This window comes from Virgibacillus sp. 6R, from assembly GCF_001895305.1.
Classification (GTDB): Bacteria; Bacillota; Bacilli; order Bacillales; family Amphibacillaceae; genus Virgibacillus; species Virgibacillus pantothenticus.
Genome location: NZ_CP017762.1, coordinates 4,266,960 through 4,324,630, shown reverse-complemented (window position 1 = coordinate 4,324,630; position 57,671 = coordinate 4,266,960). Strand labels below are relative to the sequence as shown.

The 57,671-nt window shown below is 37.7% G+C and carries 50 protein-coding genes and 3 pseudogenes (2 of these 53 cut by a window edge); 23 read left to right on the top strand and 30 right to left on the bottom strand.

All coding sequences use genetic code 11. The annotated features are described in order from the left end of the window. The 5 genes from BKP57_RS19545 to cbpB form a co-directional block, all read right to left on the bottom strand. Window positions 1-87 carry the beginning of a TlpA family protein disulfide reductase gene (locus BKP57_RS19545; protein WP_072742209.1) on the bottom strand. The gene continues 354 nt to the left of window position 1, outside the view, so 87 of the gene's 441 nt are visible here — the first part of the coding sequence; the start codon lies at window positions 85-87; its stop codon lies off the left edge, out of view. A 90-nt stretch (window positions 88-177) separates the two neighbouring features. Next, entirely contained in the window at window positions 178-420 is a 243-nt protein-coding gene (locus BKP57_RS19540; protein ID WP_050352592.1) for a YkuS family protein, read from the bottom strand. Window positions 421-622: 202 nt separating this feature from the next. After that, the gene (locus BKP57_RS19535) at window positions 623-1,759 is read right to left on the bottom strand and encodes an N-acetyldiaminopimelate deacetylase (protein ID WP_232231252.1); all 1,137 of its coding nucleotides are present in this window, start codon (window positions 1,757-1,759) and stop codon (window positions 623-625) included. Then, on the bottom strand, window positions 1,752-2,471 hold the full coding sequence (dapD, locus tag BKP57_RS19530) for a 2,3,4,5-tetrahydropyridine-2,6-dicarboxylate N-acetyltransferase (RefSeq protein WP_072742208.1): 720 nt from the start codon (window positions 2,469-2,471) through the stop codon (window positions 1,752-1,754). The genes BKP57_RS19535 and dapD overlap by 8 nt, the downstream gene beginning before the upstream one ends. A gap of 626 nt (window positions 2,472-3,097) precedes the next feature. Beyond that, window positions 3,098-3,538, bottom strand: a complete 441-nt coding sequence (gene cbpB / locus BKP57_RS19525) for a cyclic-di-AMP-binding protein CbpB (protein WP_050352590.1) — start codon at window positions 3,536-3,538, stop codon at window positions 3,098-3,100. Between the two features lie 193 nt (window positions 3,539-3,731). Here cbpB and BKP57_RS19520 point away from each other — a divergent pair, with 193 nt between their 5' ends. The 4 genes from BKP57_RS19520 to BKP57_RS19505 all read left to right on the top strand — a co-directional run bounded on the left by BKP57_RS19520 (window position 3,732) and on the right by BKP57_RS19505 (window position 7,272). Continuing rightward, window positions 3,732-4,034 carry an ArsR/SmtB family transcription factor gene (locus BKP57_RS19520; protein WP_050352589.1) on the top strand — a complete coding sequence of 101 codons (303 nt, stop codon included), beginning with the start codon at window positions 3,732-3,734 and terminating at the stop codon, window positions 4,032-4,034. A gap of 8 nt (window positions 4,035-4,042) precedes the next feature. Further along, window positions 4,043-4,966, top strand: coding sequence for a cation diffusion facilitator family transporter (locus tag BKP57_RS19515; protein ID WP_072742207.1), 924 nt, complete (start codon window positions 4,043-4,045; stop codon window positions 4,964-4,966). 642 nt (window positions 4,967-5,608) lie between these two features. After that, a complete protein-coding gene (locus BKP57_RS19510; protein WP_050352587.1) occupies window positions 5,609-6,463 on the top strand; it encodes a metallophosphoesterase in 855 nt (284 codons plus the stop codon). 332 nt (window positions 6,464-6,795) lie between these two features. After that, entirely contained in the window at window positions 6,796-7,272 is a 477-nt protein-coding gene (locus BKP57_RS19505) for a YkyB family protein (protein ID WP_072742206.1), read from the top strand. Window positions 7,273-7,764: 492 nt separating this feature from the next. On the opposite strand, the gene BKP57_RS19500 is transcribed toward BKP57_RS19505, so the two are convergent. Next, window positions 7,765-8,094, bottom strand: a complete 330-nt coding sequence (locus BKP57_RS19500) for a hypothetical protein (RefSeq protein WP_050352585.1) — start codon at window positions 8,092-8,094, stop codon at window positions 7,765-7,767. Window positions 8,095-8,660: 566 nt separating this feature from the next. Here BKP57_RS19500 and BKP57_RS19495 point away from each other — a divergent pair. Next, window positions 8,661-9,554 carry a DMT family transporter gene (locus tag BKP57_RS19495; protein WP_050352584.1) on the top strand — a complete coding sequence of 298 codons (894 nt, stop codon included), beginning with the start codon at window positions 8,661-8,663 and terminating at the stop codon, window positions 9,552-9,554. Window positions 9,555-9,669: 115 nt separating this feature from the next. On the opposite strand, the gene BKP57_RS19490 is transcribed toward BKP57_RS19495, so the two are convergent. Continuing rightward, entirely contained in the window at window positions 9,670-9,825 is a 156-nt protein-coding gene (locus BKP57_RS19490; RefSeq protein ID WP_072742205.1) for an FbpB family small basic protein, read from the bottom strand. 116 nt (window positions 9,826-9,941) lie between these two features. On the opposite strand from BKP57_RS19490, the gene BKP57_RS19485 reads away from it, so the two are divergent. Next, window positions 9,942-11,105: an aminotransferase A gene (locus tag BKP57_RS19485; protein ID WP_050352583.1), complete on the top strand. Its 1,164-nt coding sequence runs from the start codon at window positions 9,942-9,944 to the stop codon at window positions 11,103-11,105. Here BKP57_RS19485 and BKP57_RS19480 read toward each other — a convergent pair. Beyond that, window positions 11,102-11,281, bottom strand: a complete 180-nt coding sequence (locus BKP57_RS19480) for an aspartyl-phosphate phosphatase Spo0E family protein (RefSeq protein WP_050352582.1) — start codon at window positions 11,279-11,281, stop codon at window positions 11,102-11,104. The genes BKP57_RS19485 and BKP57_RS19480 overlap by 4 nt on opposite strands. 1,242 nt (window positions 11,282-12,523) lie before the next feature. Here BKP57_RS19480 and lepB point away from each other — a divergent pair. From lepB to BKP57_RS23010, 4 genes and pseudogenes are all read left to right on the top strand, one after another. After that, window positions 12,524-13,057: a signal peptidase I gene (gene lepB, locus BKP57_RS19475; protein WP_050352581.1), complete on the top strand. Its 534-nt coding sequence runs from the start codon at window positions 12,524-12,526 to the stop codon at window positions 13,055-13,057. A gap of 850 nt (window positions 13,058-13,907) precedes the next feature. Beyond that, window positions 13,908-15,065: a zinc ribbon domain-containing protein gene (locus BKP57_RS19470; protein ID WP_050352580.1), complete on the top strand. Its 1,158-nt coding sequence runs from the start codon at window positions 13,908-13,910 to the stop codon at window positions 15,063-15,065. 27 nt (window positions 15,066-15,092) lie between these two features. Continuing rightward, window positions 15,093-16,244: a S1C family serine protease gene (locus BKP57_RS19465; protein WP_232231250.1), complete on the top strand. Its 1,152-nt coding sequence runs from the start codon at window positions 15,093-15,095 to the stop codon at window positions 16,242-16,244. A gap of 816 nt (window positions 16,245-17,060) precedes the next feature. Beyond that, a pseudogene (locus BKP57_RS23010) lies at window positions 17,061-17,144 on the top strand (YjcZ family sporulation protein); the annotation flags it as partial. A gap of 151 nt (window positions 17,145-17,295) precedes the next feature. Here BKP57_RS23010 and BKP57_RS19455 read toward each other — a convergent pair. From BKP57_RS19455 to BKP57_RS19445, 3 genes are all read right to left on the bottom strand, one after another. Next, on the bottom strand, window positions 17,296-19,242 hold the full coding sequence (locus tag BKP57_RS19455; RefSeq protein ID WP_072742203.1) for a sensor domain-containing protein: 1,947 nt from the start codon (window positions 19,240-19,242) through the stop codon (window positions 17,296-17,298). Window positions 19,243-19,263: 21 nt separating this feature from the next. After that, entirely contained in the window at window positions 19,264-20,628 is a 1,365-nt protein-coding gene (locus tag BKP57_RS19450) for a TrkH family potassium uptake protein (RefSeq protein WP_050352578.1), read from the bottom strand. Window positions 20,629-20,962: 334 nt separating this feature from the next. Continuing rightward, entirely contained in the window at window positions 20,963-21,373 is a 411-nt protein-coding gene (locus tag BKP57_RS19445; protein WP_050352577.1) for a YwpF family protein, read from the bottom strand. A 241-nt stretch (window positions 21,374-21,614) separates the two neighbouring features. Between BKP57_RS19445 and nfsA the strand changes: the two genes are divergently transcribed. Further along, the gene (gene nfsA / locus BKP57_RS19440) at window positions 21,615-22,364 is read left to right on the top strand and encodes an oxygen-insensitive NADPH nitroreductase (protein WP_072742202.1); all 750 of its coding nucleotides are present in this window, start codon (window positions 21,615-21,617) and stop codon (window positions 22,362-22,364) included. A gap of 40 nt (window positions 22,365-22,404) precedes the next feature. Here nfsA and BKP57_RS19435 read toward each other — a convergent pair whose 3' ends face one another. Next, window positions 22,405-22,857: a hypothetical protein gene (locus BKP57_RS19435; RefSeq protein ID WP_050352575.1), complete on the bottom strand. Its 453-nt coding sequence runs from the start codon at window positions 22,855-22,857 to the stop codon at window positions 22,405-22,407. Window positions 22,858-23,565: 708 nt separating this feature from the next. Here BKP57_RS19435 and BKP57_RS19430 point away from each other — a divergent pair. From BKP57_RS19430 to BKP57_RS19395, 8 genes are all read left to right on the top strand, one after another. After that, window positions 23,566-23,772 carry a DUF1657 domain-containing protein gene (locus BKP57_RS19430; protein ID WP_050352574.1) on the top strand — a complete coding sequence of 69 codons (207 nt, stop codon included), beginning with the start codon at window positions 23,566-23,568 and terminating at the stop codon, window positions 23,770-23,772. 115 nt (window positions 23,773-23,887) lie between these two features. Beyond that, the gene (locus tag BKP57_RS19425) at window positions 23,888-24,355 is read left to right on the top strand and encodes a hypothetical protein (protein ID WP_072742201.1); all 468 of its coding nucleotides are present in this window, start codon (window positions 23,888-23,890) and stop codon (window positions 24,353-24,355) included. Window positions 24,356-24,373: 18 nt separating this feature from the next. Further along, window positions 24,374-24,853: a stage V sporulation protein AC gene (gene spoVAC / locus BKP57_RS19420; RefSeq protein WP_050352572.1), complete on the top strand. Its 480-nt coding sequence runs from the start codon at window positions 24,374-24,376 to the stop codon at window positions 24,851-24,853. Next, window positions 24,853-25,854, top strand: coding sequence for a stage V sporulation protein AD (spoVAD, locus tag BKP57_RS19415; RefSeq protein WP_072742200.1), 1,002 nt, complete (start codon window positions 24,853-24,855; stop codon window positions 25,852-25,854). Before spoVAC ends, spoVAD begins: the two co-directional genes overlap by 1 nt. A gap of 18 nt (window positions 25,855-25,872) precedes the next feature. Further along, the gene (gene spoVAE / locus BKP57_RS19410; RefSeq protein ID WP_050352570.1) at window positions 25,873-26,223 is read left to right on the top strand and encodes a stage V sporulation protein AE; all 351 of its coding nucleotides are present in this window, start codon (window positions 25,873-25,875) and stop codon (window positions 26,221-26,223) included. Window positions 26,224-26,238: 15 nt separating this feature from the next. After that, window positions 26,239-26,439 carry a hypothetical protein gene (locus BKP57_RS19405; RefSeq protein ID WP_050352569.1) on the top strand — a complete coding sequence of 67 codons (201 nt, stop codon included), beginning with the start codon at window positions 26,239-26,241 and terminating at the stop codon, window positions 26,437-26,439. 21 nt (window positions 26,440-26,460) lie between these two features. After that, window positions 26,461-27,315: a DUF421 domain-containing protein gene (locus tag BKP57_RS19400; RefSeq protein WP_072742199.1), complete on the top strand. Its 855-nt coding sequence runs from the start codon at window positions 26,461-26,463 to the stop codon at window positions 27,313-27,315. Between the two features lie 369 nt (window positions 27,316-27,684). Continuing rightward, window positions 27,685-28,917, top strand: a complete 1,233-nt coding sequence (locus tag BKP57_RS19395) for a dicarboxylate/amino acid:cation symporter (RefSeq protein ID WP_072742198.1) — start codon at window positions 27,685-27,687, stop codon at window positions 28,915-28,917. 235 nt (window positions 28,918-29,152) lie between these two features. On the opposite strand, the gene BKP57_RS19390 is transcribed toward BKP57_RS19395, so the two are convergent. From BKP57_RS19390 to BKP57_RS19365, 6 genes and pseudogenes are all read right to left on the bottom strand, one after another. After that, complete coding sequence (locus BKP57_RS19390) at window positions 29,153-30,136, bottom strand: zinc-binding dehydrogenase (protein WP_050353527.1); 984 nt, start codon at window positions 30,134-30,136, stop codon at window positions 29,153-29,155. Between the two features lie 306 nt (window positions 30,137-30,442). After that, window positions 30,443-31,366 (bottom strand): ArsA family ATPase, encoded by a 924-nt coding sequence (locus tag BKP57_RS19385; protein ID WP_050352566.1) that lies wholly within the window; start codon window positions 31,364-31,366, stop codon window positions 30,443-30,445. A 17-nt stretch (window positions 31,367-31,383) separates the two neighbouring features. Next, complete coding sequence (locus BKP57_RS19380) at window positions 31,384-31,641, bottom strand: cory-CC-star protein (RefSeq protein ID WP_050352565.1); 258 nt, start codon at window positions 31,639-31,641, stop codon at window positions 31,384-31,386. 118 nt (window positions 31,642-31,759) lie between these two features. After that, window positions 31,760-33,467 (bottom strand): annotated as a pseudogene (locus tag BKP57_RS19375) (carbon starvation CstA family protein). Window positions 33,468-34,123: 656 nt separating this feature from the next. Next, window positions 34,124-35,548, bottom strand: coding sequence for a hypothetical protein (locus tag BKP57_RS19370; RefSeq protein WP_050353526.1), 1,425 nt, complete (start codon window positions 35,546-35,548; stop codon window positions 34,124-34,126). A 717-nt stretch (window positions 35,549-36,265) separates the two neighbouring features. Next, window positions 36,266-38,110: a M3 family oligoendopeptidase gene (locus BKP57_RS19365; protein ID WP_082240969.1), complete on the bottom strand. Its 1,845-nt coding sequence runs from the start codon at window positions 38,108-38,110 to the stop codon at window positions 36,266-36,268. Between the two features lie 280 nt (window positions 38,111-38,390). On the opposite strand from BKP57_RS19365, the gene BKP57_RS19360 reads away from it, so the two are divergent. Continuing rightward, window positions 38,391-38,927, top strand: a complete 537-nt coding sequence (locus tag BKP57_RS19360; RefSeq protein WP_050352562.1) for a YceI family protein — start codon at window positions 38,391-38,393, stop codon at window positions 38,925-38,927. A 793-nt stretch (window positions 38,928-39,720) separates the two neighbouring features. Here the strand turns inward: BKP57_RS19360 and BKP57_RS19355 are convergent. Both BKP57_RS19355 and BKP57_RS19350 read right to left on the bottom strand, forming a co-directional pair. Beyond that, window positions 39,721-40,599, bottom strand: coding sequence for a VanW family protein (locus BKP57_RS19355; protein WP_050352561.1), 879 nt, complete (start codon window positions 40,597-40,599; stop codon window positions 39,721-39,723). A 630-nt stretch (window positions 40,600-41,229) separates the two neighbouring features. Continuing rightward, window positions 41,230-42,444 carry an NAD(P)/FAD-dependent oxidoreductase gene (locus BKP57_RS19350; RefSeq protein ID WP_050352560.1) on the bottom strand — a complete coding sequence of 405 codons (1,215 nt, stop codon included), beginning with the start codon at window positions 42,442-42,444 and terminating at the stop codon, window positions 41,230-41,232. Between the two features lie 427 nt (window positions 42,445-42,871). Here BKP57_RS19350 and BKP57_RS19345 point away from each other — a divergent pair, with 427 nt between their 5' ends. Both BKP57_RS19345 and uraA read left to right on the top strand, forming a co-directional pair. Beyond that, a complete protein-coding gene (locus BKP57_RS19345) occupies window positions 42,872-43,378 on the top strand; it encodes an AMP-binding enzyme (RefSeq protein ID WP_050352559.1) in 507 nt (168 codons plus the stop codon). Between the two features lie 298 nt (window positions 43,379-43,676). Then, window positions 43,677-44,963, top strand: a complete 1,287-nt coding sequence (uraA, locus tag BKP57_RS19340) for a uracil permease (RefSeq protein ID WP_072742197.1) — start codon at window positions 43,677-43,679, stop codon at window positions 44,961-44,963. Window positions 44,964-45,210: 247 nt separating this feature from the next. Here uraA and BKP57_RS19335 read toward each other — a convergent pair whose 3' ends face one another. The 4 genes and pseudogenes from BKP57_RS19335 to dacB form a co-directional block, all read right to left on the bottom strand. Continuing rightward, window positions 45,211-46,419, bottom strand: a complete 1,209-nt coding sequence (locus BKP57_RS19335) for a cation:proton antiporter (protein ID WP_072742196.1) — start codon at window positions 46,417-46,419, stop codon at window positions 45,211-45,213. A gap of 21 nt (window positions 46,420-46,440) precedes the next feature. Continuing rightward, window positions 46,441-47,850: a sodium/glutamate symporter gene (locus BKP57_RS19330; RefSeq protein WP_072742195.1), complete on the bottom strand. Its 1,410-nt coding sequence runs from the start codon at window positions 47,848-47,850 to the stop codon at window positions 46,441-46,443. 189 nt (window positions 47,851-48,039) lie between these two features. Further along, window positions 48,040-48,120, bottom strand: a pseudogene (locus tag BKP57_RS19325) (hypothetical protein); the annotation flags it as partial. Between the two features lie 5 nt (window positions 48,121-48,125). Then, on the bottom strand, window positions 48,126-49,478 hold the full coding sequence (gene dacB / locus BKP57_RS19320; protein ID WP_050352556.1) for a D-alanyl-D-alanine carboxypeptidase/D-alanyl-D-alanine endopeptidase: 1,353 nt from the start codon (window positions 49,476-49,478) through the stop codon (window positions 48,126-48,128). A 645-nt stretch (window positions 49,479-50,123) separates the two neighbouring features. Between dacB and BKP57_RS19315 the strand changes: the two genes are divergently transcribed. Next, on the top strand, window positions 50,124-51,374 hold the full coding sequence (locus tag BKP57_RS19315) for a DNA polymerase IV (protein WP_050352555.1): 1,251 nt from the start codon (window positions 50,124-50,126) through the stop codon (window positions 51,372-51,374). 82 nt (window positions 51,375-51,456) lie between these two features. Here the strand turns inward: BKP57_RS19315 and BKP57_RS19310 are convergent, their stop codons facing one another. The 6 genes from BKP57_RS19310 to BKP57_RS19285 form a co-directional block, all read right to left on the bottom strand. Beyond that, the gene (locus BKP57_RS19310; RefSeq protein ID WP_050352554.1) at window positions 51,457-52,386 is read right to left on the bottom strand and encodes an aldo/keto reductase; all 930 of its coding nucleotides are present in this window, start codon (window positions 52,384-52,386) and stop codon (window positions 51,457-51,459) included. A 249-nt stretch (window positions 52,387-52,635) separates the two neighbouring features. Beyond that, on the bottom strand, window positions 52,636-53,838 hold the full coding sequence (locus BKP57_RS19305; protein ID WP_072742193.1) for a phosphopentomutase: 1,203 nt from the start codon (window positions 53,836-53,838) through the stop codon (window positions 52,636-52,638). Between the two features lie 4 nt (window positions 53,839-53,842). After that, window positions 53,843-55,003 carry an alanine racemase gene (locus BKP57_RS19300; RefSeq protein WP_072742192.1) on the bottom strand — a complete coding sequence of 387 codons (1,161 nt, stop codon included), beginning with the start codon at window positions 55,001-55,003 and terminating at the stop codon, window positions 53,843-53,845. Window positions 55,004-55,027: 24 nt separating this feature from the next. Continuing rightward, a complete protein-coding gene (locus BKP57_RS19295) occupies window positions 55,028-56,152 on the bottom strand; it encodes an aminotransferase class V-fold PLP-dependent enzyme (protein ID WP_072742191.1) in 1,125 nt (374 codons plus the stop codon). Continuing rightward, complete coding sequence (locus BKP57_RS19290; protein WP_050352550.1) at window positions 56,149-57,069, bottom strand: phosphotriesterase family protein; 921 nt, start codon at window positions 57,067-57,069, stop codon at window positions 56,149-56,151. Before BKP57_RS19290 ends, BKP57_RS19295 begins: the two co-directional genes overlap by 4 nt. A gap of 21 nt (window positions 57,070-57,090) precedes the next feature. After that, window positions 57,091-57,671: the final stretch of a YhfT family protein gene (locus BKP57_RS19285; RefSeq protein WP_050352549.1), read on the bottom strand. The gene runs 715 nt beyond the window's last position; only the last 581 of its 1,296 coding nucleotides appear in the window; its start codon lies off the right edge, out of view; it ends in the stop codon at window positions 57,091-57,093.

The following is a 57,671-nucleotide window of genomic DNA, read 5'->3' as shown; positions in this document are numbered from 1 at the left end:
CTTTCTAATATCTTCTGTTAATAAAGACCGGCTATTCAGCCATTCACAAGATGTCACGAATTCAGGTATTTCCTGACCTAAACGCATAGTAGTATCCTCCCATATCCTGATTCAATTTTGTTCTATACCTTTATATGTGATAAAACATATAAAGGTTCTCAGGATATAGAAATAGCACTACACTACCTTTTCGTTTACCATTTGGCAAACATCTTCCGCATTCATACCTTGAGCATTAATGACAGCTCCAGTTATTTCTGCTTCTGTTATTCCCATTACATTCTTATCTAGACCAGAGATAACACAACAATCACAATATGCAGCATCTTCTGCCTGACGAAGATCTACTACCTCATGCCCCATCTCAGTTAATGCTTCTTTTACATCCGTAAGTGTTGCTTCTACGCCAATTCTTGCCATCTCAATACCTCCTCAAAGTAGCTTTTATATGTTGTTCAAAAGTTAGGGAAATGGCATATACTATTGCCTCTAGCTTGGTCGCTTACGCTACTTGTACATACCGAGCTATTACAAATCTCACCGACTTTTTTGCAACTTTTTTACCCTTTTTTGAACTAGGACGTATACATATATTTTGCTACCATACGAAAAGTATGCATTTTTAATGAGAAAGCGTTGAAAAAGTTCGAGTGACAGCGTTCACCCCAATGTCTAAAGCTGCTTCATCAGGATTTAATTGCGCATGGTGTAGCCCGTATGGAGAATTCACCCCAAGCCAGAACATAAATCCAGGGATTTCCTTTACCATATAGCCGAAATCTTCGCCAGTCATAGCAGCCTCTGCTTCTTGATAACGTATATTACTGCCAGCTAAAGCCTCACAAAATTGCTGTACCATATCTGGTTGATTAAAGACTTGATAATAATTAGCTCCATAATCCACTTCAATCTTACAATCATATGCTATTTCATAACCTTTTATCAGCTTTTCCAATTGATGTTTAACTGTTTGGATACTGTTAGGATGTTGCGTACGAATCGTGCCTTCCAAACGAGCTGTCTCAGCGATTGCATTTTGAACAAATCCACTTTCCATTTTTCCGATCGTCACAACGGCTGCTTCAAGAGGGTTGATATTTCTGGAAACAATTTGCTGCATTTGAACGACAAAGCTGCTGGCTGCAACAGTCATATCTTTCGTTAAATGTGGGTAGGCAGCATGCCCGCCTTTACCTGTAAAATCAAGAAATAGTTCACTCGTATTTGCAAACAGTAAACCGGGTTTACTAGCGACCGTACCGACTGGTAATTCCGGCGCAATATGTAATGCAAAGATGACATCGGGTCGCCAAGTCTGAAAAGCTTCAGATTGTAGTAGCGGCAGTGCTCCTCCGGGCCCTTCCTCCGCCGGTTGAAAGATGAATAAGCAATGATCGTTTATTGGTTCGGCAATCATTTGCTCCAACACACCTAAAGCAATTGTCATATGGAAATCATGACCACATGCATGCATTTTCCCTTCATGCTTGGATGAGAAAGGCAAGCCGGTTTGTTCGGTTATTGGCAGCCCATCTATATCTGCACGAAAACCAATTGTTTTTGTAGGTGCTGTTCCTTCTACAAAAACTAGAATACCGGTCTCCCAAACCTGAATAGATACTTTCTCTGTTTGTAATTGTTTGATGATCTTCAATAAGTACTGCTGGGTTTTCTTTTCTTGAAAACCCAGCTCTGGTATTTGGTGTAGCTCACGACGAATGTGTTGTAAATTTAACATGTCATTCCCCTGCTTAATCATTTAATTTTCGAAGCTCTTGCTTGATCTCCGTTTTCGATTTTGTACTTTCGTCAATTTCTTTTAATACTCTTGCCGGAGTTCCTGCTACAAGTGTATTTGGTGCCACATCTTTTGTCACAATGGAACCAGCAGCAACGATGGCACCTTTTCCAATGGTCACTCCCTCTAACACAACTACGTTCGCACCAATCACGACATCATCTTCAACAATAACCGGTTTCGCTGATGGTGGTTCAATTACTCCAGCTAATACTGTACCTGCACCAATATGACAATTTTTACCAACTGTAGCTCGTCCACCAAGCACAACATTCATGTCGATCATCGTACCGTCACCAATCACTGAACCAATATTGATCGTTGCGCCCATCATAATGACGCAGCCGTCACCAATTTCTACTTGATCACGAATGACCGCGCCTGGTTCAATGCGAGCATTGACACCTTTTAGATCAAGTAAAGGGATAGCTGAATTACGGCGGTCGTTTTCAATAACATAATCCTCAATGATATCTCCTGCCTCTTCAAGCAACTTTTTTATTACATCCCATTCACCAAATAAAACACCGCTTTTTGATTCGATAAAAGCTTGTATGGAATCATCCATAGATAAACGGTCTAATCCTTCTCCTTTTATATATACCTTTACAGGTGTGCTTTTCTTACTATTCGAAATAAAGTTTATAATCTCATTTCCATCCATCATCTTCATTGATTGTTCCCTCCTAGTTATGTACTATCTTATAATTTAGCAGATCGCTTTTTTTGTCGCAATCATTACCTACTTTTTAGTGTCTGTCATGCATTATTTTATCTTGTAATTTTCTTGCTTTCATGCGGACTTAATAGCAGTTTTTTAAATATGATCGTTCCTGAAGCCGAAGTGGAAATTCATTTTACTTTCCTAAAGAGAGGGAAATCCTACGAGCCTTACCTATATCTAGGTTCCCGTTTAAACTAGCATGGACGTGTCAGTATAGCGTTCGAAGAAAATGATCATTTCAAGTGTCTTCGTGTAGTTTGAAATAGTTTTTAAATATATTCATAAAAAGGATAATTCAGGAATTGTATGTTTGGTGTAATGGTGTTTAGTTACAGTCTGCGGCTAGTTTAGAATTGCTGCAAATAGGAGTGAACACATCGTAGCCGTTCGGAGATGTTTATTCTATAAGAAGCTATCCTCCGGTCTCTTTGGAGTTTTAGTCGAAATTACATTATACAGGGCTTGGGGAGGTAATTCCTGTATCGGTTTTTATCCCCTTACACGGCAAGGTATAATGATTTTGAAACTCACCTAGTCAAAAACCTATCCTCTGTCGATTTAACAGAGGATAGGTTTTATTTTGTGGCATACATATCTTTTTTTAATTGTTTTAGTATTGCTCTTCTAGTTAAAATTCCATCGAAATATCCTTCTTCATCAGCAATACAAACAAACGGATGGTTAATGACAGCGTTTAACCCTTTCAACAACGAGTCTTCTTTTGTTAAGCAAGGAATATCATCATGAAGCACATCTTTTACCACTATCGTTGACAGACGTTCAAACTCAAATCGTTCCAAACCAAGGATCTGATCTAATATAGTTGTTTTCCCAATAATACCGACCAGTTTATATGACGGATCCAATACAGGAACGGCTGAATACCCTGACTTTACCAGTACGAGCAATGCATGCTCCAGTGGATTATTCACTTGTACATGTGCTACTTTTTCTGATGGAATCATAATTTCACCTAACGTAATGTCTGTTAAGCGTTGATTTTGCAACATGCTCATCATATCACCCCTTTTAATTCTTCATTTAGAAGGTTTGCTCTTTTTTAAGCAAACATAAGACGGAGAACAGACTACATACATTTTACCATAGGAAAGCAATAAGCAAAATATTTTACCATTTTGATTGTTATTTTACTTTTATTAATATATAATATGAGCATATGAACATATAATATAACAAGGAGGAATATAAGTGGATTATCATCCTATTGACGACCAGTTAATTGATACTGTATCCCAGACATTTAAAGCTTTATCGGACCCGACTAGATTAAAAATATTACATTTGCTGTTTCATAAAGAATGTTCGGTAAACGAAATTGCTGAACGTTTAGAAATGCATCAATCGAGTATTTCTCATCAATTGAAATACTTAAAGCAAATACGCTTAGTAAAAAACAGACGAGAAAAAACAACGTATTACTATTCTCCTGATGATTATCATGTGATGAATTTATTAGAACAAACAATTGAACATAGTAAACATACTAGATAGGAGGTTATATAGTGGCACACGGACATAATCACGAACATGGACATGGCCATCACCACGGCACAAGCAATAAAAAAGCTCTATTATTCAGCTTTTTGCTAATTACTTTTTTTATGATTGTTGAAGCAGTTGGTGGATTTTTAACCAACAGTCTCGCTCTCCTTTCCGATGCTGGACATATGCTTAGCGATGCGGCAGCACTTGGTCTAAGTTTATTAGCATTCAAAATTGGAGAACGGCAAGCAACAGCTTCTAAAACATACGGCTACCGCCGATTTGAAATAATTGCTGCGTTTATAAACGGTGTAACTTTAATCGTTATTTCCTTATATATTTTTTATGAGGCATTCCAACGCTTTATGGAGCCACCAAATGTGAGTGCAAGTATGATGATCATTGCTATCATCGGGCTAATTGTGAATATAATTGCCGCTTGGGTACTTATGCGAGGAGATTCACAGGACAATTTAAATATACGTAGCGCACTCCTGCACGTTTTTGGAGATTTGCTTGGTTCAATCGGAGCCATCATTGCAGGTATTCTCATTTTGCTGTTTGATTGGAATATTGCAGATCCGATTGCCAGTGTTATTGTTGCGTTTCTGATCATTTTATCCGGTATTCGAATAACTAAAGATGCTATTCATATTTTAATGGAAGGAAAGCCAGCAAATATCGATGTGGAGGAAGTTAAGCAAAAGCTAATGGATCTAAAAGGAGTTCACAACGTGCATGATTTGCATGTATGGTCCATTACCTCCGAATTTCCTGCATTAAGCTGTCATTTAGTTGTAGATGATACAGTAGATCGTGATACATTACTCACGCAGGCAAATCAACAATTGAAGCGTAACTTCTCAATTTCTCATTGTACATTGCAAATAGAAGGGAAAAATGCCGAGATTCAAGAGGACTGTGAAGATTGTTCCTTTTAGATAACATCTTCCCCTTCCATTGAAATGCATGTTCAAAAAGGAGTTAAAAAGGACCGAGGTCAGCTAAGGTCTCAGGCGTCCTTGAAAAAGAAAAACACTTTTTCTGCGTGCGATGTATTGCTATCGTAGCCTTCCTTGTCCTATTGCAACGCCGACACTAGCACGTCCTGGCGCCTGAATTCGAGGCGGCGAAGTTTCGAGTAGCGGGCTTGTGCGTGTTACTGACTTCTAAGCCCGTCACAGGACGTGGGCGGTTTTAGTAGAAGGCCCTCGTATGCGATACAGATACATGAGCTCCAGTATAGACATCCTCGAAACACATTCTCACGCACGAAAAGGGGGAAAACCTTTTCCAAGCAACGTAGAAACAAGCCAAAGAAGAAATTCGATCTGTCGTTTTTAGTACAATTTTTGACAACTCTTGAAATACAGTTTTAATTTAACTGCATTCAATAGGTTGAACCTGCTGAATGCAGTTCCTGCTTTTTAGCTACGTAAAACAATGATTCATGACTTTTATAAACTTCTTCTCTCTTTAGTTTCATCTATATTTAAATGAGGCAATTTTTTTTAAGAGGATTCTATTTTACAATATTCATGTTATAATTTTATTCTAATGAATGCAAGAAAGGTTTGTCAGTCATGAATAGAAGAACTTTTTTAAAAAAGGCGCTTGGTAGCTTATTTGCATTGTTAGGCTTAAGCGGCGGAACTTTTTATTATGCAAAAGATGTCGAACCAATTTTACTCCGTGTAAATAAAAATACAGTTGAATCTAGTAAAATCGCAAAAGCGTTTGATGATTTTAAAATTGTCCAATTCTCAGATACACATATTGGATTTCATTATACATTGGAACAATTAAAAGATTTAGTAAAGAAAATAAATGGACTACAGCCTGATTTAATTGTGTTTACTGGTGACTTAGTGGATGAACCACAAAATTTTCATTGGGATGATACAATTATTCATATTTTAAAAAAATTACAAGCACCGAAAGGGAAGTTTTGGATTTATGGAAACCATGATCATGGAGGGTATGGAACCGAAGTAGTTCTTGATACGATGGAAAAAGCAGGATTTCAATTATTACAAAATAATAATGTTACTATTAAAGAAAAAAACGAGTCCATTATCTTAGCGGGTATTGATGACTTGATGTTAGGGAAACCTGATATTACTAAAACTTTATCCCAAGCTAATACTAATTTGTTTACAATTCTATTAGCTCATGAGCCTGATTTTGCAGATAAGGCAGCAAAGCACCCTATTGACCTGCAACTGTCTGGCCACAGCCATGGAGGGCAAATACGCTTCCCTTTCATTGGTCATATTTACAGCCCTGCTTATGCAGAGAAGTATGTACAAGGAGAATACAACCTTAATGGTGGGAATATGCAATTATTTGTTAATAGCGGAATTGGTACCACACGTCTTCCTTTTCGTTTTTTATGCAAACCTGAAATCCACGTCTATACATTGAAATCAAAAGCATAGATTGCTATAGAATGAAACTTTAATAGAAATTTGCAGTACATTCCAATTTAATATCAATCCTATGTCACTGTGCTTGCATCCCTATGCTTGTTACGATAGGATATATACAATGGAAACTTCAATCAGTAGGGCTTTCATTCCCCCCCGCTGATTGTTAGTACCGCAAGAGTATGAAGTATAACCTAAGAGTCCTTGAACAAAACGGGAATTTAGGTGCTGTTATCCCCCACATAGACTTCTTGGTATCTCTCGGGCTTCCCCGAAGCGGACGACTAACAACACCTTACCATCGGGATAAATGTACAATTTTAGCCTAAGGAGGAGCAAATGGGATGAAGGAACAAGAGCAAATTGAAGAAATAGCGAAAGCACTTTATACAGTAAACCGTCATGCAAAAACCGCTCCTGACCCTAAACACTTATATTATATAAAAAAAGCAACGATAAACCAGTTGTTACAGCAAAATTTAGCGAAGAAGGTTGGTCTGCACTTTTCCAAACACCCCAAATACAGTAATCAGCACTCTACTCTACTCGTTCAAGTAGCCGATTACTATTTTCATATTCCTCCAACAAAGGATGATTTCAAAGAATTACAACACCTAGGTGAATTAGATGATAGTTACCGCAACCCGCAAACAAAGATGTCCTTGTCACAAGCAAAAAAAATCATTTATCGCTATATTAACTGGAAAGCCAAAAAGCCTCCATATCCAATGAAAAGAGCAGGCAGGAGAGCTTCTACCTACTACACACCGTCATCTCTAGGAAAAATGGAATGGCCACCGACAAAATCGCATCGCAATTAGCCCCTATTCTCAATCGTAATTTTGATTGCAAACTAACAGAGATACGGTAGACCGAGCTGAAATGCGAGAAAGCGATGCACCTTCTTGGTATCGCTTTCTTCGTTTCGTTACTACGCAATAAAGTGAATCTTCAATCAGTGGGCCTATACGGCGAAGTTCGAGGCCGCAAAGTTTCGAGTAGCAGACTTGCGTGTTACTGACTTCTACGCCCGTCACAGGACTTGGACGGTTTTAGAGCAGGCCCCGTATGCGATACAAATGCATGAGTACCAGTATAGGCATCCTCGAAACACATTCTCACGCAGGAAAAGGGGGAAACCCTTTTCCAAGCAACGTAGAAACGAGCCAATGAAGAAATTCGATGTGTCATTCTACTACACTTTTTGAATAACCCCTAGCTAGATTGGCTTTTTATAAGATAACTGTATAGGAAAGCAGGTCATAAAGCATTATAACCTTCCCCCAACTTGAGCATAACTCTCCTCCATAAGTCTATTTTAACCAATACTTGAACATCGATCTAAGAATTAATATTAACCCAAACACAGCTAAAGATTGCATAATTAACGGAAAGGATTGAAAAAAACTCGTATTTAATCCACCATTTAATAAACTAATGGCAAAATATATGGTGAAAATGAATAAACTGATAACGAGATAAGAAAGAAGTAATATTGCATTCCGATGAATAACCCAACGAATAAATGAGCGCGATAAAAAATAGATGAAACAGATCGTACAAACAAGAAAGAAAATATACCAATATTTTTCTTGTATTTGTGATGGGTTTAATAACTCCAAAGCTAGCTCCATATCATCCATACCATCCCCTCCTTTTCACTAAGATTCCTAATATTTTTCCCAATTTATTTTATTGATATACATAAGCGCATACATGTGTATAATGATTAACTATTTCTTGTTATAATTTAAATAAATATAGCAAATCTAATCCTGTCGCTTTGTAGCTTGATATTATCTCCCATTTGAAAGCTGCAAATGAGTTTCTACTATTTTTTCAATTCCAAATAACCTCAACTTAGAAACACACATAGAATAAAGTGAATCTTCAATCAGTAGGGGTTTTTCATTCATTCTCCCACTGATTGTTAGTACCGTAATGGTATGACCTAAAAGCCTGAACGATTGGGTGCTGTTATCTCCCACTTAGACTTGCTGCAGTACAACCAACTACTGAAGTGGGAGTCTTACAGCACCTTATATAAGAGATAAAAGAAACCGTTAAATGTTATCCAGTTAAAAAGGTAAAACATGTATATAACTTGAACTATCTCTCACATGTTAATATGAGAGCGCATGGAACGCTCACATGTTTTGTTTCTGCAAAAGATATAATTATATTTTTTATTCAAGGGGGATCGTTAAGATTGAAAAAAGCATACATATTCATTTTACTTGGCGCTGCATTATGGGGAACAATAGGTTGGTATGTAAAACAGCTTTATGACTACGGGTTTTCGCCAATAGATGTTGTTATATTACGAGCATGGACAGCTGCTATTTTGCTCGTTAGCTATTTACTTCTTTTTGCCCGTAGAGAATTAAAACTACATGCTATAAAAGATATTCGATATTTTATCGGAACGGGTATTCTGAGTATTTCTTTTTTCAACTTTTGTTTATTTACTGCAATGGAGCTCAGCACAATTCCAGTAGCTACAGCACTCTTATACACCGGTCCCGCCTTTGTCGTCATCCTATCTTACTTTTTCTTACAAGAACCGTTAAATAAAGAAAAAGTAGCTGCTTTAGTCTGCACTTTTGTAGGAGTATCTCTCGTCATTGAATTTTATCCATTAAATGTAAATACGGTATCTTTTCAAGCGGTTGTATTTGGTTTGGGAGCTGGATTTGGTTATGCTTTATACAGCATTTTCAGTAAATTCGCCTTAGTAACTTACTCAACACTTAATATTACAACATACACTTTTATTACAGCTGCGGTTGCATTAACTCCCTTTTTTCCTTTTGGGGATAAAGGAATATTACTTTTAGAACCCGCTGTCATTCTTTATGCATTTGGATTGGGCTTTTTACCAACTGCTTTTGCATATATTATTTACACATGGGGTTTAAAAGATATCGAGGCTTCAAAGGCATCGATATTAACAACAGTAGAACCTGTAGTTGCTATGTTAATCGGTATTTTCATTTTTCATGAAACATTTACGACCCAACAAATGATTGGTATGATAGTTATTTTAGGAACCATCTTATTAATGCAGCGTAAACAGAAAATAGATAGTGAGTTGCAAACATAACGATTTAAGAATAATTTCATACAAAAGACTGTTACTTCTATTTCAAAAAACAAAACAGAAGCAACAGTCTGAAAATTAAATCTAAACTATATTCAGTTGACCGGGGTTTTTTTATCTACAATATTATCTTTTTTTCTCGCTTTTTTTCTACAAGCTCCATTTGTTTCTTTTCCAACTTCTTTTCAATTCGTGATATACTATGCTCATCTTCAAGCAATTCTTGTTTATTTTTTTTAACTAATTGCTCAAAATTTAACGTTTTTGGTCTCATATGATACACTCCTTTTATCTTATACTATAAGTATACCTTATATTTATCGAGACTAAATCACATATTTTCAAATATTTTTTAACAATTATATCACTTTTACTGTTGGAGGTTATGTTATGCAGCACTTATTGAATAAACATGTACAAGCAATAGAAATATCAGGCATTCGTAAATTCTTTAATATGGTTGCAGATGAAGAGGATGTTATATCATTAACTATTGGTCAACCAGATTTTCATACACCTGAACATATTAAGCAAGCGGCTATTCAGGCACTGATGTCCAATCAAACAACCTATACGCATAATGCCGGGATTCTACCATTACGTAAGGCCATTTCACAATTTTATGAAACAAACTATGAAGTGTCATACTCTCCTGAAAAGGAAATTATAGTAACAACAGGTGCTTCTCAAGCTATTGATGTTGCTTTTCGAACCATTTTAAGCCCTGGCGATGAAGTACTGCTTCCAGCACCAATATATCCTGGTTATGAACCTTTAATTCGTTTGGCTGGTGCCAAACCTATTTATATGGATACGACCAAGACAAATTTGAAATTAACAAAAGAAACATTGGAGAAACATATTACACCAAAAACAAAATGCGTTGTTCTCCCTTACCCTTCCAACCCCACTGGAATATCCTTTTCCAAAGAGGAGTTGGCTTCGTTCGTAACTGTATTACAGGAGAAGCAGGTATTTGTGTTAGCTGATGAAATTTATAGCCAGCTTATTTATGATCAAACACATACTTCCATCGCTAGCTTTCCTAGGATGAAAGAGAGGACAATTGTAATTAATGGAGTATCCAAGTCGCATTCCATGACAGGATTTCGAATTGGTTACACACTTGCTCCAGATTGGCTTTCCAGAGAAATGCTAAAAGTACATCAATACAATGTATCTTGTGCATCTTCCATTAGCCAATATGCTGCATTAGAGGCACTAACTTCTGGAGTAGATGATACCAAAAAAATGCAAGTAGCTTATCATGAGCGAAGGAATTTCGTGTACGATCGATTGCAAAAAATTGGTTTACATTGTCCGAAACCAAATGGGGCGTTTTATATGTTTCCATATTTTCCACTTAAAGAAATGACTTCTTTTACGTTTGGACTGGATCTCGTTCAGAAAGGGCGGCTTGCTTTAGTACCTGGAGATAGTTTCTCAAAATTAGGAGAAGGGTACATGCGATTGTCTTATGCCTATGATAAGCGTACACTAAACTTGGGATTGGATCGCTTAGAAGAATACATGCAGCAAAATCCATTAAATTAATATTTAGTCTTCTTTGAACGATGCCGCTTTTGGGTTTCATATAAATTTAAGAGTTGATCTAATTCCTGGCTTAGTTCGATAGCTTCTAAATTAGTAAATCCCTTTTCTAAGGCGACTTCCGTCATTCTTTGTCGTAAATATTCGATGCGTTTTAATAGATCGTCGGTCGTTTTCATTATAGCTAAAGAGTTACCTCCTTGGTCTAAACTTTTAGGTGGCGAAATAATGATGCTTTTGTCCTTAAAAGTTTGCTTAATAAATAGTACAAATAGCCTATGGAAAACCCATAACTTAATGATAAAGTGAATCTTCAATCAGTGGGGTTTTCATTCATTCCCTACTGCTTGTTAGTACCGTAATGGTATTGACCTAAAGGCCTCTTACGGAATAGGGCATTTAGGTGCTGCTATCTCCCACTTCGACTTGTGCAGTACAGATTATCTAACTCCTCAAGTGGGAGCCTTACAGCACCTTATATAAGGGATAAAGAAGCGGGAATTACCTTTATTTCATAAATAAGTTAAACAAATCCAGAAACTACTTATCTTTGAATGATCCAACTGTTACAGCTTTCATTAAATGTAGCATAGCTTGACAGAAAATGACAAGCTTTTTCCTGTATAGTTAAGTATACAAGAATAGACTAAAATGGAATGGAGAAGTTAAACAAGTGGAACAAAGGCGCTGGCGCCCATTTAGCAACGTAACGAATGGAACGAATCAACTAAAGATAAAGGAATCATGCCACTAAAAACAGGGGTATGCCCACGCCTGAGCGGCAAGCCCGTTTTTAGTCGGCCTTCCCCTTAGCGACGAACCGATGATGACTTATCGTAGGGCGATTCGTGAAGTCGCCTAGTTGCTGGGCTCATGCGCCGGACGTGGCTATTCAGTTATTTCGTTATCTCCAAGCACCTAAGTTTATACTTTCTTATACTCCCTCTATATACTATCCTATAGTGAAACAAAAAGTGAAACTTCAACCTGTAGAGGGATCCTTCATTGTCCACTGATTGTTAGTACCGAACGGGAATGACCTTATGGCTTGAGGACAGAATTACACATTTAACTTGCGGTTAAATCCCTCGCTTTTCCCTCTTTGGGGCTCATCTAGTAGGATAAGGGAGCAGATCTAACTGTCAGTTCGTACGGGAGACATTATTGATTTAATTAATAAACCCATTATTCATTTTAAAATTTGACTTACAGCGCTGAAAAAAAGAAGTTAATATGGAAGTAATGATTTTTTTCACAGTTAAAAACAACATTTAATATTTGTTATGAATGAACTTGAATAAAAGCATAATGAATTTAAGAAAGCTAGGTTCTTTATATTTACTAAGTTCTCTTAGGCTTTTACACTCGCTTAGTTATCAGCACTATGCTACTATATTAATGAAATGTTTTTTTGAGAAAGGATGTCTTCGGTGACAAAATCAAACAAGAAAAAAGAATGGTTAGAATGGGCAAAAGCAATCATTATTGCTGTTTTAATTGCTATCTTTTTAAAAACATTCATTTTTGCAACTTCCATTGTAGATGGAGAAAGCATGGATCCTACTCTTCAGAGCGGCGAAAGAGTTATTTTCAATAAAATTATATATATTCTTGATGAGCCAGAGCGCGGAGACATTGTTATCATTGAAAAACCTCATAAAAATTATGTAAAACGAGTTATTGGGCTACCAGGTGAAACAATTGAAATAAACGATGGCAATTTATATATAAATGGTAAAAGATATGATCAAACATTTCTAAGTGAAAATGCACAGCGCCAGTCTGGTAATTATGGACCAGAAAAGGTACCTGAAGGAAGTTATTTTGTAATGGGAGATAACCGAGCCATTAGTAAAGATAGTCGAAATGGATTAGGCTTTATTGAGGAAGACGAAATTATTGGACGATCAGAATTTGTTATCTTTCCATTTGATCAATGGACATTAACTAGATAAGAGGCTGGGACATAAACAAATACTATATAGCAAAAGCCGAACAATCCATTTATAATTGTTCGGCTTATTTGCATTAAAAAAATTTCTATCGCCGCTATGTCAAAATACTTCGCTTTCCGCGAGGCGCAGCCTCAGCTTCCTCGAAAGCAAAAATGGTTTTCCTGGGGGATCTTCAGCTCGCGCTGTTCCCGCAGGACTCTACCTATTTTGACTACGCTAAAACTTGCGTATACACAATTGGCGATTTTTTTGTTTTTTTAATCAGCTGCTTTAGTTATGTCACAGCCTCTATCTTATTTCTAATGGTGGTCGGTTTAAGTGAGTTCTTGAATTTCTTCATTGGCTCGTACCTGAAACGGTTAATTTTTGACATACACTACGGTCAAGTGAAATTTCCCTTCTCCAGTCCTACTGCTCAACTGCTAACATATGAGGGTCGGTGCTTTCAACCTTACGCCATAGAGTTAAGTCAGCCTTCATTCTTCTTTGACCACACTCTTATGACTATTTTTCGCTATCAAATATACAATAACCAATATTCAATAATAAAATCGCAAAACAAATAACCGCAAACGTAATTTCCATCTAGCAGTTGCACCCCCTTGAAAGAATAATGAGTAGACTTTTTTGCCTTCTTAAGAAATCAGTATGAAAAGCCTACCTCCCCCTACTACAAAAATGTATCGTAGCTTTTATAATGATACAACTCCAGTATATCATATCAATTTTCATTCACGTAGGGAAGTTAAAATATGATAAAATAAAATAACCCAAGCTGGTTTCACTTAAATGGGGGTTATCCACTATTTAGGTAAAATTTGCAATCATACTTTCATAAGCAGGTGAGCCTATGCTTTATTGCCCTTATTGCGGCGTACAGACAAAAGAGGAAGAGACCTACTGTATAAAATGCGGAAAGTACCTTCCAGAAGATAGATATAATCGCCTTGGTAACAAACCGAATATTAAACGATGGAGACTTCCGTTTCTCTCTAGTGCTCTCTTATTATTATTATTTATTGCCTTTTATGTCACATTAGAAATTCGTACTGCGAAAGCTAAGGAATACTATATGGAAGGCGAGCAAAAAGTACTAGCACAGGATTATCAAGCAGCACAAACATTGTTTCAAAATGCACTTAAATTAAAGGATAATTTTCAGCATGCAGAAGCTTCACTAGCGTTTATGGATAAAGCCATTTCCATTGAAGCAACATTACAGGAATCGAAACAATTGCTTAAAGAGGAAAAATATGCGAAAGCATTAGAGAGTTTGAGCCAATCGGAAAAGGATTTACAAGATTTTAATGGCGAAGCTGTTAACCAGATTGTTGAACGTATTACCAAAGAACGAAACACCATTAAATTGGAGAAACTCAAGCACGCCCTACAACAGGAACCCGACATCGATCAATTGAAAATCTTACTTTGGGATGCTACTTCTATCGAAACTGCAGAAGCAGAGCAATTGTCGGCAAATATACGTGAGCAAATTGTAAATTTTGTGTTTACCAAAGCTAGTGAGCATTTAACAAATAATCAATTTAACAATGCAAACGTGATTGTCAAAGATGGTTTAAAATATGCTCCAGATTCAGAAAAATTGTTAAGCTTGCAAACGACCATTGATAAAGAAAAAGTAGCTTTTGAAACTGCACAACAAAGTCGAATTGAACAAGCAATGACCACAGCAAATAAAGAACAGCAGTTAAATGACTCTGAAGCTATTAAATTGAAAAAAATTGAGATTACAAGTGACGATCAAGAAAATCTTGTTGTAAAAGGGCAAGTTCAAAATGTTGCAACCATTCCCATTAACTCGATTATGGTGGAGTACATTATTAAAACGAACAAAGGAGAAGAGATTTTAACGAATGAAGTATATGTCTTCCCTGATGAACTGTACCCAGATGAAACAGGGAACTTTGAATTTACCCATTATGATATGAACGATAAAAACCAAGCGTTAAGAGTTGAAGTTAAGACCATAACTTGGTATAAAGAATAGCGCTTTCTATAATTGAGGTGACATCACGTGATAAAAAGTAAACATGCCCCTATGATCTTATCGGGCATTATCCTTATCTTCGGCTTTATTATAATGGGTTATATGTATCAGCAATGGAAGCAAGAAAATATGTCCATCAGTAACCCTGTTATTCACCAAATTACAACGAGCAACCAAGAGCTTGATTTAAAATCTATCATCCATGAAGCAGAAAAGAATGTGATCCAAATTGAAGGACAAAATGAAGACAGCACCATGACAGGTTCGGGGTTTTTATATAATAAACAAGGAGATATTATAACCAATGCGCATGTCATAAAAGACGCAGATCTTATCTATGTAAGAACGGCAGATGCACAAATTTATCCAGCTGCCGTAGTCGGTGTTGGTGAGGATACAGATATAGCCGTTATCCGTGTTCCCCAACTTGCTGGTCCATTTATGCATGTAGAGAAAGATAAATACCCTGAAGTCGGAGATGAAGTCATTGCATTAGGTAGTCCTCATGGATTTCAAAATACAGTTACTTTAGGAATTATCTCTGGGCAAGAACGAAACTTTTCAGTAGACGGTTTTAATTACAACAATGCCTATCAAATCTCTGCGCAAATTGCAGAAGGAAATAGCGGCGGACCTCTAATTGATCGTAAAACTGGGAATGTTGTTGGAATTAATTCTGTAGGTACGAAAGATGGAACGATTGGTTTTAGTATTCCGATAAAAGATGTTATTGAGCAAATTGAAGCTTGGTCCAACGAAGCACAAACGGAAGAATTAGACTTTGCTAGCACTTCCGACCTTATAAGTACAAAAGATCCGGAAAAACTAACCGCAGATGCGGAATATTTAATTACTTACTTCCTTGATAGCATCGAATTGCGTGATTATGTGAATGCATATGCACTATTAGCCAGTGAAATGCTTTCTAAAACCTCCTATAAAGATTTCCGGGATAAATATATTGATTTTACAAAAGTAACTTTTGATGAGCCTAAAAGTACCATTACAGAGGAGAATCATGTTCATTCTAAGCTAAGCGTAACCATTGAAAAGCGCTCAGAAGATGAAGAAAAACCATCGAAAGAAACGTATATTTACACGTTTATCACAAAATATGAAAATGATCAGCTGAAAATTTCTAGCATTTCAACTAAAAAACAAAAGGAAAAGGACGATTGAAGAACAAAGGCGCGGGGCGCCCGTTTAGCAACGTAGCGAATGGAACGAATCAACTAAAGATTTAGGAATCCTGCCACTAAAAACAGGGGTATACCCACGCCTGAGCGGCAAACCCGTTTTTAGTCGGCCTTCCTCTTTGCCACGAACCTATGAGGCCTTATCGTAGGGCGCATTTCTAAAGTCGCATCGTTGCTGGGCGCTTGCGCCGGACGTGGCTATTCGGTTATTTCGTTATCCATAAGCACCTAATTTTATCGTTTCCTTTACAATTAATAATGGGTGGAACAATTTCCCCCCTTTTTATATACCATTCACTTGAACTAGTAATTAGATTATATTTGCACTTCGAGTGGTAAAGTGAATTTTTAATCAGTAGTGGGTTTCTTCATCCCCACTGTTGGTAGTATAGCAGAGGTGTGACCTAAGCTTTGGGTCAAAGTGGGACAATTTAACTTGTCAGTTGTCCTCTCTACTTACATGGCATACCTCATAGGATACGTGAGGGTATTATTGCCAGTTTCATGCGGAATAAAAATAGGCAGTCGTTGTTGTCTTCCCTTCAGCATGTCATACGCTTAAAAAATTTAACAGAACGGTACACATACGGCATGAAGTATGTCACAACAGTAGATAAAGCACCTTACCAATGCATTACTTTTGGATCGTATGCTAATTCATTAAAAATAGGATAAACGTCCAAACTTTTCTTGCCTGATTGCATATGGTATAACTGTAAGATTATTAGGAGGTGAAATGATGGGATTCGGATATGGCGGAGGCTGTGGTTCTCCAGGCTATGGTGGTTATGGTTACGGTTCCGGCGGATATGGTAGCAATTTTGCACTAATTGTAGTGCTTTTTATTCTATTAATCATTGTAGGTGCTGCATTTTACTGTTAATTATATCAAGAGAGCAGCTTGTGCCAAATCCATGGCACAAGCTACTTCTTTACATTCGTTTCAATATTAACTTTTAGACTTTGATACCTGTCTTTGTTTACCATTTCAATACCTGAAAATTTTTTTCATTCATCGTTTTGAGCTATTCAAGTTAATGCTTCACTAACAACTGCTGAGCCTCGTTTGCTGGTAAGGCTTTACTGAAATAGTAACCTTGGAGTTGATCACATTGTTCAGCTTTTAAAAAAGCAAACTGCTCTTCTGTCTCTACACCTTCCGCTACCACTTTTAATTTCAATAAATGACATAAATGAATAATTGATTTCACGATCATTTGGTTTTCTTCATGGCTTTGCTCCATAAACATTTTGTCAATTTTCAATTTTGTAATCGGAAATAAACTGAGCAATTTTAAAGAAGAGTAACCTGTACCAAAATCGTCAATTGATACAGGAATCCCTAACTTTCTTAACTCTCGCAAAGTATGCAGGACAGTTTGTTCGTTAGTCATCGCCATTGTCTCTGTAATTTCTAACTCTAAATAAGTTGGTGATAGTCTCGTCTTTTGTATAATTTGTATCACTTTTTGTAAGAAATCCTTTTGATGAAATTGGATAGCTGATAAATTTACACTTATTGTTATCGGCTGATAACCTTGATCCTGCCATAATTTATTTTGACGGCAAGCTTCATACATCACCCACTCGCCAATCTCTATAATTAAGCCTGTTTTTTCTGCAATACCAATAAATTCACCGGGTGCAATATACCCTTTCTCTGGATGTTTCCATCGCAGCAATGCTTCCATTCCAATAATTTCATTTGTGTTGAAATCGACCTGTGGCTGATAATGAAGCTCTAGTTGCTCCTGCTTCATCGCTTGCCGAAGTTCACTTTCTAATGTAATGGTTGATTGGAACTTCTCTGAAATCGCTGCTTCAAATAATTTATAACTGTTCCGATGATTATTTTTACTTTCATACATCGCAGAATTCGCATGTTTGATTAAGTCCTCAGCAGTTGTCCCATGATTAGGAAACAGACTAACTCCAATAGTTACCGTTGTATAAATATCATATCCGTTTATAATGACGGGTTCCTCAAAAGTTTGAATTTGGCGCTCTGCAAATTCCATTACCTCTTTTTTGCTATTCAGACCAAATTGCATAATCATAAACTTATCCCCAGTCATTCGTGCTACAAACGTATCTACATGCAAAAATTTTTTTAACCGACGAGCACTATGACGAATTAGCTCGTCACCAACAGCATAACCAAGTATATCATTTACCTCTTTAAAGTAGTCCAAATCCACTATATATACTGCTAAAATGTCTTTCTTATGATTTAGCTTTTCAATTGTTTCTGATAAAACGTGCACAAAATAATGACGATTGGGCAAATCTGTCAATTCGTCATAGTAGGCGAGGTATTCAATTCTCTTTTTGTTTATCACTTGTTCCGTTACGTCTTTTAATAAACAAACTCCTGTCTCTGCACTTAGATCAAAGTGTAATATGTCAACAAAAAAGCGATCCCCTTCTTTGGTTACTGCTGGATGCTCATGCACTATTTGCTTTCTATTCTCCTGTTTCCTCCAAAAATTGTCTGGAAGTTTACTTGTAAATAATTCACTTAGCGGTTTAAAAATTAACTGCTGTTTGGAATAATGGAACATAGTAGCTCCATTAGTATCACAGTCCATAATATTTCCACTTGTTTTATCGTAAAGCAACGTTCCTGAAAACTGTGCGGTTGCGAAATTATCGAGTTGTTGTCTTACTGTTTGCATTTGATCAGAAACGAGTCCGAGTCTTACGTAGTAGTATTGATTTCGACTATCTGCTGTTAACACCGTTACTTCAACCATTTTATGGCGATCATGCTTTAGCCATGTAAGCTGCTTGGATTCCTCCAATGATGTTAGTTCTAGCAGTTGTTTTATCGGCTTACCAACAGCAGATGAAATGCCAAAGATTCCATCTGCTGTCTTACTTCCTGCTACAATTACCCCACGTTGATTTGTAATTAAGATTGCTTCGTTTAGATGATCAAGCACATATTGCGTAATTGGGAAAACTACCTTTTGTTCATGCATGCCATTCTCCCCTAACTTGATTTACCCTATAATTAATTTTTCTTTTGGATAATGATAATTACCAGTTTGTTTGTTTGACCTAAAAATAAATAAAAAGGTGATGATACCTACTCTTCCAATAAACATTAAAAACATCAAAATTAACTTACTAAAAGAAGTTAATTGATCTGTTATTCCTAAGGAAAGCCCGACAGTCCCAAACGCTGATGTCACCTCAAATAAAATTTCTGTCAGTGAAAATGGTTCGACAATCGACATTAATATAATTGATGTAAATACGAGTATTAAAGCCATTAACGTGACCGTAACAGCTTTTAGTAAGTCTTCATCGTACACTTCCCGGTTAAATAACCGAATGCTCCTGCCTCCTCTGGCATAGGTTGCAATAAAAATAACAACTAATATAAATGTCGTCGTACGAATCCCACCACCAGCACTACTTGGTGAAGCCCCGATAAACATTAACAGCGACATAAATAAGTGATTTGGTTCCGAAAGCAAACTGACATCCATCGTTGACATTCCACCGCTTCTAGTCGTAACGGATTGAAACAGAGAGTAGAACAGAATTTCATGCCAAGATTTATCAGCAAAAAAGTGGACAATATCAAGTAAGAACATACCAATGGTTCCAATAATAATCAAAGCTAAAAATGTGCTCGTCGTCACTTTCGTAAATAAGCTAAACCGGATGAATTTACGTTTATGGGAATCAGCAAATAAATACTCCTTCACTTCAATTAACACTGGGAAGCCAATTGCGCCGAAGATGATTAACAACATATTAATAAATTGGACAAAATAATCATCTTTAAACGGAATTAATGAATTTCCAGTAATATCGAATCCGCCATTGGATATGGCACTAATTGTTCCAAACATACCATGCAAATATGCTTCTTTGGCTGAATCAAAGTATTGTAAAAAGTACGTACCTAAAACTAGAAATCCGATCAATTCAATCGTTAGCAACACATACACAATTTGCTTAATGAGACGTACCATTCCACCAAACGTGGATTGATTCTGATCTGCCATAATCAAGCGTCTTTCTTTTAATCCAATCTTCTTCCCGAGTAATAACCAAATAAATGTACTGATCGCCATTACGCCTACAGCTCCAAGTTGCAGAATGGAAGCAAGTAGGATAATCCCGGTTGTACTTAATGTATCTGCTAACGATATCGAGCTTAAACCAGTCACACTTAAGGCACTGACAGCAGTAAATAACACATCTATAAATGGGAGGTCCACACCATCCTGATATGCGATTGGCAAGGACAAAATCCCTGTCGAAAATAATACAGCAAAAAAATAAAACAATAATAATATCTGGACAGGTGATAAGCGCTTTGCCCAGCGAACAATTGGCTTTTGATGATGCATAACCATTTACTCCTTATTAACTAACAAATTTAGTAGTCTCTATATATACTAAAAATAAACGATGAAGGTTAAAAAATCGTACACCAATAGCAAGTTGCTTAACAATAAGCAAAAATTATTCGTGTAACAACATACGATCGCTGTTGTTTACAGCTTTAAATAACAAAAGTACTATAAAAAACAAATGGTGAAACGTATAAACGTCTATTAATAATGAAATGAAAAAATAACAACAACTAAGGAAACATTTGAACATCCTTATTCATGAAGCAAGCTTATCCATATTATAGCAATGTGAAGTTGAAAATGCTTGTAATTGAGCAATAAATAAAATTTACGTTAACTCTTTAAACTTCTCCAGTAGTTCCTTCCCTTGGAAACCTTCATCAATAAGGGCCGTTAATAAGGATTCAATATTTTCTTTTCTTTTATCGACAATATTTCCTATAAATAAAACATTAATGTTGGCTCCTATTTCATTAATTCCAATAATCGAGGTGATGAATGTAGCCATAGCATTGCTTTCTTTGGAAATTTTCACTTGAATCAAGACTTCTGATTTTGACGCTTGCAGTTCTTCGAAATAGGGCTGTAAAGACCTTTCCGTATATGCCTCCACCGTCCATTGATTTTTTTCATCTTCACGGTCAATAATCAAGCCATCCAATAAAGGAATATGATTGGGAATAATTTCCCCGTTTTTCTCCTCCATGATATTTAATAGCTTTAATTTAAATGTTTTCATCCACTTCTCCTCCTTTGAATAAAGATATATCACTTTACGTATCTATGCTGGAAGGTATTGTCGTAGAAACAACCCAATTTTTGCTATGTTAAACGAGACCTATCTTTTTCATGTCTACCGTTAGTGTATCAAAAACGGAAGTATATGGATATCACTTTCTTTTTGTAAAGACTAGTTCAGTTGACAACGGAAAACACAACCACTTATGATAAAGGAGATTATAGGGTAAAGGAGAATCGCCATGTCACATTCAGCAATCCAAACAATCATGCAACATCGTTCCATCCGAAAATTTAAAGATAAAAAGCTTACAAACGATCAAATTCAAACAATTGTCAAAGCTGCGCAAATGGCCTCTACTTCTAGTTATGTAATGGCATATACGATAATTGGAGTTACCGATGAACGTATTAAAGAACAGCTTGCAGCTATTTCGGGACAACCTTATGTACAAAAAAATGGCCATTTATTTGTATTTTGCGGTGACTTACATCGTGCGACACAATTAGGTGCACCAGATGAAATAGAAACGATGCAAGCAAGCTTAGCTTCGCCAGAACAATTCATCGTTATGACTGTAGATGCTGCACTTGCATCTCAAAACGCAGCCACTGCTGCCGAAGATTTAGGTTTGGGTATTTGTTACTTAGGAAGCTTACGAAATGACATCCGTCAAGTTAGTGAAATATTGCAGCTTCCAGAACGGGTCGTTCCATTGTTTGGAATGGCAGTTGGTTATCCTGATCATAAGCCAGAACAAAAGCCACGCTTACCTTTTGAAGTCGTTTATCATGAAAACCACTATAAGCCATTTGAACAACAGCTTCCTTTTATCAAGAAATTCGACGAGAAATTACAAGCATACTATGAAGAACGAAAACAAAACAGCCGTAATGACAACTGGTCAAAACAAATCATACGTAAATTTTCCACCCCTATTCGCATGGATGTAGGACCATTTTTACATGACAAAAACGTAAATAAGCAATAATCATAATAGCCAGCACTCCTTTTCTTTTAGGAGATGCTGGCTATTGTACTTGTAATGCTTCCGTATGCTGAATAACTATTTCTTCGTCGTTCACCTTAAATTGTGCTTTAAAATGCAATTCACATGGCGAATTATTTGTAATACGGAAAACTTTGCTGCTTTCTGCGGGATGGTAAATATTTCCGTTGTTAAGTTGTTTTAAAACCTTTTTTTCTGTATATTCATGCTCTTCATCCCCTAATACAACAGAAACTAATGGAGTCTGATGCTCCAATTCTATCGATTCCTCCCCAATATATTGTAATGAGCTAAATACTTTGATGCCTTTATCTTCATCTGAATTTGCAATATGTATATGTAAAATAAAATCGCCAACTTCTTTCGACTTAGTAGTCTCTTTAATACTTACACTACGATGACCGATGCCACCATATAAAATAACAAAAAACAACGCCCCAGCGACAATGAAAACGAAGAATATTTTTTTGTTCACAAGCATCCTCCTGCTATTCCAGTTACTATATATGACGAAATACTCCCTCATAAAGTTTCATTTTTTTTAATTATTTTCAAACAAGGAAATTACTTCCTTATTATGTTTATTACTTTCCAATGACGTTTTTCCATTTAAGAGGTCGTTCAATAAGAGCATTAAAAATAATAGGTCGAATTCTTCGTTAGCTCGTTTCTCCGTTCCTTGGAAAAGGTTTTCCCCCTTTTCTTGCGTGAGAATGCGTTTCGAGGATGCCTATACTGGTGCTCAAGTATCTGTATCGCATACGGAAGCCTTCTACTAAAACCGCCCACGTCCTGTGATGGGCGTAGAAGTCAGTAACACGCACAAGCCCGCTACTTGAAATTTTGCCGCCTCGAACTCAGGCGCCAGGATGTGCTAGTATCGGCGTTGCAACAGGACAAGGAAGGCTACGACAGCAATACATCGCACGCGAAAAAGGTTTTTTTCAAGGACGCCTGAGACCTTAGCCGACCTCAATCCTCCTTCCCCTTTTTCAAACACGCACTTTAATTTATCCTTTGATATTTTTGTACCGTACTATAAGGGAATATTTTTGTATAATTTTGTAATATTTTCTCATTACCTCACCCTTACTGGATATATAAGGAAAAATTTTGTTGCATATTTAAAACTGAAACTTCACATTCTAACTAATGATGATTGGTAATGAGAAGGAGGATCTATATGACTGTATCAAGTCAAGTTAAGCAAACAATCGCTGGCCTTAAGAGTGCTCAAGCTAGCTTTGAACAATTTGCATTGCAAACAGAAAATAAACAAGCAAAACAGCTCTATGAAAACGCAGCACAACAAACGATGTCTATTCTACAGAGCGTTGAACCACGGATACAGCAACTCGAACAAGAAGAGCCTCAATATAAAGGGTTTTAAATGACAAAAGAGGCTGAAACCATCATAACAGCCTCTTTATATTTGGTTTTAGCTAATGCTCGTCTAATTATAACTAATCTAACTTGAATTATTTGATTAAAAAGTAGGTGGAATTATGCATGTTTATAAATGGCTGATAATTGCTATTTTTTCTTTCGTCCTTGTCGGCTGCGGTGCCAATAACACGCTCGATCCTGCAGATAAACAGGAGAAAGGACAGATCAATTTATCAAAAGTTTCAACAAAGCAACCTATTAACCAAGCACCTGCTAATAGAGCAAAGGATATGCTAAGCGAACATTCCGAAATAACTGCTATTTATGCTGTCAATACAGATAAGCAATTATTAGCGACGATAGAAATAGAGCATATGCAACGATTTAAGCTGCAAAAGATGAAGAAACAACTTACAAAAAAACTTCAGAAAGCTTTTCCAGATTTAAAGGTGGAATTATCAGCAGACAAAAAGATTATCATGGAAATGGAAAAGCTGGAGAAAAATTTAGAAGAGAAGCAATATAGTAAAAAAGAATTGAAAAAAGAAGTAAAACGGATTATTGATTTTTCTAAAGAACAAACATAGGGAAAGAGGGAGCATAGGATGGCAGATAAGAAAAAGAAAAATTCACCTCCTGACGTTCAGGAGTATCAAGCATTTCAACAACAAAGGGAAGTAAAAAGACCTGTATTTATAAATTGCCTGAAAGCTTTTTTTGTTGGTGGTTTTATTTGCTTCATTGGTCAGCTTATCTCTACTTTTTATATGTATTTTTTTCATTTTACCGAGCAAACAGCCGGGAACCCAACTGTAGCTACATTAATATTTCTAACCATGCTTTTAACTGGATTCGGTTTCTATGATCGAATAGGACAATTCGCTGGAGCTGGCTCTGCTGTCCCTGTAACCGGATTTGGCAATGCCGTCATTTCATCAGCAATTGAACATCGTACCGAAGGATTCATCCTAGGTGTAGGTACGAACATGTTAAAGCTAGCTGGTCCCGTGATCGTCTACGGTGTTTTTGCAGCGTTTGTTGTCGCATTGATTAAAACGATTTTAATCCAATGGGGTGGATTATAATGCTTCAAGGACATCAAACGTGGGTATTTGCAAATCGACCTGTTATCGTATCAACCGGAACAGTTGGTGGACCATTCGAAGCAAATGGTAGTATTTCTAAGGATTTTGACCTATTGCATGAAGATATGTGGATTGGGCAGGCATCCTTTGAAAAAGCACAACAAACATTAATGGAAGAAGCATGTCAAATCACCCTAAAAAAAAGCTCCATTGAAAAAGAACAAGTAGAATTCTTTATCAGCGGTGATTTAATTAATCAGATTACGCCAACGAACTTTACTGCCAAAACAATCGGAATCCCTTTTCTTGGTTTATTTAATGCTTGTGCAACTTCTATGGAAAGCTTAGCATTAGCAGCTATGATTATTAACAATAAAGGAGCAAATTATATTTTAAGCGGAACGGCAAGCCATAACGCTTCTGCTGAACGACAATTTCGTTACCCTACCGAATACGGGGGTCAAAAACCTCCTACAGCTCAATGGACCGTAACGGGTGCAGGTTGTGCGCTCATTGCTCAACAAGGTCAAGGTCCTGTCATTACTTCGGCAACCATCGGAAAAGTCATTGATATGGGAATAACTGATCCTTTTAATATGGGGGGAGCGATGGCACCAGCAGCAGTCGATACAATTGAGAAACATTTCAAAGACCGAAACCTCTCCCCTGATTATTATGACTTGATTATTACAGGTGATTTAGGTCACATTGGTCGAGAAATATCTTATGACTTGCTTACGGAACGAGGGTTAGCCATTAAAGAGGAGCAATATGTGGATTGTGGTTTAACCATATACCGTGAAGGACAGCCTGTATTAGCCGGTGGGAGTGGATCTGCGTGTTCAGCAGTAGTTACTTATGGACACTTCCTCAATCGAATGAAAGCTGGTGAATTAAAACGGATACTAGTTGTAGCAACTGGTGCACTTCATTCACCAATGAGTATACAACAAAATGATCCTATTCCATGCATCGCACATGCAGTATCCATTGAAAATTGAAACGGGAAGTGATAGTTTATGATCTTTTTTTGGGCTTTTGTAATTGGTGGACTGATTTGTGTCATTGGCCAATTATTATTCGATATTTTTAAATTAAATCCCGGACAAACTTTATCTATATTAGTTGTCACCGGCGCCATTTTAGATGGCTTTGGTCTTTACGAGCCATTGATCGATTTTGCCGGCGCGGGTGCAACCGTACCTATTACCAGTTTCGGTAACTCCTTAGTTCATGGTGCTATGGCAGAAGCAGAAACACATGGTTTGGTCGGAGTGGTGACTGGAATGTTTGAAGTAACCAGTGCGGGAATCTCAGCTGCCATTATTTTCGGGGTCATCGGCGCACTCATTTTCAAGCCAAAAGGGTAAGGGGGTTGCTAGAATATGACAATCGGTGCACAAGTGAAAGGATGCTATTCCGCAATTAAAAGTGTAGAGGCTTCCTTGCAAATTTTAACCGCTAAAACAAATGAACAAGAACAACAGGCTAAATTAAAGGAAGTGGAACGAATTATTACCGAAGTCAAAAAAGATTTGCGGCAGCAGGTTATTCGTTTATCCAAAGAAGAACCTCAGTATAAATAATGCTAAGAGAGGATACTGCATATGCCAGAATGGATTGAAGTCATCATCCGGTCATTTTCTTTATTAATTATCCTTTTTTTCATGACAAAATGGTTAGGAAAAAAGCAAATATCACAATTAAATATATTTGAGTATATCACTGGTATTGTTTTAGGTGGAATTGTTGCTATACATACGATAGATCCTGATAGCAACTTCATTTACGCTATACTATCGATGTTTATTTGGTTTATTATCCCCTTTGCTGTTGAATATATATCGCTAAAAAGCAAACGATTTCGCGATCTTACAGATGGTAGAAGCACTGTGTTTATTCAAGATGGTAAAATAATGGAAGACAACCTTAAACAAGAAGGATATTCGACGGATGATTTGCTCGGTAAATTAAGAGATAACGGCGTATTTTTAGCATCTGATGTTGAATTTGCTGTCCTTGAGCCATCCGGAAACTTAAATGTACTTCCAAAGAAGGAAAACCGTCCTTTAACAGCCAAAGACTTAGGGCTAAAATTAACCCCGGAAAAGGAGCCCCAAACAATTGTAATGGATGGAGAAATTTTATTGGAATCACTTGCGAATCTATCGTTAAATAAAAATTGGCTGGAAACAGAACTGGATAAGCAGAATGTCAGTATTGAAAATGTCTTTCTTGCTCAAGCAGATAATAACGGACAATTATATCTTGATTTATACGATGACAAAATAAGTGTACCAGAGCCAACTGAAAAAGCACTATTATTGGCAAATATGAAGAAATGTCAGGCTGACTTGGAATTATTCGCTTTAGCTACAGAAAACAAGCAAAGTAAAGCTTTATATGAGCGTAACAGTGAAAAATTAAAACATGCTATTCAGCTTATTCAGCCTTACTTATAAAGTAAATCTTCTATCAGTGGAGGTTTTCATTCATCCCCACTGATCGTTATCAGTCCAAGGGTATGAGCTAAAGGCCTCTTACGAAATAGGGTATTTAGGTGCTGTTATCTCCCACTTAGACTTTTGTTGCAGTACAAAACTATCCAACTCCCAAAGCGAGAATCTTACAGCACCTTATATGCCGGATAAATGAACGAGGTAACCAACTAAGGAAAGCATCACAAAAAAATAGGTAACAGATGTTTCAACTATCCCTAATATAAAGGAGACGAAAAAGTAAATAAACCGGGTTCAACCTTTTGTTCTACCAGCTTTTCGTGTAAAATAGAGTAGCTATCTTAATTTATACACGAAAAGGAATGAACTAATATGAAAGATAAAATAAAAGCGTATCGCTTTCCGATTATATTACTTATTTCGATTATAATTGGTTCCATCATCGGGCTTTCTTTTGGCAAAGATGCCACGGTTATTAAGCCACTAGGTGATTTATTCATCAATTTACTGTTTATGATTGTTATTCCACTCGTTTTCTTTACTATTTCTTCTGCTATAGCAAGTATGGACAGTATGAAGCGCCTCGGTAAGATTATGGGCTCAATGATAACTGTATTTGTTGTTACTGGTATTATCGCTGCCGTTTTCATGTTAATTGCTACTATTATTTTCGAACCAGGTTCTGGGGTGGATATACCGCTTGTAGAGCCTGAAGAAGTGCAAGAAGAAATGAGTTTCTCTGAACAATTAGTCCAAACGTTTACAGTATCTGATTTTGTGGATCTATTTTCACGCAATAATATGCTTGCACTTATTGTCTTCTCTATATTAGTTGGCGTGGCAACTGGACTAACTGGTGAAAAAGGAAAACCATTTACTTCATTTTTAACAAGTGGTGCTGAAGTATTTATGAAGATTATTCAACTTGTCATGTACTATGCTCCTATCGGGTTGGGTGCTTACTTTGCCTCATTGGTTGGAGAATTTGGTACGGATTTGATTGGAGATTATGCTAAAGCGGTTATCATTTATTATCCTGTATCTATATTATACTTTGTCATCGGATTCACATTATATGCATTTATTGCTGGTGGAAAAATCGGAGTTTCCCGTTTTTGGAAAAACATTCTTGCTCCAGCTGCAACATCGCTTGGTACTGGAAGCAGTGTCGCTTCATTACCAGCAAATTTACAAGCAGCAAAGCGAATCGGTGTGCCGAAAGATATTCGCGAAACCATCATGCCTCTGGGAGCAACGATTCATATGGACGGATCTTGTCTGTCAGCAATGCTAAAAATTGCTTTTGTGTTCGGTGTATTTAACCAAGACTTTTCTGGAATCGACACCTTTTTAACGGCGATTGGTATCTGTTTATTGTCTGGTATTGTAATGAGTGGTATTCCGGGAGGTGGCTTTATGGGAGAAATGATGATTATTACACTATATGGCTTACCATTGCAAGCTTTGCCAATTATTTCTGCCATCGGAGTAGTGGTTGATCCGCCAGCTACAATGGTCAATGTTACAGGCGATACCGTTTCCAGTATGCTTGTGACCAGACATTTAGAAGGAAAAGATTGGATTAAAAAAACAGATATTGCTTAGGCTTGGATATAACTCATCTGGTCACTCTACAAGCGAGTGATGCAATCATTTAGCTTCGGAAATATACCTAGACTAAGCGGGAAAAGGCGTCTGTGGGACTCATAGCGCACGAGAAGGCCACAGACGAACCCTAAGATGCACGAAGTATATTTCCAAAGCGGGTTATTTGCATCACGGTTATTTCTAAATAGTTCCGGTTTTACTTTGATATAAACCCTTTTGTTCCAGCCTTATTTTATTTAAATACATCAATGGCAATTTTTCCAAATTGGCTATTTTCTTTTAAGTAATGAAACGCCTGTTGGATATCTTCCAATTTAAAAGTACTATCGACCACTGGATGCATTTGATATTGCTCTACATGCGTAAGCATTGCTTTCAATTCTTGTCTACTCCCCATGGTTGACCCTAATAATTGATATTGTCCATAGAAAAAGGCGCGTAAATCTAATTGAACAGTATCTTCTGTAGTTGCCCCGAACACAACGATTTTCCCGCCTTTTTTCAACACATCCAACGAGCGTTGAAAAGTAGCTCTTCCAACACTATCAATGACCAAATCAATCTGTTCATCAGCTAGCTCTTGATTCCAATCGTCCTCATGAAGTACTCCTCTATCCGCACCAAGCGATTGTGCCTTGTTTAGTTTCTCCTTACTTCGGGAACTGACAATCACTCTCGCACCAATATTTTTAGCAAATTGAATCAAATACGTTGCGACACCACTACCTGCTCCAGGAATAAATACGGTGTCACCCGCCTTTACTTGTCCCTTTGTAAACAATGCACGAAAAGCAGTTAAACCAGACAATGCGAGTACACTTGCTTCTTCCCACGTTAAGTGGGCAGGCTTTTTCTCAATTTGCTGAAAATCGATGGTAATCTTTTCTGCAAAAGTACCGTGATCCGGCATGCCTAATATTTCAAAACCTTTCGGAGGCGCATCTGCATTGTCGTACCATCTTAAAGCGGGGTTAATAATGACCTCATCGCCAATGGCAACATTTTTAACTTCTTGTCCAACTTGTTCAATGACCCCTGCACCATCTGAACCTAAAATCAGCGGCTCATTTATTCCTTTTCTGCGCTCAGGAATATATAAATCGCGGCGGTTGAGTCCAGCCATTTTCAAACGAACGACCACTTCATTCGCTTTAGGCTGTAGCTCATCCGTTTGGGTCACTTGTAATTTCCCATTTTCATGTACAAACGCTTTCATTGCATATTCTCCCTTCTTTTCATATTTTCTAAGAGATGTAGAAAATTGGTGGCTATCACTATCCAGATCCAATAAAGTCAATCAATAGTCCCCTCTTTCATCGGCATCGATAGTTAATAGACCAGACGATGGTCTAAAGACCTCTCTGCACAAATCAGGATTTTGACTTGTAGTTCGATCCTTCTCTTATTCTTAGAGGTCTACCTTGCTAGTATTAAAGGTTGAGTCTACTGCCAATTATATGCGGATAAATCAGGGGATGCTACAAAAACATATCAATGTACACCCTTTTTTAAATACTACCCTTTAGAAAAATGTGCTAAACGCTTCTAGCTGTTTCTTATCCATAATATCATGATTGAACAAAGGAACGTACCATTTTTGTTGTGTTTTGAACTTTTCTTCAATTTGTTGTACATAGGCTTGTTCCATTTGTTTACGCTTTAAAAAGAATTCCCCTTCCACCTGTTGGGGTAATAATTTATTTATAATTAATGTTTTCACATAAAGCTGATGCTTGGCAAGTAATCGGATTGCCTTGTCGGTTTCTGTAATGGACAGACTTTCTGGGTTCACTACAAATATAAAACCCGTTATGTCTCCATTTAATAATAATTCTCTTGCTTTTCTAAAACGTTCTTTTCTTTCGTTGAGCACATCATAAATGGGATCTTCAATCGGTTCTCCATCATTTAGCAATTGGGTATAGTTTTTATTCGTTTTTTTCCTCCGTTGCAATAGTCCGTCTATCCACACGCCCATTAATTCTGGTAAAGTTAATAATCGAATCGTATGACCAGTCGGTGCTGTATCAACAATACATTGGTCATAATGGAGATGTTCTTCAATAATAATAGAGATAAGCTTATTAAATAACGCCGCTTCATCTGCTCCAGGTGAGGCTTTGGCGGTATCCAATTGCCGGTTCACCTCATCTGTCATAGATGGTTGTACAATACCTTTTATATTTTCCTTTACAGTGTTGATGTAAACGGTTGTTTCCTGTTCTGGATCGATTTCAATCACATCTAAATGCGTACTTACTTTTTTTATCCGTCCGCCGATTTTCTGTTCGAAAATATCTCCCAAATTATGAGCAGGGTCTGTCGAAACAAGCAATGTTTTCCGTCCTTCTCTAGCTCGTCTCCAAGCAAGTGCTGCTGCAGATGTTGACTTCCCTACTCCTCCTTTTCCGCCGATAAATACAATCTTTTTGTTGATATCTTCCATCTTCGAACACTCCTTTTTTAGCAACAACGAATCCCAGATAACGGTGACTTTTCCATCCCCATTCGCAGATGCCAATCATGAAATTTTTCCAGCATATATGGATATAATTCGAGTGTATAGTAATATACAGGATTCGGAATTCCGATCATTTCTGAATAAAGCAGTAGCAGGAAAATATCATCCTCATGCCTCAGCTCACGAGCAATCTCTTGACGGTGAGGCAAGCTGATTACTTCTTCATAATATTGGATGAGCTTTTTAATTTGCTCCAGCATAACGTTTTTCCTTCTTTCTTATAAAATTTACCACTGACTCGTATCTGCGAAGGATGAGGAAAAGGGTTCATCTGTCTTTGATCCCTTTTCCTTTCCTACCCCTTTGAACGATCAAAGTTTAATCGTCGATATTTTGCTGTGCATTACCACTTAATACGGAGAACGCAGTAATAATAATCCAAATAGCAAAAACAAAAATGATGGCCCCGAGTACAAATAATAATGTATTCGGCTCTGTTCCAGCCCACGACCATTCAAACATCACTTGCTGGAACATGGCATATAGCGTCATCACCATTACAAATATCATTGGAATTATCACAACAGCATAATTTCTTCCCAGCCGCTTTAACCAAACAGCAATTAACATTAAACTAATCGCTGCTAATAATTGGTTTGCTGTTCCAAATAATGGCCATAGTTGATAACCTCCGGATCCAAAACCTTTAGGTCCTTCAGGAAGTAAAACAAGTGCTGCACTTGATAAAACAGCAATGGATGTTGCAACATGGGTTTTCGTTAATATTGGCAATTTGTACTCACTGCCTAATTCTGCAATGATATAGCGCATTAGCCGTACAGAAGTATCCAAGGTAGTTGCAGCAAAACTAACAACAATAATGGAAACGATCGTTACCGCGACATCAGCTGGAATTCCAATTCCTCCTGCTAGTACAGCAGCAGCTTCTACAAAAGTCCCCAAACCGTCAGCATTTGCATTCGCAAAACTACTGTAAACCGCTGAAAAATCAGCAGTACTAGTAAAAAATGTCGCTACAGCAATGATTGATACCAATGCTAAAATCCCTTCTCCAACTGCTCCAGCATAACCAACAAATCGGGCATCTGTTTCCTTATCTAGTTGTTTGGAAGACGTTCCAGATGAAACAAGCCCATGAAAGCCTGATATAGCTCCACAAGCAATCGTAATAAATAATAATGGAAGCCATGGCGTATCCGCATGAGGGTTCGTCACTGGCGCTGTCATTTCTGGATTGATAAAGATTAATCCCAAGTATAAAATTGCTAAACCAACGACAAGCTGGTGTGAATTAATAAAATCTCTTGGTTGTAACAATTTCCATACCGGAAGTGTTGAAGCAATATACACATAAACCATTAAGATAATAATCCAAATAAAGAATGCTGAGGAAACAGCGCCTAACCCAAATATTCCAGCACTCCCTTCTCCTCCCATCCATTGAACAAGGTCTATTTGCATCCATTCCATCTTGCTAGATAATATCGCTGCAAGATACATAACAGCCAATGCTATAACTGAAGGTACAAGCATCTTAATGTTTCGTTTATACACCGCATAACCAATCCAAATAGCTAAAGGAATTTGAATAAATACTGGTAGTACACTTGCGGGATAAGAAATAAATAAGTTGGATATCACCCACGCAAATACAGCATTAACCATAAGTACAAGAATTAAAATAATAAATAAAAACAGAATTTTCGCTCGCTGTCCAATGAGTCGATGTGCTAATGTACCAACAGATTGCCCCTTATTACGTACAGATAATACAATTGTTCCAAAATCATGTACCCCCGCGGCAAATACAGTGCCGAGAATAACCCATAAAAATGCTGGCAGCCAGTCCCAATATAGGTGCCGCGCCGGCAACAGATGTAAAGTGATGTCCCCATAACACAAATTTATTCGTTGGTACAAAATCCACCCCATCATTATAGCGATGTGCAGGCGTGAGATAATTAGGATCTAACCGAAAAATCTTCTCCGCTACAAATTTCGAATAATATCGGTACCCTAACGCAAAAACAACCATACCAATAAAAGCTACTAATATACCTGACATACATTCTTCCCCCTTTTGTTAAAAGATAAGAAAGCATAAAATGATGTGCTTATGGATAGCGAAAAAACCGACTAGTCCCGTCCGGCGCATGAGCCCAGCAACGAGGCAACTTTAGAAATGCGCCCTACGGATAAGGCATCATCGGTTCGTGGCAAAGAGGAGGGCCGACTAAAAACGGGCTTTCCGCCCGACATCGGCATACCCCTGTTTTTAGTGGCATGATTCCTTTATCTTTAGTTGATTCGTTCCATTCGCTACGTTGCTAAACGGGCGCTTGCTCCTTTGTTCATTACGAAACGATCTTGTTAAACATTTATGTGTAATCGCTTTATTTTAGTACGATTTTAGCCTAAAATATTTTGAATGTAAAATATTTTGAAACAATTGGTTTAAACTATATAAAATAAAGCGACACCATACATGTCTTTCTCGTATTAAACTAAAAAAATCACTAAAGACACTGCAAATACAGTGCCTTTAAGTAGGGTACATATGGAAAAGTTTTATCAGCTGTACTTATTTACTCGAACTGATGAAAACAATGTTATCGAATTTTTTCTGGATACGTAGAGAAGCTAAACTTTTCTTCAGTTATTTTTAACTGTGCTATAATACTTTACATGGCCAGCTAGATCTTCCATCTACCCATACACGTATCATAGTACCCATACTGCGATTGATGTTGCTACCAAAAGCCCAGCTATAACTGGGATGAAATTTTTCCTAACAAGCTCCATAACGGATACACCGCAAAACCCTGCTATCGCTACAAGTGAAGACCAGGCAACGAGTGTACCTCCTCCCGTCCAGATAGTCCCCATCTGTCCAATTGCAGCGAGTGTTGCTACATCCATATTATTTGACGATAATGAAGCTGCTAATGCACCTGTTAAAGGGAGCCCTGAAAAACCAGAACCATCTAATCCAGTAATGATCCCAATTATCAAAATACTAACCGCTGCTAGCCATTGATTTTCAGGTAAATATGACTGTGTAGACTGGACTAAATCAAATAAAAATGCAGGGGCGCCCTCTTCGATGCCTAATATCGATCCTGCAAAGTCTGAACTGCCTAAAAAGAAAAACCCTGCTATCGGAATTACTGGTCCCATCGCTTTAAATGCAAACACAAAACCATCTGTAATATGCTTCGTAATGTAGTCCAGAGCTTGCTGCTTTCGAAGAGCCACCGTTGATAATAATAGAAGAATAACAGCAACACCACCAATAAATGCCGCTCCATCTCCTCCTTCAAAACCACTCATTCTCCCAGAATTTAGTTTTTCATAAACCATGTAAATGACAACTGCAGCTAATGTTAAAGGAACGAAAATAGCAAATACTTTACTCCATTTGGTACGTATTTCCTTTTGTGGATCATCAATGGGGTCTTCTTGAGAAGTCTGCATATTAGCTAACTCTTGTACGTTTATTGGATCATCGGCACGACGTATCTTTTTACGAGTGAGTATATACGCTAAGCTAATTGCAATAGTCCCCGTTATAAGCGATAAAATCAGGGCTTGTTCTGCGACTGCCGTTGTTGATACACCAGCCGAAGATGCAGATAAACTTGGCGCTACTTGCACAACATAGTCTGAGGATAAAGCCATCCCTTGCCCAGCTATGGCGATAGCAACTGCTGCTGTAATTGCTGGTAAGCCAGCACGAATAGCAGCTGGTACTAACAAGGCACAAATAAGTGGAACTGCGGGTGTTGGCCAAAAGAATAACGATATGATATACGTTACAACGATCAGGACAAAAAAGGAAATATGTCCATTAACCATGATTCGCTGTATCGGCTGAATCATTCGCTTATCAGCCCCTAGATCTCTGAGAGAATTTAATAATGCAAGCATGAATGTAATGATTAAAAAAATGCTAAATAGTTCTTTTGCGGCAACTAAATTAGCTTGAAAGATAGCCTTAAATCCTTCAATAATACTCCCTTTGTATAACCATGCTATTAAAAACGTTCCTAATAAAGTTGGTAAAACGACCCCTTTTCGCATAATCATCGTTCCTATGATGAGCAACGTAAAAAGACCGTATAGATAGTGAGATAAAGAAAGCTCCACCATTTAACCTTCCTCTCCGAAAGTAGTGTTCTTTAGCCTATGCAAGCTGTCTGGATTTAGTTCAGTTTGGTGGATGAAGCAATTAAGCGGGGCTTCGTAAAATATAGTCGAATTATATCTTTTATAAAATACAATTAGCGTTTTAAATCTGGCGGAATAGTAAGTTAAACTCTAGTACGATGAAGTTCCATTTCAATGCAGTGGTTATTTTGTTTCGTTCCTCGCTCTCCTACTCAGACTTCAAATAGCAACCATTATGTCTTTACAAACAATCAGCTTAACGAAGCAAAAGTATAGAAGAGAAATTTCCTTTGGATTACTTATTGTATATATGTTTTGAAAATGTATAAGCTGATTACCTCCTTCCATAAAATGAATGTTTTGCAGCTAATAATTACTTCCTACTGTAAATGTATCCATATTTTTCCCACATAGAAAAAGGTTAAGCGAAACATTTGCCCAACCTTTTTCTTTCAAGTCTGCTACATTAAAAGCAATGTCAATAGGGAAAACTTGTTTGTCAAGGAACCCCTTATCGACACTGCTTTTATTGTTTGCGAAAAAGTCTTATCCCTGCACTAGTACAACTAACAGGTTCAAAGGGGCTGAACAACGTCACCCTCAGCCAGTGGGCTCCCCTTAACGACTTTAGATACTTATTCTATTGGTAAAAGCTTTCTTGCATTTACTAATTAGAAATTCAAAAAGCAGCTTCTTCTATACTAAAGCCATGTATTCATTTACATCTTTGATGCATTCCTGAATAGCCTCTTCCCAAAATGCCGTTTGGCTTAAATCTACTCCTAAATGTTTCATAGCTAATTCTTCTACCGTCATTCGTCCTGTATCACGTAACAATGAAATATAAGCATCCTCAAAGCTTCGCTCTCCCCTTTTAGCTTTTGCATAAAGTCCATTACTAAATAAATAACCGAATGTATAAGGGAAATTATAAAATGGCACACCTGTAATATGAAAATGAAGTTTAGACGCCCAAAAGGTTGGGTCATATTCTGAAAGTGTATCACAATAAGCTTCTTTTTGAGCTTCTACCATGATATGATTTAATCGTTCAGTAGAAACTACTCCTCGCTTACGTTCTTCATAAAACCGTGTTTCAAATAAAAAGCGAGCGTGAATATTCATAAAAAACGCCACACTACGTTGAATTTTATCCTCCAGTAAGGCTTGCTTATCTTCTAGGGAAGATGCCTGTTGCAAGGATGCTTCCGCTACAATCATTTCTGCAAAAGTAGAGGCAGTTTCTGCCACATTCATCGCGTATCTTTGATTTAAGCCATTCACATCATTCATCACATATTGATGGTACGCATGCCCTAATTCATGTGCTAACGTAGCGATATTACTAGCCGTTCCGGAATACGTCATAAAAATACGTGTTTGCTCACTATATGGAAAACTTGTGCAAAAACCACCAGGGCGTTTACCTGGGCGATCTTCTGCTTCAATCCAGCGCTTTTCAAAAGCCATTTCCGCAAAATCGGCCATTTGGGGACTGAATTTACGGAATTGTTCTACAATAAAATGAGCTCCTTCGTTATATGTATATGTTTGAACCGTTTTGCTAACTGGAGCTGTCACATCATAAATTCCTAACTTGTCCACACCGAGAAGCTCGGCCTTTTTATTTAAATAACGAACGAAATGATCCTTGTGCTCGGTAATCGTCGACCACATCGCCTGTAATGTTTCCTGTTTCATTCGATTGATCATTAATGGTTCCATGAGCACATCATTCCAACCTCTATGCTTATACATCTCTAAACGAAAACCAGCTAAATGATTCAACGTTTGACTAAATAGCTCGGCCTGCGACTTCCATGCCTCAGAAAGCTTGGTGAATACGTGTTTGCGAAAATTACGTTCAGGATGTGTGAGTTTATTCGTTGCTTGACCTATGGAATAATGATGAACGCCGTTTTCTTCTTCTAATGCAACCTCCATTTTACCTACAATAACATCATACATTTGCCCCCACGCATGGTATCCATCCTTGGCTAAATCATTTATGATTGCCTCCTGCTCGACAGGCAACATTTTTTGTGCCTGTTCACGATATTCCTGTAGGACAAATTTAATCTCTTGTAATGATGCATATCTTTCAAAAATATTCCAGTCTGATTCTGTTATTTCTCCTAGCTTTTGCTTTAACTTTGATTGTATCCCACTAAATTTCGCATTCAATTGGGACCGCTCACCTAATAAAGATTGCACATGCTTGTCATTTGTATCTTGCGCATGTAAACAACTAATAAACGCAAAAGCTTCTCTCATCATCTTCATCGTCCGTTCCAATTGCTCACATACATGTAAGAGTGCTTCCATATTTTCTGTTGTAGCTTTGGTATCAAACTGAAGAACATTAGAATCAAGTTTATTCATTTCGTGCTCTACCGTTTGCAAATATGTGCGAAACTCCGTAGATTTACTTCCCCCAGGGAAAATAACTTCTAAATCCCACGTTTGTTTGTGGTTTAATTGTTCCAATATAAACCCTCCTATTGTTAGAAATTTCACTACATATGTAAGTATACCAAACATTGCCTTGATTTTTTACAAAATGAAGCTCAATCAGTATGATTTTCTTTCAGTCCACTGCTTACTGGCGTTGAATCAACCACTTTAGCTTTATCCTGCTCAGTTTCACTTCACCGTACACAAGATTGGGGCTTACCTCCAGTTACAAAGTGAAACTTTGCCTTACAGCAGCTAATGCAGAATAAATTGGCACCTAAATAATTACTTGACAACATAGACTTTCTATTTTACACTAAGTTACATAAAGTAATAATAAGTGATTAATTATCATGGAGGGATGTACATGACAAAAACGGTTTGGAATGTAGACACAATTCACAGTGAAATTGGATTTTCAATCAAGCATATGATGATTTCAAAAGCCAAAGGAAGATTTAATTCATTTAATGGTAAAATCGAAGCTGATTTGGATCAATTTACGGATGCAAATATCCAATTTACCATTGATGTAAACAGTATTGATACACGTAATAAAGACCGTGATGATCACTTACGTTCAGCAGATTTTTTCAATGTGGAAAATTATCCAACAGCAACTTTTACCTCCACAGATATTCAGAAAAAATCTGACAACCAATATGAAGTGATTGGTGATTTAACGCTTCGTGGGACTACCAAAACAGTGACCCTTGACGTAATTGTTGCAGGTCAAAGTAAAGATCCAATGAGTGGAAATATGGTTGCTGGTTTTAGCGGAGAAACTACTATTAGCCGTAAAGATTTCGGTCTGACATGGAATACAGCTATTGAAACAGGCGGCGTTCTGCTTGGGGACGACGTAAAAATTAGTTTCGAAATTGAAGCACATAAACAAGCTTAGTTTATCTAAATCATTGAGGCTGGGACATATCTAAAGCGGCTGTTTAAAAAAAACGAACAATAAATCGCCAATTGTGTATACGCAAGTTTTAGCGTAGTCAAAATAGGTAGACTCCTGCGGGATCAGCGCGAGCTGAAGATCCCACAGGAAAGCGGTTTTTGCTTTCCGAGGAAGCTGAAGAGACCTGTGGAAAGCGAAGTATTTTGACATAGCGTTTGATAAAAATTTTTTAATGGAACAAAGGCGCAAGCGCCCGTTTAGCAACGTAGCGAATGGAACGAATCAACTAAAGATTTAGGAATCATGCCACTAAAAACAGGGGTATGCCGACGCCTGAGCGGCAAGCCCGTTTTTAGTCGGCCTTCCCCTAGCGACGAACCGATGAGGCCTTATCGTAGGGCGCATTTCTAAAGTCGCCTAGTTGCTGGGCGCTTGCGCCGGACGTGGCTTCGGTTATTTCGTTATCTCCAAGCACCTAATTTTATACTTTTGTATGAAAAAACAAACTTATCTAACTCATTTATTTTAGACAGTATTTTAAGAATCTAAACATTATAAAGCAAAAATTTTTTCATGATAGATGGTGGCTCGCGCTCTAGGCGAGCCATGGTGGTTTCTTATCTTTTTAGAAAAACTTGGCTTGGCCCCAAGTCTTATGGCGGAAGCCTTTGTTTTTCTTATACTATAAACCAAAAAAATCTTATACTTTCCTATAGTGCAAATAGGCTGAACAATTATAAATGGATTGTTCGGCTTTTGCTATATAGTATTTGCTTATGTCCCACCCTCATGTTTACTTTTGTATATCTTTCTCAAAATGTTCTACGATGTCTGATGAAAAAACACGGACAACCAATTGTCCATTCTTGGCATGCGCACGTAGTAAAAGCGGTTGATTATACCTATTTTTAAAACTAAAGTCTGGTCCCCACCAACTGACTGTTGCATCTTTTCCTGGCGGTACATACGGTACATGCTTGCTATGTGCATATCTTTCTACAATTTCGATTCCCTTTAAATTAACAGCATTAAATAAAGTCGACGAGACTTGGCAAATACCTCCGCCAATATCCTCAGCCAGCTCTCCTTTTACAATAACAGGCGCCCGCTTATATCCCTTTTTCTCTGTTCTCTCCCCAACTACTTTATTAAATGAAAATAACTCACCAGGAAATATAACATGACTATCAATTGCTTGCGCGGCAAGCTCAATATTTGTTGTTCTCTCCTCATTGTTTTTTTTAAAATGAGTGACGTAACTACCTAATTGCTTTTGACTAATTTCTGTTAATAAACCTTTATCCACGCGAGGATATACAGGCTTCACCGGAACTTTAAACTCTTGGATGTTTGGATTATAAAATGCTTCTCGGAAATCAATTTGAAACTGATCCGCATCAATCGTAACTCCTGGTTTTCCAGGGGTGATTTTCCCTACACGGTCTATTTTTGCATTTATAGGGTCTTGGTAAACCTTTTGTTTTAATTGTCCAATTAGCGTCTGCAATTTAGAGTTATTAATAAATAGCTTGTCGATGTTGTCTAAAGCATATTGATTTATTTCTACACGCTTTATCATAATCTCAGCCGGCATATCTTTACTTGCTGAAATACTATGGATTGGTAACAATATAAATCCTAACAAGCCCAAACAAATGATGACTCGTTTCATGGCAACAACCTCCTGCAATTAGTATAAGTAAAATCAGCAAAGATCATTCAAGAAAGGAAAGAATCTTAGATAAATGGCAGGGTTTCATTGAGCGAGAACAAAGGCGCAAGGCGCCCGTTTAGCAACGTAGCGAATGGAACGAACAACCAAAGATTTAGGAATCATGCCACTAAAAACAGGGGTATGCCGACGCCTGAGCGGCAAGCCCGTTTTTAGTCGGCCTTCCCCTTAGCGACGAACCGATGAGGCCTTATCGTAGGGCGCATTTCTAAAGTCGCCTCGTTGCTGGGCGCTGAAGCCGGACGTGGCTATTCAGTTATCCCTTATCCCAAAGCAACAAATTTTATACTCCCTCTATATAATAACGTTTTCTCTTGTTTTCTTTGTTTTTCTTATACTATACACCAAAAAAATCTTATGCTTTCCTATAGTGTAAAAAAGACCACCTCACCTAATAGGATGAGATGGTCTGCTTGTAATTACCTAAAGTCTCTGGTTTCTTCCATATAATCACTTAACAGTCGATACCCAATTAATGAAGCAATAACTAAGAAAATTCCACACAACGTTTTATTTTTCATATTCGTAAGCCTCCCTATAAATTTTAAATCATCTTAGGCTGTGAACATCTTAAAATGGACGAAATTTCCCTTTTTTAAGTACTAATTTTGGTCCACCCATAAGGAATAGAGAACGATTATCTACTACCTTTTTCATTGCTGCAGCTGCTTTTCCTTTAAGTTTGTAATCATTAAAAACATTCCCAATACCATCCGAATGTCCAAGCGAAGCAACTGTTCCCTTGCTGTTAAAGACAAAATCAGTTAACGGTTCATTGTTTAATAAAGCAACCAAGTTTGCTGCTACCACATCTGCCTCTTGCATAGCTAATTGAGCAGTTGGCGGATACGGGCGATCTGCTTCATGATCCCAAACCCATGAACAATCTCCTATAACGAAGATATTCTCTTCACCTGGCATGCGTAAATCACCGTTGACATTTACTTTACCTTTCGTCAATTCAAAGCCAGAATCTCCTAACACAGAGCTTCCCTTTACCCCGCCTGTCCAAACAATCGTACCGGCTTTAATTAATTCTTTATCTTCACCAACAATAAACCCTTCTTCGGTACATTCTGAAATAGGTGCGCCAATTTTGATTTCCACACCACGATCTTCCAATGATTTCTTCGCATAAGCAACTAATTCTTTATCAAACATTGGCAGGATGGACGGGGCAGCCTCTACGTTAATAATTCTTACTTTATTACGGTCAATATCATATTTCTTACATAATTGTGGCACACGTTCTGCAAGCTCACCAACAAATTCAATACCTGTAAATCCAGCTCCACCAACCAGAATATTTAAGCTATGCTCGTCAACGTCTTCGCCTGATCTGTATTTTGCAAATTGGTATTCTATGTGTTCACTAATCAAGCGGCTGGAATCAATATCTTCAATGGCAAATGCATGTTCCGCCATTCCTTTAATACCAAAATCATTGGACTCAAATCCAAGCGCAACAACAAGGTAATCATATTCCAGTTCACTGTTTTCTAAAATGACGCGTTGATTATCTTTATCGATTTTAGTTACAGAATCAAATACAAGTCGTACTTTATTTGGATTAATAACATCACTTATAATAACACGTGCTTGGTTTGGATTAATCGTACCTGCAGCTACTTCATGTAACCAGGTAGATTCATAATGGTAGTTATGCTTGTTTACTAAAACGATTTCTGCTTGTTCAGGAGACAGCTTTTGCATTAAGCGTTTTGTTGTCGTTAGCCCAGCGTACCCTGCCCCCAACACCACTATCTTTGGTTTATTTAGATTCATAAAAACTTCCACCTTCCTATACTTACTTATATATTGCAGGAAAAGCGCTCTTTTATTAAATATAAATGAAAATGATATATATACGCCCATCCTTTATTTACAATATAATTATCATAACAAAAATTTCATATTTAGGCTATTAACAAGAAGCTTCTATCCCTGTTCCACTTTAAACCGACTTTCATAATGATAGATTTCTAACCCTGATCGACAATGATTCGCCCTAATCGGTTGTTGTATGTTACAACCAAAACGTTAAAATATATGAAGCAGAGCGCTATAGTCTTATCCTCTTAGGCCCCTCCTTTTTTATCAATATCCAACTTTTCCCTCCAGTTAAACGTATTTTTAAACGCTTTCAATAATTTATGTTATAATTTCATAATAACGTATATAAAGAAAAAACGGAACAAGGTGGGATGTTTTAATGCAACAAACAGAAGTCCGTGTCATTAATCATAAAGGGGAAGATGTAACACCAAACGGCATGGAAATTGGCGATATTATTGTAAAGGGGAATGGTGCATTACAGCATGCGGAACACCAGCAAACGCTGGGGGATGGTTGGATTTTCACGGGAGATAAAGGAACCGTAGATGAACATGGTCGTATTCATGTACAAGAAGCTCGAAAAGATATTCCGCAGGCAACTGGTGCAATTTCTACAGCTTATTTGGAACAAATTTTATTGCAGCATCCATCTATACAAGAAGCCGCAGTAATCCCTGTGCCGCATAAAGAAAAGGGAGAAATTGCGCACGCTTTTATTGTCCTTAAGGAAAAAAAAGCTGCAATCTCCGAAGAAGCACTTATTTCATTTTGTGAACAACATTCAGAAGATTCTACCTATCCATCCAGAATTTCAATTGTAGATGATTTGCCGAAAACATCGAGCGGGAAAATATTAAAAGTAGAATTAAGAAACAGACTCTAACACATCATTAAAATATTTTATCCTATTAGCACTCCCTTATGAAAAAATAGAAGCCGACTACAAAATGGCTCTATACTATTGACAAATTCCATTTAAATTGGGATAATACAAAAGATAAATTGATACGGTTACCTTTAATTCAGTCCCGTGAGGCTGCCAAGGTGAAACAGATAAGATTCTGTTATAAAAGGAATAAGTAGGCAACTTTTTCTTTTATGGAAGCACCCTGCACAAACACGGCAGGGTGCTTTTTTCTTATGCAGCGCGGTAACCGTTAAGCAAATAGGAGGAATACGTCTTGACACAACATAAAGAAATTCAAGTAGATGAGCGTTTGCCTTTATTAACGAGCTTACCACTTAGTATTCAACATTTATTCGCCATGTTTGGCTCAACAGTGCTTGTCCCGATATTGTTTGGAGTGAATCCGGCAACGATCTTGATGATGAATGGGCTCGGTACGTTAATTTATTTGTTTATTACAAAAGGAAAAATCCCCGCCTATTTAGGCTCTAGTTTCGCATTTATCTCCCCTGTTTCCGCAGTTTTGGCAGATTATGCTGGTGGAGAAGGTTATGGCTATGTTTTAGGTGGATTTTTAGCAGTGGGGGTTATTCTTTGCCTCGTTGCTTTTGTAGTTAAACTTGCTGGAACAAACTGGATTGATGTGATATTTCCACCAGCAGCTATGGGCGCAATTGTTTCCGTTATTGGATTAGAACTTGTCCCTACTGCTGCAGAAATGGCTGGCTGGATTGCTCCAGCTGGTGCAGATGACACATGGACGATTAATACAGATACAGCGATCGTAGCATTGCTTACCTTATTAATAACGATCATTTGCTGGGTGACACTACGTGGGTTCTTAAAAATCATCCCTATATTAATTGGTATTATAGCAGGCTATATCATTGCCTATTTTTTCGGACTCGTCGATTTTACAGCTGTACGTGAAGCAAGCTGGCTTTCCGTGCCAGAATTTTATCAAATGAAATTCGATTGTGGGGCTATTTTAACTATCTTACCAGCTGCCATCGTTCTTGTTCCTGAACATATTGGTCACCTTTTCGTAACAGGAAACATCGTAAAAAAAGACTTGACCAAAAATCCAGGGCTTGACCGTTCCCTAGCTGGGAATGGAATTTCTACGATTATTTCCAGCTTTTTTGGTTCAACACCAAATACAACATACGGCGAAAATATTGGTGTCTTAGCTATTACAAGAGTATATTCCACATGGATAATCGGTATGGCTGCAGTAATCGCAATTATATTATCGTTTGTCGGCAAGCTTGCAGCACTAATCTCTTCTATTCCTACAGCTGTTATGGGAGGTATATCCTTACTTCTATTTGGGATCATCGCAGCAAGTGGATTACGCATGTTAGTAGAAGCAAATGTCGATTATAATCGTTCACAAAATCTGATTCTATCCAGCGTTGTGCTTGTAATTGGTGTTAGTGGTACGACTGTTGAAATCGGTTCTGTAGCATTATCAGGCATGGGACTAGCTACGATTGTCGCTATTTTACTGAGCATCTTCTTTAAAGTATTGGATATTTTCAAAGTATCAAATGAAAGCTAGTCAAATATGATACGATAAAGTGAATTCCATTCGAGATAAAGTGAATCTTCAATCAGTGGGGATGTTCATTCAGCCCCTACTGCTTGTTAGTACCGTAACGGTATGACCTAAAGGCCGTTGCTGTTATCTCCCATCAGATTATCCAACTCTTAAAGTGGGAGTTTTTACAACCTTATATACGAGATAAAACCTATCCCCCCTCTATTAAATTAAAACAGGGGGGAGTTTTTTATAACGCAAAGTTATTTTATGAGCTGGAAGACATTCCCTTGCTATTTAATTTCTTCATGATTGGATAGACACCGATGCTTTGGACAACAAAGGATAATATAATTACCACAAAAGTTAATGAGACAATAAAATGGTCTGCTCCCAATGTTGCTTCCAAACCAAGCACTAAAGCAACAGACATCGTTCCTTTAATCCCTGCCCATGCAATCACTCCACTATCTTTAGCCGTAATCATTTTTCTCCATGCAGGGTGTAGCTGCGTCATTCCCGTTATAACCATAAACCTTACTAACAGCGTACATACAAAGACAAAAAATGCAAGCGTCCATTCAGAAAACTGGAGATATTCTGTTGCCTGAATGCCAATTAGTAAAAAGATTATGGATAATAAAGTTGGTTCAACAATTCCCCAAAAACCATCAAGTGATTCACGAAAATGCGCCTCTTTTATATTTTTCCCAAATTCATAAGAAAGCATCATCCCTGCCGTGACTGTTGCCAACACCCCGGAGACATGCAATGCTTCCCCTAAATAAAAACTTCCATAAGCTACAATGATACTAAGCATAACTTGATATTGGCGATGATGGGTAAAATGGACAGCTTTGCTCATGAGCCAACCAAAAGCAATGCCAACCACTACTCCGCCAAACGAAACGAGAATAAATTCTTGCGTAAAATCTAGCCAATGGACACTCGCTTGCTGTCCATACATCTGTAATAAAACGGTAAACACAACAATGCTTGTGCCATCATTTAACATAGATTCACCTTCTACTATATCAGCTACATCCTCCTTATCACTAGAAGCTTGTTTTAATATATTTACAACAGAAACAGGATCGGTTGGCGTTAATAGCGATGCTATTAATAATGCAGCTATAAAAGAGATGGAGAGAAATCCATTTCCGATAATATAAATGAATAAACCAAGTATAATAACCTGCAAAAACAAACCAATAGAACTTAAGCTGCTGATAATCAACTTATTTTTTTGCCAAGCTTGCATGGAAAATTGATAAGCGGAAATAAACAATAAAGCAGGGAGAAAGAATGTGAACAGCATTTCTTTCGTTATGATAACCCCTTGAAAAAAAGGAATTACTGACAAAACAACTCCTAGTAAAACAAGTACAACAGGAACAGGAAAATAGTTTTGTTTTTTATCCATTGAAAAAACAAGATAGCCAATAATCAACAATAGCAGAAGATGGTATTCCGTCAATACACTCGCTCCCTTACATGCTTATCTTTTGCCAAAATATAGCAAGCCAACTAAAGCACCGATGAGGCTCATGATAATAGCAAAAATTAAAAATGGTATCGCACCAAACTGATAAATAAGTGGTATGGAAAGAGCTGTTACCAGTCCGCCCCCAAGGAATGGCTCATACACAAGCTGCTTATACCCAAACCCTTCAAATGCTGGTGTTTCACTTCTAGGATCCACAATTCGCATTAATAATAGACCAGTTGCAGTGATCCCCATAGACTGCCCAAAATCTCCAATCCCTCGTTCAAACCAGTATGAAGGAATAATTTTTGGTGCTAACACTAAAAGACCAAAAACATTCCATAAAATACCGGCTGTTGCTAATAAAAGAAACGGAACAATATAATCACTAATGACATCAATCGATACTGTTCCAATAGCTGTTAAAATAAGTATATCCAATGCAAAGCCTTGAATACGATTAATCATATTCCGATCTACAATTTGTGCATTGTCCACTTTATTGAAAAATAGTTGAACCAAAATCCCGCCAATCATAGCTAATGGAAATAATGGAATATAGATCATAAATGTTGTATCTGTAAATGGACCGATGATGATAGATTCCAACCATATTAACGCTTGTAAAAGTAAATACCCGACTAGCACAGATAAGCCAACCAATGCAAAATGTAAAGACAGCGGTTCAATTGATTCTGGTCGTACCGTCATTTTGGCTGCAGGATCTCGATTTTCAAATTCCATAATTCCTTGCTTTCGTAAATCAGAAAAGCCTTGTACATCTTTAATCACATTGGTTTTTCCTTTTCTAACCGCCCAATTAATTAAAATAATTCCTACAATTACTCCTGACAATATTCCTATTGTAGCTAGACCTACAGACAAATCATAACCTTCTGCAAATCCTATTTCTTCAAACGTTCCGGCTAAGCCAGCTGCAGTCCCGTGTCCGCCTTCAAACGCCACTTCAATTAGCGCACCAGTTAACGGCGGTAAGCCAAACACAGGGCTTAACACAAGGATGGCTAACAAAATACCAATGACATACTGCCCCCAGCCAATGGTCCAGCCAAAAGCTAATTGCGGGCCACCATAGTTCCATATTTTTCGTAGTCCAGGGATGGACGCTCCAAGAAATAACGAAGCAAATACAACATTTATTAATAACCCTGGTAAATCACTCCATACAGTAGTCACTGATTCTGGAAAAATTCCGTTCACCCAAAACGAATCTTCTGAAACAAACATGCTTACTAGCTTTCCAAGAACTTGCGGACCAAGGATTAAAGCTAAAAAGCCTCCAATAATAGAAGATGGTAAAAATAAATTTTGCAACCATGAAACACGGATTCGTACCCATTTTCCTAATAGCAAAAAAGCCGCTACATACAAAAAGGCAAATCCAACTTGGTTTGCTGTCATTTTGAAAACCCCTTTTTTTACTTTTTATTGCTATTGCTTTTCCCGTGACAATGGTTTTCAAAACGTGTTGCCAAATAAAACGGACATATGTCTACTTCCATTGGAACTTTACTTTGATACACGCGTATCCATTTGCCCTTCTAATAAAACTGCCTCGTTTTATTTACGAATATATCATTTAACCAGATCAAAATTATAAAGTAATTTTCCTTTGTGGAACAATTCACTTTCCGGGCTATTCATATACTTTGGCTTATAATCACCAACTGCTAAATTCACACATCTTCACCTGCTATAATATTCAAAATATAGTCTTCAATTTCTTTTCCTTCCTCTTCATCGAGTAGATGGTCTATTAAAATGGAAAAAATCAACTGTTTTCCATTTCTTTTTCGCATATACCCTGCTAATGTGCTTACACCGTGAATTGTCCCTGTTTTAGCCCTTATGTTAAGGTGAGACATACGTTCCTGCAATGTACCACCAATCCATGGTTCATGAGCTCCTGCAACCGGTAGCGCATGTACATATATATCAAACCAATTAGCTGCTTGAATCGTATATAGCAGCTTCGTTAGTTGGTTAGCAGGGATGCCATTTATATGCGATATACCTGAACCATCACGAATAACCATTGTTTCAAGCTCCATCCCCATCCCGTCCATTTCCCTTTCTAACACTCGTAAACCGTTTTCCCAGCTTCCTTCTCCATATACGAGCTTTCCCATTTCTTTGATGATTATTTCTGCAATCGTATTGTTACTGTTTTTCATAAACGGAATAATCAGCTTATTTAGCGGAATAGAATGGTGTTTATACAAGCATGTTAATCGCTGCGGAGCTTGTCCTCGATACACAGTCCCTCCCCATACGATTCCTTGATGCTTTAGTGCAGCTTGAAAAATATGTAACGCATAGTCTGTTGGTTCCCATACTGCTATCCATTCCTCCACTTCTCCACCGTTCTCGGATATTTCTCCAGATAAATGTATTTTATTTCCTCCATACTCCCTTTCAATCACAATATTTTCTTCTTCGCCTGTCTTTATTTTATGGACAAGCGTAACATAATCCGTTTTTGGAAATAGGGTTACATTTGCTGGCTCCCCATGTTTCCGAGGGCTTATTTTCACATAGACACTACCCGCGTCATATTGTTTATCTGGTGAAACTGTTAATGCTGCGATTTGTGCTGCATAATGGTAAGTCTCATCACTCCAAATGATATCCTGCGACAGTCGAACGGCATCATACCATGTATCATCACCAATGATGTTTCCTGCAATATATTTAATTCCTAGTTGGTTTAATCGCCGGGCAAATAGATGGTAGGTTTCTGGTAATAAAGTCGGGTCACCTTTACCAACGATATACAGATTTCCTTTTAGAGTTCCATCTTCAATTACTCCGTCGGTATTTAACTCAGTGGTGAAGCGATACCTCTCTCCTAACACGTTCAAACCTGCAGCAGCGGTTAATAGCTTCATATTGGAAGCCGGATGGAACCTGATATCGCCCATATGTTCGTAAACAACTTTTCCGGTTTTTGCTTCTCTTATGCTAATACCTATCAACGCTCCTTGTAATCTCGGTTCTCTGGTTATATACGTTTCTATTCTCTCTTTCATCTAAGATGCCTCCTTTTAACCTTTTTACTTCCATTCAGGATAGTTGCATCATGCTTATCGTTATAAACTAATTCCATATAGTTAAGTAATAATCCTTTTTATGTACAAGTTTTACGGTTTTTTCATAGGAAAACCTAAACGCCAGTAGCAAATATCTCTAAATTTTCTGGAGTAGCATATTCACTAAAGGAAAGGAATCTGTATGCCTTTGAAGGTATGTACCATACTCACTTAGAAAAACTTGGCTTGTCGCCAAGTCTAATGGCGGAAGCCTTTGTTTTTCTTATACTATAAACCAAAAAAAAATCTTATACTTTATAGTAGAACAAAGGCGCAGGGCGCCCGTTTAGCAACGTAGCGAATGGAACGAATCGACTGAGATAAAGGAATCACGGTGAGGTAACGAACCGATGATGCCTTATCGTAGGGCGCATTTCTAAAGTCGCCTCGTTGCTGGGCTCATGCGCCGGACGTGGCTTCGGTTATTTCGTTATCTCCAAGCGCCTAAATTTATACTTTTGTATCTCTTAAAAAACTCGCCCCCTTTGAACCATTTTCCTATCTTTAGGAAGAAAATGGCACTAGTAAAATAATTGCGATCTGCATATAATAAGAACATACGTTCTTTGATAAGGAAGTTGAATGATGGATTATTCCCTCTATCCACGTAATGATGTTCTATGTATCGATATGCGCTCTTTTTATGCCAGTGTGGAGGCAGTCAAATTGCATTTAGATCCAATGAAAGCATTGCTTGCCGTTGTAGGCGATCCGAGCAGATCCGGTAGTATTGTACTTGCTGCTTCTCCTGCGCTAAAGAAAAAATACGGGATTAGCAATGTGAGTCGTTTCTTTGAACTGCCGAAGGATCCAAACCTGCATATTGTTCCTGCACATATGGCTGACTATTTAAAAGTATCCACTGAAATAATCAAATTACTTTATCAATACGTTCCTAAAGAAGCCATCCATCCATATTCCGTAGATGAAGTTTGGGTTACTGTTAACGGACTCAAAAGAAGGTTTGGAAGCCGTCTAGAAATAGCTGAACGTATAAAAAGCGATATTCTCGAATGCTTTGGGATAACATGCTCCATTGGTATTGGTGATAATAAATTTCTCGCCAAAGTCGTGATGGATCTGCATGCAAAAAAACAAGGAATTGCCGAATGCACCTATGAGGATGTACCACAAAAACTGTGGCCTTTTCCAGTAGAAACGATTTGGGGAGTTGGAAGCAGGATGAAAAAAAATCTCCAGCGCATGGGAATTATAACACTTGGTCAGCTTGCTTGCTTTGACTTGCAACGCCTGCGAAAACGATTTGGCGTCATGGGAGAGCAATTATACTGGCATGCATGGGGAATCGATTTAAGCCCTGTAATCGGAAATTTCATCAAAACGGAGCAAAAAGGTTTCGGTCACGGTATTTCATTATTGCGTGACTATTCAAAGGAAGAAGTCCATGTTTGTATACTGGATCTTTGTGAGGAAGTGTGCCGGAGGGCAAGAACCGCTCATATGGCTGGAAAAACCATTCAGCTTGGCATCAGTTATTCCAAAGAAACTGGTGGTGGATTCTCCCGTTCTGCATCTGTTTCTATTCCGACCAATGTTACAATGGATATGTATCATGTTTGTATGGATTTATTTTTTCGCTTTTACGATGGCATCAGCAGTATTCGCCGAGTGTACGTGACATTAACTCATTTATACGGAAAACAAGCTACGCAATTGAGCTTATTTGAAGATCGTGCCAAAAAAGATGATATTGGTTACACCATGGATGCCATCCGTGCGAAATATGGCGCTACTTCGCTTCTCCGTGCGAGTAGCTATACGGATGCAGGTATTACGATTGAAAGAAGCAAAAAAATCGGTGGGCACTATGCGTAGAAGGGGCACCTTCCCCATTTGAGGATATGCAAACAACAAGCTGTTCCGTGAAGATTTTACTCTTCACGGAACAAATACAAACTTAGGCAAAAATATCACTAATCAGCTGCACATCTTCTTCTGCAAGAGTAATCGCAGCAGCCCGTTTGTTGCTAACTACCTGTTCTGGCCGCTTGGCTCCAGGAATAAGAACATCGACAGAAGGACGAGTAAAATACCAAGCTAAAACAATATGAGCAATTTCCTGGTTATATTTCTCAGCTATTGGCTTTAATTTTGCCACTTTTGCAAGGTTTTCGTGGAATTTTTCACCTTGAAAATTCGGGTTTTCAGCCCGTAAATCCGTAAATGTTTGATGCTTATCATATTTCCCGGCAAGTAATCCTGATTCCAGTGGAAAGTAAGGAATAAACGTAATTTTTTCTTTTTCCGTATAAGGGAAAAAACTAGTTTCTGCTTCACGCTTTAGTAAATTATATTCTGCTTGCAGTACGTCAACATATCCATCCTTATTCGCTTCTTTCAATTGTTCCAATGTGAAATTCGACACACCAATAGAACGAATTTTCCCTTCATCCTTTAATTCTTTTAATGCACCAACAGCTTCATCTTTTGGTGTATCTTTATCCGGAAAATGAATATAGTATAGATCGATATAGTCTGTTTGTAAGCGACGAAGACTATCTTCTACGGACTGCTTCAAAAAAGCAGGAGAATTATCTATTACTACTTCGTCACCAACAAATTTATGCGCGCCTTTAGTCGCAAGCACGATATCTTCACGCTTATATTCTTTCATCACTTCCCCGGTTAATTCTTCGGAACGCTCCGGCCCATAAATAAACGCTGTGTCCAACAGATTAATTCCTTGTTCCAATGCAGTACGAACGACATTCTTTCCTTGTTCTTCATCGAGCATATTAGGATAAATATTATGACCACCGACGGCGTTCGTTCCTAACCCGATTGGATAGACAGAGATATCTGATTTTCCTAAAGTAACCTTGGGCATGATTAAAAGCATCTCCTTTTAAAATAAAATTCCCTGATGAATTAGACTTGCTTCTCTTCATCTATAAAGTAATGTACCACAAAATAGCGCTGTAAAACATTATAAATAACCAAAAATCCCCTACATCAATCAATAAGATCGCTCATCCATCCTACTACATAAGCTCCAACAACAGAATATTTAGTCGTTTTTACTTTAATAAGAAAACGTATTCTCTTAAAATGCCAACGAAAGGACAATAACTCTTACCTATTCATTTAAAATGTCTGCTAAAAAGCTTTTCCCTTCTGCTGTGGAAGGGAAGTGAAAAAAATCACATATAGTGGCCCCGACATCAGCCATTGTTTCGCGAAGGCCTATATTTACGCTATTTACTTTTTCACCAAAAATTAAAATAGGTACGTATTCTCTCGTATGATTAGCATGACCTATTGTTGGATCATTTCCATGATCAGCCATAACGATTAATATATCTTCCTTAGCCATCAGGGGTAAGAAAATATTGGACAGCCACCGGTCAACTTCATTTAATAATTGGCAATACCAGTCTACATTTTGAGAATGTCCAGCTAAATCTGTTTCTTGAATATTAATTAAAAAAGCTGCCTCACCCTGTTCCGCTAAGTAGTTCTCGCTTACGCTTTGCAGTAACTTCGACGTGTTTACAATTGGATTAGCAGGGCCTTCTCCATGTAAAACATCGGCTGTTTTTCCTAAACGATAAACCTTCAAGCCATGCTTAGCAGCAATCATAGGAAATTGTTTATCAATTTCTACACCATATCCCATATGATAAACATCATAACCCTTACCATAAACTTTTGCTTTTGGTGTATCAACCCCCCATTGACCCATTTGTTTTTCTATTACACAAGATAAAATATGCTCTATGGAAGTATATGGTCCACCGAATGCTATAACCCTAGAAGTATCCACATGTTGTCTAACTACTCGTCCTAATTGCTTTACCATAGAAAACGGCATTTTTTTAAAATCAGCTGTCACATTAATGATGTTACCATAAGCAGATTCTAAATTGTCGGCCACTACAGCTGCATTATTAACTAATAAAACTGGACAACCAACAATTGGGTACGTAACCGTATACCCAGCTGCTTCTAATGCCAGCTTTAAACCAACATGAATGTCCTTTATTAAACGTTTGTTGGATTTTTTGGGACAACTTCCTACTATTTCTTGATGTCCTAAATACGTATCTGCACCATGATGCGCAAGCTTCGCACAGCCATAAGCGTTGGAAGGGCTTTGGATTCCATCCACTAACGTACCTAACCCTACGTTATACATAAATGGAATTTGTAATTCCTCTTGCTTTACATCTCGGATATGCTTGTACGTATTAGCAGAACAATCAGCAATATTATACTCTGCACAATCGTCCATTGCCCCAATGCCAAAACTATCAATGACAAACAATGTTAATTTTGCCATTTATTCACCACTTCCTTTCAAGATGCACGAGGCTTGGTGATCCGGATTGAATTCCTTCTACTAGTGCCACATGTGCTCTTGTTACAAATATTTGTGTTCGAAATGCAAAAATGGCTGTATCTCCTATTTGTATTTGGAATTGCTTTGGCTTTTTAATTGCACCGTAATAATCAATAACTTCAGGGCTGTTCGGTCTTGTAGCTACATAATTTTGCAAAATGGTGACAGAATCATGACCGACAATGCAGCTTTTCATATTAGATCTGTCGTAAAATCCACCTGCAATCACGTGATAATGTTCTCTTGTCTCGTGAGACACTTCCGTGACATAGACCATTGCCGGTAATTCAGATAAAGACCGATACGCATGCAGCGGTGTCGTTCCTGTCAATCCATGACCAGGTTCGCCATGAGTTACACCTTGCTTTACTAAATAAGGAATTGTTTCACTACTTGTCCCGCCTGGTCCATTTACTTGTAAGACATTTACACCTTTTGTTTCCAGCATTTGTTTGCCTTTTAAAAGAGTAGTTAAATTTTCCGTCGGAACCATCTGTTTTTTATCATCAGCCAATTTCAAGATTGGAAACGTAGTTACTCCAACAACACGAACTCCTGGTAAACGAAGAATTAAATCCAATTCACGGTTTAGTAGAGATAGCTCAATTCCTCCTTCCTGCGCCTCATGAATATAATCATGAGGACCAACTATTTTCAATAGAATGTCTTGTTTTCTATTTATTTTTTGAGCTGCCTCAGATACTTGTTTTGCACGAAGATATGAAAAAACAGTAACGACCTCCGGCTCCCAACTAAGAACCTCTTGCCACTGATGCTTTCCAGGCTGCACCAAATGCCCGATGTTTCCGATCCGAATCCCATGGTCTGCCAACAGTTTTCCTTCATCAAAATCGACGGCTACTGCCTTATCTATCCCATTCGTTACCATATATTTGGCCAATTTTGGTAACCTTCCTAGCTGCTTACTCATAAAGTACAATTCCATTCCATGAGCTTTAGCTGTACGAGATAACAGTTTCGTATTTCCTATTAGCGCCTCTACATCGATCACATACGTATTTGGAGGGATTTCTCCAGTTTGATGAAGCGTAACACTCGTTGCAATTAACTTTGGGTTTCTCTCTATTGTCCTCTGCAAAAACATAGCTGTCTCCCCCTTTAATAGTGGCTAGTTATTTGATCCTATGGCTTGATTAAGAATTTGAACAACAGTAGCTGCACTAGATTTCATCGGATTAATTCGTAATCCATACTGCTTTAAATATGGCTGGGCTTCAAGGAAGCTTCCGGAAACGCGATAAATCATTGGAAGAATTTCATATTTTGATTCTGCACCAACAGGGTGTGTCGCAGCCCCAAGTGCATTGCTTCGCTGGATCACTTCAAACGCAATTGGAGAATCCAGTTCAACAATAACGTTCTTCGATTGTGCATTTGTCATATACGCAGACGCTACCCCTTTAACAGTGCCTTCATTTAATTGCTTACATAGTTCTTCTACTTGCTCATTTTGTATAGCAAGTGAGACTGGAGCAAATGTCATCATACGCAGCAGTTCCATCGCTTCATAACCTTGTACTTGACCGCCTCCAGAATAATTACGTTCCTGCAATATTGTAATAGCTTCTTTTTTACCAACTATAACTCCGATTCCTTCGGGACCAAGTAATTTAAAACCTGAGAATGTAGAGTAATCTGCTCCAAATTCAATACCAATTCCTGCTGTTTTCATGGCACAATAATTATCATCTACAACTATCGTGATATCTGGTCTTACTCGCTTTACATTCTGAATAAGTTCTTTTAAGTTGTAAGTGTCTGTCGGCTGCTGACGTGCATGCTGAATATAAAACAATTTGTTTGTTAGATCAGCTATTACTGCTTCTCGAACTGCATCAAGATCGTTATAGTCTACAGCTTTTGTCTGAATTCCTAACAGACGAATCGTATCTTTAGTTGTTGTATAGACAGGAGCTGTATGTATAAACATAGAATCTCCTGTTTTAAGTAAAGTACTTAATATTGTCCGAATTGCTCCTGTGCCAGCTCCTCTTACAAGAGCTGATTTCTCAGCACGAAAGAAGTTAGCGATAACCTGCTCTACTCTTTTTGTTTGTTCAGGTCTTTTACAATTAGGGGTTACACCCAAATCGCCCAATGATAAAAACTGTTGACCTGTGAACACTTTGCTCATGTGATTAGTAAGTTTAAATTGTAATTGTTTCGCCTCTTCTACAGTTAATACAGGAAGCACAGAAGAAGCATATTTTAATGAAGATGGATTATAAATCATCTATTTTGCTCCTTTATTGAGAATGCGCTAGCAGGATTTGTTACTAGCAAATCCTGAATTATTTCATCAGAAACTCTTCTGGCCCGTAATTTAGGAATAAAATTATGGAGCACTAAATCATAACCAGGACCTCCGTGTTTCTTCCAATGGGACTTCCTTGTTAAATCAGCAGATAACAATATTTGCCTATGATATCCTCGTTCTATAAAATCGAGTAAAAATTCAATCCGCTCTTCATCAGGGCGATAATTATTTTTTCCGATCGTATCAAAACCGATATAAACGCCTGACTGCAGTACCTCAAGAACTTCTGCTTTATTCGAATTTAAATCCTGGTGCCCAATAATGATTTGATTCGTATCTACTCCGTAACCAATCAGCATATCTACTTGCTCACTTCCTAACGTACCTAGAGATGTATGCGTTGAAATAGGTAGTCCAGTTTCAACAGCAGCAATCGCTGCACCCATGATTAACTCCTTTTCAATCGGTTTTATCTCATGAACACTCGTACCTATCTCTCCAATAACTCCTGGAAGAACCCTGGTATTATCTACCCCCTCCTGACTCTCCTTTACAAAGTGCTCTGCGAACTGTTCTCTATCCCATTGCATCGCAAATTCAGGTATAAATGGATCTTTATAAAATCCCGTACATGTAACAATATGCACAGAAGTCTTTTCACTTAAGCGCACCAATCTCTCAACGTTTCTACCCATTCCTTCATTCGTAAGCTCAATTAAGGAACAGCCCCCAGCTTTATAAAAATGAGTTAATTCATCTATCATTCCTTGCTCATCATCTAAAATGGTATCCGGATCACCTTTAATTCGTGATAAATCAATAGATAGATGCTCATGAGCTGCACAAATTCCGAATTCTTCCGGTTTTATTTTCCCTCTTACTGTCTGTATCATTGAAGTATGACCTCCTATGTGCTATTGAGGGATAGACATGACCCCCAGTAGAACTAAAATATTAGCTATAACACCTACAGCAATCGCCCCTACTGGTCCCACTGCCATCCGTACAATTGGTCGCCCAGCTGCTTCATTTAATAAGTAAAATCCTGCGATAAAGAAAAAACCAAATCCAGGAGCAATCATATTTGAAGCGTTTGCTCCACCAATCAAAAGTGCAACTTCTAATAATTTAGTCATAGCACTACGTATATTCTCTCCTGAATTTCTAACCCCAGGATATTTATCAAGAAACTTTGCAATAGAACTTAGTAACATTACTTCCAAAAAGATAACAATAGCACCAGCCAGAACTGCTATCCAAACATTCGGAGAAAATAGGCCTGCTACAAAAATTAACGTAAAACCAACTGGACTATAAACGCCAGTAGCTATTGCTGTTGAAGCGACAAGTGGAATAAACCCAATTGCTCTAGCTGCAGCTGCTATTCCAGCGTCTGTTTGTTTTCCTTCAGCTAATAAATTCAACGAAATAGGGTCACCAGCCATTAATAGCAGATTAGTAGCGCCAGCAATTAGGGCACCAATTAACATAAAGA

Coding starts and splice junctions, on each gene's coding strand:
- BKP57_RS19540 (WP_050352592.1), bottom strand. CDS start 420: ATGGCAAGAATTGGCGTAGAAGCAACACTTACGGATGTAAAAGAAGCA.
- BKP57_RS19535 (WP_232231252.1), bottom strand. CDS start 1,759: ATGATTAAGCAGGGGAATGACATGTTAAATTTACAACACATTCGTCGT.
- dapD (WP_072742208.1), bottom strand. CDS start 2,471: ATGAAGATGATGGATGGAAATGAGATTATAAACTTTATTTCGAATAGT.
- cbpB (WP_050352590.1), bottom strand. CDS start 3,538: ATGAGCATGTTGCAAAATCAACGCTTAACAGACATTACGTTAGGTGAA.
- BKP57_RS19510 (WP_050352587.1), top strand. CDS start 5,609: ATGAATAGAAGAACTTTTTTAAAAAAGGCGCTTGGTAGCTTATTTGCA.
- BKP57_RS19505 (WP_072742206.1), top strand. CDS start 6,796: ATGAAGGAACAAGAGCAAATTGAAGAAATAGCGAAAGCACTTTATACA.
- BKP57_RS19500 (WP_050352585.1), bottom strand. CDS start 8,094: ATGGATGATATGGAGCTAGCTTTGGAGTTATTAAACCCATCACAAATA.
- BKP57_RS19490 (WP_072742205.1), bottom strand. CDS start 9,825: ATGAGACCAAAAACGTTAAATTTTGAGCAATTAGTTAAAAAAAATAAA.
- BKP57_RS19485 (WP_050352583.1), top strand. CDS start 9,942: ATGCAGCACTTATTGAATAAACATGTACAAGCAATAGAAATATCAGGC.
- BKP57_RS19480 (WP_050352582.1), bottom strand. CDS start 11,281: ATGAAAACGACCGACGATCTATTAAAACGCATCGAATATTTACGACAA.
- lepB (WP_050352581.1), top strand. CDS start 12,524: ATGTCTTCGGTGACAAAATCAAACAAGAAAAAAGAATGGTTAGAATGG.
- BKP57_RS19470 (WP_050352580.1), top strand. CDS start 13,908: ATGCTTTATTGCCCTTATTGCGGCGTACAGACAAAAGAGGAAGAGACC.
- BKP57_RS19455 (WP_072742203.1), bottom strand. CDS start 19,242: ATGCATGAACAAAAGGTAGTTTTCCCAATTACGCAATATGTGCTTGAT.
- BKP57_RS19450 (WP_050352578.1), bottom strand. CDS start 20,628: ATGCATCATCAAAAGCCAATTGTTCGCTGGGCAAAGCGCTTATCACCT.
- BKP57_RS19445 (WP_050352577.1), bottom strand. CDS start 21,373: ATGAAAACATTTAAATTAAAGCTATTAAATATCATGGAGGAGAAAAAC.
- nfsA (WP_072742202.1), top strand. CDS start 21,615: ATGTCACATTCAGCAATCCAAACAATCATGCAACATCGTTCCATCCGA.
- BKP57_RS19430 (WP_050352574.1), top strand. CDS start 23,566: ATGACTGTATCAAGTCAAGTTAAGCAAACAATCGCTGGCCTTAAGAGT.
- BKP57_RS19425 (WP_072742201.1), top strand. CDS start 23,888: ATGCATGTTTATAAATGGCTGATAATTGCTATTTTTTCTTTCGTCCTT.
- spoVAC (WP_050352572.1), top strand. CDS start 24,374: ATGGCAGATAAGAAAAAGAAAAATTCACCTCCTGACGTTCAGGAGTAT.
- spoVAD (WP_072742200.1), top strand. CDS start 24,853: ATGCTTCAAGGACATCAAACGTGGGTATTTGCAAATCGACCTGTTATC.
- spoVAE (WP_050352570.1), top strand. CDS start 25,873: ATGATCTTTTTTTGGGCTTTTGTAATTGGTGGACTGATTTGTGTCATT.
- BKP57_RS19405 (WP_050352569.1), top strand. CDS start 26,239: ATGACAATCGGTGCACAAGTGAAAGGATGCTATTCCGCAATTAAAAGT.
- BKP57_RS19400 (WP_072742199.1), top strand. CDS start 26,461: ATGCCAGAATGGATTGAAGTCATCATCCGGTCATTTTCTTTATTAATT.
- BKP57_RS19395 (WP_072742198.1), top strand. CDS start 27,685: ATGAAAGATAAAATAAAAGCGTATCGCTTTCCGATTATATTACTTATT.
- BKP57_RS19390 (WP_050353527.1), bottom strand. CDS start 30,136: ATGAAAGCGTTTGTACATGAAAATGGGAAATTACAAGTGACCCAAACG.
- BKP57_RS19385 (WP_050352566.1), bottom strand. CDS start 31,366: ATGGAAGATATCAACAAAAAGATTGTATTTATCGGCGGAAAAGGAGGA.
- BKP57_RS19380 (WP_050352565.1), bottom strand. CDS start 31,641: ATGCTGGAGCAAATTAAAAAGCTCATCCAATATTATGAAGAAGTAATC.
- BKP57_RS19365 (WP_082240969.1), bottom strand. CDS start 38,110: ATGTTTGGTATACTTACATATGTAGTGAAATTTCTAACAATAGGAGGG.
- BKP57_RS19360 (WP_050352562.1), top strand. CDS start 38,391: ATGACAAAAACGGTTTGGAATGTAGACACAATTCACAGTGAAATTGGA.
- BKP57_RS19355 (WP_050352561.1), bottom strand. CDS start 40,599: ATGAAACGAGTCATCATTTGTTTGGGCTTGTTAGGATTTATATTGTTA.
- BKP57_RS19350 (WP_050352560.1), bottom strand. CDS start 42,444: ATGAATCTAAATAAACCAAAGATAGTGGTGTTGGGGGCAGGGTACGCT.
- BKP57_RS19345 (WP_050352559.1), top strand. CDS start 42,872: ATGCAACAAACAGAAGTCCGTGTCATTAATCATAAAGGGGAAGATGTA.
- BKP57_RS19330 (WP_072742195.1), bottom strand. CDS start 47,850: ATGACAGCAAACCAAGTTGGATTTGCCTTTTTGTATGTAGCGGCTTTT.
- dacB (WP_050352556.1), bottom strand. CDS start 49,478: ATGAAAGAGAGAATAGAAACGTATATAACCAGAGAACCGAGATTACAA.
- BKP57_RS19315 (WP_050352555.1), top strand. CDS start 50,124: ATGGATTATTCCCTCTATCCACGTAATGATGTTCTATGTATCGATATG.
- BKP57_RS19310 (WP_050352554.1), bottom strand. CDS start 52,386: ATGCCCAAGGTTACTTTAGGAAAATCAGATATCTCTGTCTATCCAATC.
- BKP57_RS19305 (WP_072742193.1), bottom strand. CDS start 53,838: ATGGCAAAATTAACATTGTTTGTCATTGATAGTTTTGGCATTGGGGCA.
- BKP57_RS19300 (WP_072742192.1), bottom strand. CDS start 55,003: ATGTTTTTGCAGAGGACAATAGAGAGAAACCCAAAGTTAATTGCAACG.
- BKP57_RS19295 (WP_072742191.1), bottom strand. CDS start 56,152: ATGATTTATAATCCATCTTCATTAAAATATGCTTCTTCTGTGCTTCCT.
- BKP57_RS19290 (WP_050352550.1), bottom strand. CDS start 57,069: ATGATACAGACAGTAAGAGGGAAAATAAAACCGGAAGAATTCGGAATT.